General features: G+C 65.8%; 53 protein-coding genes and 1 pseudogene. 33 read left to right on the top strand and 21 right to left on the bottom strand.

Going from position 1 to position 56,399, the window contains the following annotated elements:
- Positions 1–30 precede the first annotated feature (30 nt).
- The 12 genes and pseudogenes from flgC to flgL all read left to right on the top strand — a co-directional run bounded on the left by flgC (position 31) and on the right by flgL (position 12,579).
- Entirely contained in the window at positions 31–447 is a 417-nt protein-coding gene (gene flgC, locus BLQ85_RS13540) for a flagellar basal body rod protein FlgC (protein WP_074577787.1), read from the top strand.
- Between the two features lie 47 nt (positions 448–494).
- The gene (locus BLQ85_RS13545) at positions 495–1,160 is read left to right on the top strand and encodes a flagellar hook assembly protein FlgD (RefSeq protein WP_074577788.1); all 666 of its coding nucleotides are present in this window, start codon (positions 495–497) and stop codon (positions 1,158–1,160) included.
- A 99-nt stretch (positions 1,161–1,259) separates the two neighbouring features.
- The gene (gene flgE, locus BLQ85_RS13550) at positions 1,260–2,546 is read left to right on the top strand and encodes a flagellar hook protein FlgE (RefSeq protein WP_074577789.1); all 1,287 of its coding nucleotides are present in this window, start codon (positions 1,260–1,262) and stop codon (positions 2,544–2,546) included.
- 43 nt (positions 2,547–2,589) lie between these two features.
- Complete coding sequence (locus BLQ85_RS13555; protein ID WP_074577790.1) at positions 2,590–3,330, top strand: flagellar basal body rod protein FlgF; 741 nt, start codon at positions 2,590–2,592, stop codon at positions 3,328–3,330.
- 38 nt (positions 3,331–3,368) lie between these two features.
- Positions 3,369–4,151, top strand: coding sequence for a flagellar basal-body rod protein FlgG (flgG, locus tag BLQ85_RS13560; protein ID WP_007871741.1), 783 nt, complete (start codon positions 3,369–3,371; stop codon positions 4,149–4,151).
- Positions 4,151–4,822, top strand: coding sequence for a flagellar basal body L-ring protein FlgH (locus tag BLQ85_RS13565; RefSeq protein ID WP_074577791.1), 672 nt, complete (start codon positions 4,151–4,153; stop codon positions 4,820–4,822). The genes flgG and BLQ85_RS13565 overlap by 1 nt, the downstream gene beginning before the upstream one ends.
- 2 nt (positions 4,823–4,824) lie before the next feature.
- Positions 4,825–5,967, top strand: coding sequence for a flagellar basal body P-ring protein FlgI (locus tag BLQ85_RS13570; protein ID WP_074577792.1), 1,143 nt, complete (start codon positions 4,825–4,827; stop codon positions 5,965–5,967).
- Positions 5,968–5,972: 5 nt separating this feature from the next.
- Complete coding sequence (gene flgJ, locus BLQ85_RS13575) at positions 5,973–6,905, top strand: flagellar assembly peptidoglycan hydrolase FlgJ (protein ID WP_074577793.1); 933 nt, start codon at positions 5,973–5,975, stop codon at positions 6,903–6,905.
- A 92-nt stretch (positions 6,906–6,997) separates the two neighbouring features.
- On the top strand, positions 6,998–8,722 hold the full coding sequence (locus BLQ85_RS13580; RefSeq protein WP_074577794.1) for a methyl-accepting chemotaxis protein: 1,725 nt from the start codon (positions 6,998–7,000) through the stop codon (positions 8,720–8,722).
- A 121-nt stretch (positions 8,723–8,843) separates the two neighbouring features.
- Positions 8,844–9,197, top strand: a pseudogene (locus BLQ85_RS13585) (methyl-accepting chemotaxis protein); the annotation flags it as partial.
- 168 nt (positions 9,198–9,365) lie between these two features.
- Complete coding sequence (gene flgK / locus BLQ85_RS13590; protein ID WP_074577796.1) at positions 9,366–11,351, top strand: flagellar hook-associated protein FlgK; 1,986 nt, start codon at positions 9,366–9,368, stop codon at positions 11,349–11,351.
- Positions 11,352–11,361: 10 nt separating this feature from the next.
- Positions 11,362–12,579 carry a flagellar hook-associated protein FlgL gene (gene flgL, locus BLQ85_RS13595; protein WP_074578202.1) on the top strand — a complete coding sequence of 406 codons (1,218 nt, stop codon included), beginning with the start codon at positions 11,362–11,364 and terminating at the stop codon, positions 12,577–12,579.
- Here the strand turns inward: flgL and BLQ85_RS13600 are convergent.
- From BLQ85_RS13600 to fliF, 18 genes are all read right to left on the bottom strand, one after another.
- Positions 12,566–13,027, bottom strand: coding sequence for a hypothetical protein (locus BLQ85_RS13600; RefSeq protein WP_074577797.1), 462 nt, complete (start codon positions 13,025–13,027; stop codon positions 12,566–12,568). The two genes, flgL and BLQ85_RS13600, sit on opposite strands and share 14 nt — an antisense overlap.
- Positions 13,028–13,090: 63 nt before the next feature.
- Complete coding sequence (locus BLQ85_RS13605; RefSeq protein ID WP_074577798.1) at positions 13,091–13,618, bottom strand: hypothetical protein; 528 nt, start codon at positions 13,616–13,618, stop codon at positions 13,091–13,093.
- Between the two features lie 199 nt (positions 13,619–13,817).
- The gene (locus BLQ85_RS13610; protein WP_139200982.1) at positions 13,818–14,387 is read right to left on the bottom strand and encodes a hypothetical protein; all 570 of its coding nucleotides are present in this window, start codon (positions 14,385–14,387) and stop codon (positions 13,818–13,820) included.
- On the bottom strand, positions 14,384–14,737 hold the full coding sequence (locus BLQ85_RS13615; RefSeq protein WP_139200983.1) for a hypothetical protein: 354 nt from the start codon (positions 14,735–14,737) through the stop codon (positions 14,384–14,386). Before BLQ85_RS13615 ends, BLQ85_RS13610 begins: the two co-directional genes overlap by 4 nt.
- 23 nt (positions 14,738–14,760) lie before the next feature.
- The gene (locus BLQ85_RS13620; protein ID WP_139200984.1) at positions 14,761–15,396 is read right to left on the bottom strand and encodes a hypothetical protein; all 636 of its coding nucleotides are present in this window, start codon (positions 15,394–15,396) and stop codon (positions 14,761–14,763) included.
- A 239-nt stretch (positions 15,397–15,635) separates the two neighbouring features.
- Positions 15,636–16,430: a flagellar biosynthetic protein FliR gene (fliR, locus tag BLQ85_RS13625; protein ID WP_074577802.1), complete on the bottom strand. Its 795-nt coding sequence runs from the start codon at positions 16,428–16,430 to the stop codon at positions 15,636–15,638.
- 32 nt (positions 16,431–16,462) lie between these two features.
- Positions 16,463–16,732, bottom strand: a complete 270-nt coding sequence (fliQ, locus tag BLQ85_RS13630; protein WP_074577803.1) for a flagellar biosynthesis protein FliQ — start codon at positions 16,730–16,732, stop codon at positions 16,463–16,465.
- Between the two features lie 9 nt (positions 16,733–16,741).
- Complete coding sequence (fliP, locus tag BLQ85_RS13635; RefSeq protein ID WP_139201016.1) at positions 16,742–17,476, bottom strand: flagellar type III secretion system pore protein FliP; 735 nt, start codon at positions 17,474–17,476, stop codon at positions 16,742–16,744.
- 44 nt (positions 17,477–17,520) lie between these two features.
- The gene (gene fliO, locus BLQ85_RS13640) at positions 17,521–17,997 is read right to left on the bottom strand and encodes a flagellar biosynthetic protein FliO (RefSeq protein WP_074577805.1); all 477 of its coding nucleotides are present in this window, start codon (positions 17,995–17,997) and stop codon (positions 17,521–17,523) included.
- On the bottom strand, positions 17,994–18,455 hold the full coding sequence (gene fliN / locus BLQ85_RS13645) for a flagellar motor switch protein FliN (protein WP_074577806.1): 462 nt from the start codon (positions 18,453–18,455) through the stop codon (positions 17,994–17,996). The genes fliO and fliN overlap by 4 nt, the downstream gene beginning before the upstream one ends.
- Positions 18,448–19,452 carry a flagellar motor switch protein FliM gene (fliM, locus tag BLQ85_RS13650; RefSeq protein ID WP_074577807.1) on the bottom strand — a complete coding sequence of 335 codons (1,005 nt, stop codon included), beginning with the start codon at positions 19,450–19,452 and terminating at the stop codon, positions 18,448–18,450. Before fliM ends, fliN begins: the two co-directional genes overlap by 8 nt.
- 27 nt (positions 19,453–19,479) lie before the next feature.
- Positions 19,480–19,977, bottom strand: coding sequence for a flagellar basal body-associated protein FliL (gene fliL / locus BLQ85_RS13655; RefSeq protein ID WP_074577808.1), 498 nt, complete (start codon positions 19,975–19,977; stop codon positions 19,480–19,482).
- A 125-nt stretch (positions 19,978–20,102) separates the two neighbouring features.
- Complete coding sequence (locus tag BLQ85_RS24695; protein ID WP_074577809.1) at positions 20,103–21,455, bottom strand: flagellar hook-length control protein FliK; 1,353 nt, start codon at positions 21,453–21,455, stop codon at positions 20,103–20,105.
- 20 nt (positions 21,456–21,475) lie between these two features.
- Positions 21,476–21,934, bottom strand: a complete 459-nt coding sequence (gene fliJ, locus BLQ85_RS13665) for a flagellar export protein FliJ (RefSeq protein WP_074577810.1) — start codon at positions 21,932–21,934, stop codon at positions 21,476–21,478.
- A 49-nt stretch (positions 21,935–21,983) separates the two neighbouring features.
- Positions 21,984–23,420 (bottom strand): flagellar protein export ATPase FliI, encoded by a 1,437-nt coding sequence (gene fliI, locus BLQ85_RS13670; protein ID WP_074577811.1) that lies wholly within the window; start codon positions 23,418–23,420, stop codon positions 21,984–21,986.
- The gene (locus BLQ85_RS13675) at positions 23,413–24,162 is read right to left on the bottom strand and encodes a flagellar assembly protein FliH (RefSeq protein ID WP_083336858.1); all 750 of its coding nucleotides are present in this window, start codon (positions 24,160–24,162) and stop codon (positions 23,413–23,415) included. The genes fliI and BLQ85_RS13675 overlap by 8 nt, the downstream gene beginning before the upstream one ends.
- Complete coding sequence (gene fliG, locus BLQ85_RS13680; protein ID WP_371327285.1) at positions 24,155–25,135, bottom strand: flagellar motor switch protein FliG; 981 nt, start codon at positions 25,133–25,135, stop codon at positions 24,155–24,157. Before fliG ends, BLQ85_RS13675 begins: the two co-directional genes overlap by 8 nt.
- Positions 25,136–25,139: 4 nt before the next feature.
- Entirely contained in the window at positions 25,140–26,873 is a 1,734-nt protein-coding gene (fliF, locus tag BLQ85_RS13685; RefSeq protein ID WP_074577813.1) for a flagellar basal-body MS-ring/collar protein FliF, read from the bottom strand.
- A 328-nt stretch (positions 26,874–27,201) separates the two neighbouring features.
- Here fliF and fliE point away from each other — a divergent pair, with 328 nt between their 5' ends.
- The 17 genes from fliE to BLQ85_RS13765 all read left to right on the top strand — a co-directional run bounded on the left by fliE (position 27,202) and on the right by BLQ85_RS13765 (position 41,959).
- Entirely contained in the window at positions 27,202–27,519 is a 318-nt protein-coding gene (gene fliE, locus BLQ85_RS13690; protein WP_074577814.1) for a flagellar hook-basal body complex protein FliE, read from the top strand.
- Between the two features lie 159 nt (positions 27,520–27,678).
- On the top strand, positions 27,679–28,989 hold the full coding sequence (locus BLQ85_RS13695) for a flagellin FliC (RefSeq protein ID WP_074577815.1): 1,311 nt from the start codon (positions 27,679–27,681) through the stop codon (positions 28,987–28,989).
- Between the two features lie 135 nt (positions 28,990–29,124).
- A complete protein-coding gene (locus BLQ85_RS13700; protein WP_074577816.1) occupies positions 29,125–29,478 on the top strand; it encodes a flagellar protein FlaG in 354 nt (117 codons plus the stop codon).
- Positions 29,479–29,524: 46 nt separating this feature from the next.
- A complete protein-coding gene (gene fliD, locus BLQ85_RS13705; RefSeq protein WP_074577817.1) occupies positions 29,525–30,964 on the top strand; it encodes a flagellar filament capping protein FliD in 1,440 nt (479 codons plus the stop codon).
- Positions 30,965–30,989: 25 nt separating this feature from the next.
- The gene (fliS, locus tag BLQ85_RS13710) at positions 30,990–31,475 is read left to right on the top strand and encodes a flagellar export chaperone FliS (protein ID WP_074577818.1); all 486 of its coding nucleotides are present in this window, start codon (positions 30,990–30,992) and stop codon (positions 31,473–31,475) included.
- 3 nt (positions 31,476–31,478) lie between these two features.
- Positions 31,479–31,826, top strand: coding sequence for a flagellar protein FliT (locus BLQ85_RS13715; protein WP_083336859.1), 348 nt, complete (start codon positions 31,479–31,481; stop codon positions 31,824–31,826).
- Positions 31,823–33,151 (top strand): flagellar hook-length control protein FliK, encoded by a 1,329-nt coding sequence (locus tag BLQ85_RS13720; RefSeq protein ID WP_074577819.1) that lies wholly within the window; start codon positions 31,823–31,825, stop codon positions 33,149–33,151. The genes BLQ85_RS13715 and BLQ85_RS13720 overlap by 4 nt, the downstream gene beginning before the upstream one ends.
- Positions 33,144–33,461 (top strand): EscU/YscU/HrcU family type III secretion system export apparatus switch protein, encoded by a 318-nt coding sequence (locus BLQ85_RS13725; protein ID WP_074577820.1) that lies wholly within the window; start codon positions 33,144–33,146, stop codon positions 33,459–33,461. Before BLQ85_RS13720 ends, BLQ85_RS13725 begins: the two co-directional genes overlap by 8 nt.
- Positions 33,462–33,687: 226 nt before the next feature.
- Positions 33,688–34,056, top strand: coding sequence for a flagellar transcriptional regulator FlhD (gene flhD / locus BLQ85_RS13730; protein ID WP_371327286.1), 369 nt, complete (start codon positions 33,688–33,690; stop codon positions 34,054–34,056).
- A 45-nt stretch (positions 34,057–34,101) separates the two neighbouring features.
- Positions 34,102–34,731, top strand: coding sequence for a flagellar transcriptional regulator FlhC (gene flhC, locus BLQ85_RS13735; RefSeq protein ID WP_074577821.1), 630 nt, complete (start codon positions 34,102–34,104; stop codon positions 34,729–34,731).
- A 42-nt stretch (positions 34,732–34,773) separates the two neighbouring features.
- Positions 34,774–35,637, top strand: coding sequence for a flagellar motor stator protein MotA (gene motA, locus BLQ85_RS13740; protein ID WP_074577822.1), 864 nt, complete (start codon positions 34,774–34,776; stop codon positions 35,635–35,637).
- A gap of 33 nt (positions 35,638–35,670) precedes the next feature.
- Positions 35,671–36,633: a flagellar motor protein MotB gene (gene motB / locus BLQ85_RS13745; RefSeq protein WP_083336860.1), complete on the top strand. Its 963-nt coding sequence runs from the start codon at positions 35,671–35,673 to the stop codon at positions 36,631–36,633.
- Positions 36,633–37,013 (top strand): response regulator, encoded by a 381-nt coding sequence (locus BLQ85_RS13750; RefSeq protein WP_074577824.1) that lies wholly within the window; start codon positions 36,633–36,635, stop codon positions 37,011–37,013. The genes motB and BLQ85_RS13750 overlap by 1 nt, the downstream gene beginning before the upstream one ends.
- A 37-nt stretch (positions 37,014–37,050) precedes the next feature.
- A complete protein-coding gene (cheA, locus tag BLQ85_RS13755) occupies positions 37,051–39,120 on the top strand; it encodes a chemotaxis protein CheA (protein WP_074577825.1) in 2,070 nt (689 codons plus the stop codon).
- Positions 39,121–39,442: 322 nt separating this feature from the next.
- Positions 39,443–41,215: a cytochrome c biogenesis protein DipZ gene (locus BLQ85_RS13760; protein WP_074577826.1), complete on the top strand. Its 1,773-nt coding sequence runs from the start codon at positions 39,443–39,445 to the stop codon at positions 41,213–41,215.
- Positions 41,216–41,220: 5 nt separating this feature from the next.
- Entirely contained in the window at positions 41,221–41,352 is a 132-nt protein-coding gene (locus BLQ85_RS24900; RefSeq protein ID WP_256375444.1) for a hypothetical protein, read from the top strand.
- Between the two features lie 181 nt (positions 41,353–41,533).
- Positions 41,534–41,959, top strand: coding sequence for an organic hydroperoxide resistance protein (locus BLQ85_RS13765; RefSeq protein WP_074577827.1), 426 nt, complete (start codon positions 41,534–41,536; stop codon positions 41,957–41,959).
- Positions 41,960–42,023: 64 nt separating this feature from the next.
- Here BLQ85_RS13765 and BLQ85_RS13770 read toward each other — a convergent pair whose 3' ends face one another.
- From BLQ85_RS13770 to BLQ85_RS13780, 3 genes are read right to left on the bottom strand one after another with little or no spacing between them, the layout of a single operon-like run.
- A complete protein-coding gene (locus tag BLQ85_RS13770) occupies positions 42,024–43,349 on the bottom strand; it encodes an ATP-binding protein (protein WP_074577828.1) in 1,326 nt (441 codons plus the stop codon).
- Complete coding sequence (locus tag BLQ85_RS13775) at positions 43,346–44,089, bottom strand: response regulator (protein WP_074577829.1); 744 nt, start codon at positions 44,087–44,089, stop codon at positions 43,346–43,348. Before BLQ85_RS13775 ends, BLQ85_RS13770 begins: the two co-directional genes overlap by 4 nt.
- Positions 44,090–44,142: 53 nt before the next feature.
- Entirely contained in the window at positions 44,143–44,676 is a 534-nt protein-coding gene (locus tag BLQ85_RS13780; protein WP_074577830.1) for a thioredoxin family protein, read from the bottom strand.
- Positions 44,677–45,172: 496 nt separating this feature from the next.
- On the opposite strand from BLQ85_RS13780, the gene BLQ85_RS13785 reads away from it, so the two are divergent.
- The 4 genes from BLQ85_RS13785 to BLQ85_RS24285 all read left to right on the top strand — a co-directional run bounded on the left by BLQ85_RS13785 (position 45,173) and on the right by BLQ85_RS24285 (position 56,313).
- On the top strand, positions 45,173–46,870 hold the full coding sequence (locus BLQ85_RS13785; RefSeq protein ID WP_074577831.1) for a ShlB/FhaC/HecB family hemolysin secretion/activation protein: 1,698 nt from the start codon (positions 45,173–45,175) through the stop codon (positions 46,868–46,870).
- A 51-nt stretch (positions 46,871–46,921) separates the two neighbouring features.
- Positions 46,922–47,824 (top strand): hypothetical protein, encoded by a 903-nt coding sequence (locus BLQ85_RS13790; RefSeq protein WP_074577832.1) that lies wholly within the window; start codon positions 46,922–46,924, stop codon positions 47,822–47,824.
- 66 nt (positions 47,825–47,890) lie between these two features.
- Positions 47,891–56,005 (top strand): two-partner secretion domain-containing protein, encoded by an 8,115-nt coding sequence (locus BLQ85_RS24280; RefSeq protein WP_074577833.1) that lies wholly within the window; start codon positions 47,891–47,893, stop codon positions 56,003–56,005.
- Positions 56,002–56,313, top strand: coding sequence for a hypothetical protein (locus tag BLQ85_RS24285; protein ID WP_139200985.1), 312 nt, complete (start codon positions 56,002–56,004; stop codon positions 56,311–56,313). The genes BLQ85_RS24280 and BLQ85_RS24285 overlap by 4 nt, the downstream gene beginning before the upstream one ends.
- The last annotated feature ends 86 nt before the right edge of the window (positions 56,314–56,399 follow it).

Raw genomic sequence — 56,399 nt, forward strand, 5'->3', positions numbered from 1 at the left:
CACTTCACCCACACAACAAGGTTGCAGCCCATGGCGGATTTCAACAGTTCCAGCGGCATCTTCGCGATTGCCGGTTCCGCCCTGACGGCGCAGTCCCAGCGCATGAACGTGGCGGCCAGCAATATGGCCAATGCCGACAGCGTGGCCGGCCCCGACGGCCTGCCCTATCGCGCGCGCCAGGTGGTGTTTGAAACCGCGCCCGTGCCCGGTGACGCCATAGGCGGCGTGCGCGTCTCGCGTGTCATTGAAGACGCTTCTCCCTTTCGCATGGTGCACGACCCCAAGAACCCGGCCGCCAATGCCGAGGGGTATGTGGCCATGCCCAATGTCAACCCGGTGGAGGAGATGGTCAACATGATCTCGGCCTCGCGCTCCTACCAGGCCAACGTCGAGGTGCTCAACACCGCCAAGACGCTGATGCTCAAGACCTTGACCGTCGGCCAGTAAGCGCCGCGCCTTCGCTTCTTCCACGATCCCCCAACAGGAAAAATCTCATGGCCGTGAACGCCCCCGCCGCATCCGACCCCGCGAGCACGCTGAACGCCCTGGCATCCAAGCAGGGCTCCGCCGCCGACAGCGAGCAGCGCTTCCTCAAGCTGCTGGTCACGCAGCTGAACAACCAGGACCCGCTGAACCCGCTGGACAACGCGCAGCTGACCTCGCAGCTCGCGCAGATGAGCACCGTGAGCGGCATTGAAAAACTCAACGGCGCGGTGCAGTCGCTGCTGGCCCAGAGCGGTGCCAGCCAGGTGTTGCAGTCGGCCGCGCTGATAGGCCGCACCGTGCTGGTGCCGGGCAAGGAGGCGGCGGTCAAGGGCGGCGTGCCGGACAAATTCGGCATAGACATCGCCGGTGCCGCCGACGCGGTGAAGGTCAGCGTGAAGAACGCGGCCGGCGAGGTGGTGCGCACTTTTGACCTGGGTGCGCTGCCGGCCGGCGTGAAGATGGTCGACTGGGACGGCAAGAGCGACACCGGCGCCGCCCTGCCCGACGGCAACTACAGCCTCAGCGTGACGGCCAAGGCCGGCAAGGAAGACGTGTTGTCCCTGGCGCTGACCTATGCCAAGGTCGCCAGCGTGGCGCAGGTCTATGGTGGCGCTTCGCTGGACCTGGGCGGCGGCCGCAAGGCCGGGCTTGACGAAGTCCGGCAGGTGCTCTGATTTTTTTGTGAGGTAGCGGCCTGACGGCCCCGGGGCAGCCGCCCCATTTCCCTTTAACCGCAAGCAATCCAGCAATCAACTGAATAAAAAGGAAACACCATGGGTTTCGCACAAGGGGTGAGTGGCCTGAATGCCTCCGCCAGCAATCTCGACGTCATCGGCAACAACATCGCCAACTCGGGCACGGTGGGCTTCAAGTCGGGCAACACGCTGTTCTCCGACGTCTATGCGGGCTCGCGCGTCGGCCTGGGCACGCGGGTCGCGGCCGTGGTGCAGAACTTCAGCGCCGGCGCAGTGCAAAGCAGCACACGCGGGCTGGACGTCGCCATCGTCAACGGTGACGGCTTCTTTCGCATGGCCAGCCCCAGCGGTGAGATCATGTATTCGCGTAACGGCCAGTTCGACCAGGACGCCGACGGTTTTATCGTCAATGCGGGCGGCCTGCGCCTGACCGGCTACCAGCGCTCGGCCAACGGCACGGTGGCCGGCGGCACGCCCGGCCCGCTGCAGCTGCCCACCGCGGCCATGGCGCCCAAGGCCACCCAAAGCATCGTCTCGCAGTACAACCTCGATTCGCGCAGCACGGTGCCCACCGCCACGCCCTTCGACGCCAACAACTCGGCCACCTACAGCTATTCGAACCCGGTCAAGGTCTACGACTCGCTGGGCAATTCGCACGAGATCAACACCTTCTTCGTGAAGACCGGCCCCAACGCCTGGAGTGTGTACGCCACGGCCGACGGCTACCCGCTCAACGCGACCGGCGGCATGATCGCCGCGCCCACGCCGGCCGGCCCGCCCGTGGTCGCCAACAGCGCGCCGCTGGCCACCGGCACCCTGGGTTTTGACGGCAACGGCAACCTGGTCGCCGGCGCGCCCACCACGCTGGTGGGCGGCAAGATCAGCTTCGCGGGCCTGAACTTTGCCAACGGCGCGAACGCGATGAGCTTCACCATGGACCTGACCAGCTCCACCCAGTTCGGCAACGTCAACGACCCGAAAAAGCTCACGCAGGACGGTTTCACCTCGGGCCAGCTCACGGCCTTCGCGATCAACGAGGACGGCACCATCACCGGCAAGTATTCCAACGAGCAGACCCAGACCCTGGGCCAGGTCGTGCTGTCGTCCTTTGTGAACCCCAACGGCCTGCAGCCCAAGGGCGACAACGTCTGGGCCGAAACCGCTGAGTCGGGCCAGCCCCTGACGGGCTCGCCGGGCAGCGGCACCAAGCTGGGCGCGCTGGCCTCGGGCGCGGTCGAGGCTTCCAACGTGGACCTGACCGGCGAGCTCGTCAACCTGATCATCGCCCAGCGCACCTACCAGGCCAATGCGCAGACCGTCAAGACGCAGGACCAGGTGATGCAGACCCTGGTGAACATGCGCTGATGCGCGTGAGACTGTGCGCCAGGCATAAGAACCAAGGAACAGCATGGACCGGATGATTTACATAGGCCTGGGCGGCGCCAAACAGGCGCTGGAGCAGCAGGCTTCGGTGGCCCACAACATGGCCAATGTGTCCACGCCGGGCTTTCGCGCGCAGATCAACAGCTTTCGCGCCGTGCCCGTGGTCGGCGAGGAAATGGGCACGCGCGCGCTGGTGGTGGCGACCACGCCGGGGGCCGACATGAGCGCCGGCCCGCTGATGCAGACCGGCCGGCCGCTGGACGTCGCGGTGCGCGGCGAGGGCTGGCTCACGGTGCAGATGCCCGACGGCAGCGAAGCCTACACGCGCCTGGGCAACCTGCAGGTGGACGCCGAGGGCCAGGTCAGCACGCAGGGCGGCCGCCCCCTGATGGGTGACGCCGGCCCGCTGGTGGTGCCGCCGGGCTCCGCGCTGGTGGTGGGCGGCGACGGTGTGCTCACCGCCATTGGCGCGGGTGACCCGGTAGTGGGCGCGGCTGAAGTCGGCCGCTTGAAGCTGGTCAACCCGGCCGCGGCCGACCTGGTGCGCGGCGACGACGGCCTGTTCCGCATGCAGGCCGGCCGGCCCGCGCCGCAGGCCGACCCGGATGTGCGACTGCAGACCGGCGCGCTGGAGGGCAGCAACGTGAACCCGGTCGAGGCCATGGTGCAGATGATTTCCAATGCGCGGCGTTTCGAGATGCAGATGAAGACCCTGCAGACCGCCGAGAGCAACGAGCAGCAGGCCAACAAGCTGCTGTCGAGCTGAGCCTTTATTGAAATTTTTTCCCCCGCAGGAGTTTTCCCATGATTCGTTCCCTCTGGATCGCCAAGACCGGCCTGGATGCGCAGCAGACCCAGCTCGACGTGGTCTCCAACAACCTGGCCAACGTGGGCACCACGGGCTTCAAGCGCAGCCGCGCGGTGTTCGAGGACCTGCTGTACCAGAACCTGCGCCAGAGCGGCGGCCAGACCTCGGACCAGACCCGCATGCCCTCGGGCCTGCAAATCGGCACAGGCGCGCGCGTGGTGGCGACCGAGCGCATACACACCCAGGGCAACCCGACCAAGACCGACAACCCGCGCGACGTGTCCATCAACGGCAGCGGTTTTTTCCAGGTGCTGATGCCCGACGGCACCAATGCCTACACGCGCGACGGCTCCTTCCAGCCCGACCAGAACGGCCAGCTGGTGACGGCCAACGGCTACCCGCTGCAGCCGGCCATCACGCTGCCGCAGGACACCACGGGCCTGACCATAGGCCGCGACGGCACGGTTTCCATCACCCAGGGCGGCTCCAGCGCCAGCGTGCAGATAGGCCAGATCCAGCTCGCGACCTTCATGAACCCCGCGGGCCTGGAGAGCAAGGGCGAGAACCTGTATGTGGAAACCGACGCCTCGGGCGGCGCCAACCAGACCGCGCCCGGCCAGAACGGTGCGGGTGTGCTGAACCAGGGTTACGTGGAATCGTCGAACGTGAACGTGGTGGAGGAACTGGTCAACATGATCCAGACCCAGCGCGCCTACGAGATCAACAGCAAGGCGGTGCAGACATCCGACCAGATGCTCGCGCGCCTGGCGCAGCTGTGATGCGTGGCTGTGTGCTGGCCGCCGCCGGGCTGCTGCTGGGTGGTTGCGCCCAGCTGCCGCGCGAGCCCATCGTGCACCAGCCCATGACGGCGCGCTACGACGCGCAGCCGCGGCCGGCCGTGCCGGCCCACGGCTCGATTTACCGCACCAGCTTTGGCGCACAGGCGCTGTTTGAGGACAGGCGGCCGCGCCAGGTGGGCGACATCCTGACCATCGTCATCAACGAGAACATCAACGCCAGCAAAAATTCAGCCGCCGACGCCAGCCGAACCAGCAGCGCCACCTCGGCCCTGGGCCTGGTGCCCAAGCTGCTCAGCGGCCTGGTCTCCAGCGACCAGGATGCCGATGCCAGCGGCAAGAACGTCATGAGTGCCAAGGGCGGTGCCAATTCCAAGAACACCTTTAACGGCGTGATCACGGTCACGGTGGTGGAGCTGCTGGCCAACGGCAACCTGCTGGTCAGCGGCGAAAAACAGATGCTGATCAACCAGGGCACGGAATACATACGTTTTTCCGGCGTGGTCAACCCGCGTACCGTGGGCGCCAACAACGCCGTGCCCTCGACCCAGGTGGCCGACGCGCGCATCGAGTACAGCGCCAAGGGTTATATCGACGAAGCGCAGACCATGGGCTGGCTGCAGCGCGTCTTCCTCAACGTCTTGCCGTTCTGACCATGCTGCGCTCCTCGTCTCATTTCACTTTTGCCGGTGCGCGGGCGCTCAGGCTGTGCCTGCTGCTGCCGGCCTTGATCGCCTTGCCGGTGCTGCCGGTGCAAGCCGAGCGCATCAAGGACCTGGCCAGCATCCAGGGCGTGCGCGACAACCCGCTGATTGGTTACGGCCTCATGGTGGGCCTGGACGGCAGCGGCGACCAGACCATGCAGACGCCCTTCACCACACAAAGCCTGAACAACATGCTGGGCCAGCTCGGCGTGACGGTGCCGCCCGGCACCAATATGCAGCTCAAGAACGTGGCGGCCGTGATGGTGACCGCCGTGCTGCCGCCGTTTGCGCGTCCCGGCCAGGCCATAGACGTCACCGTCTCGTCGCTGGGCAATGCCAAAAGCCTGCGCGGCGGCACCTTGCTGATGACGCCGCTCAAGGGCGCGGACGGCCAGGTCTATGCGCTGGCCCAGGGCAATATGGTGGTGGGCGGCGCGGGTGCCTCGGCCAGCGGCACCCAGGTCAAGGTCAACCAGCTGAGCTCGGGCCGCATCCCGGCTGGTGCGATTGTCGAGCGCGCGGTGGAGTCCCCGCTGGGCGGCGACGGCAGCTTGATGATTGAGCTCAACAAGACCGATTTCGGTACCGCGCAAAAAGCCGTGGACGCCATCAACCGCAGCTTCGGCCCCGGCACGGCGCAGGCACTGGACGCGCGCGTGATCCAGGTCAATGCGCCGGCCCGGCCCGAGGAGCGTGTCGGTTTCCTGGCCCGCATCGAGGACATTGACGTGAACCCCTCGCAGGCCGTGGCCAGGGTGGTCATCAATGCGCGCACCGGCTCGGTGGTGATGAACCAGGCGGTGCGCATCAACGACTGCGCGGTGGCGCACGGCAGCCTGTCGGTGGTGATCAACACCGACCCGGTGATCAGCCAGCCCGGCGCGTTTTCCGGCGGCAACACGGTGGCCACCCAGCGTTCGCAGATCGAGCTGAACCAGGGCGGCGGCGCGCTGCAGGTTGTCAAGGGTGGGGCTTCGCTGGCCGAGGTGATCAAAGGCCTCAATGCCCTGGGCGCCAACCCGCAGGACCTGGTGTCCATCCTGCAGGCCATGAAGGCCGTGGGCGCGCTGCGCGCCGAACTTGAAATCATCTAGGCCACATGAACAATACCTCCGTCTCCGGCGCCAGCGGTTTCAACACGCCGGCCACCAGCGTGCTGGACCAGCGCCTATCGCTGGACGTGCAGGGTGTGGACGAGCTGCGGCGCACGGCGCGCAGCTCGCCGCAGGAAGGCATGAAGCAGGCCTCCAAGCAGTTTGAAGTGATGTTCATGGGCATGGTGCTCAAGAGCATGCGCGAGGCCACGCCCTCGGAGGGCCTGTTCGGCAGCCAGTCCGAAAAAATGTACACGGCCATGCTGGACCAGCAGCTGGCGCAAAACCTCTCAGGCCGCGGCCTGGGCCTGGCCGATGCCATGTATGCGCAGTTGAGTCGCATGGCGGGCGGCGAGGCCGGCGCGGCGGCGCCCAAAGCCGCGCCGCTGCCGGCACCGGCTGTTTCCCAAGGCCGTGCACCCGACCTGTCGCTCTATGAAGAAGCCACGGCGCAGGCCACGCTAAGCCGCAGCGCGTTGCCGCAGGCCCATGTCGAGGCCTTTGTCTCGCGCCTGCTGCCGGCCGCGCAGCGCGCCAGCGAAGCCAGCGGTGTGCCCGCGCAGCTGATCATGGCGCAGGCGGCGCTGGAGTCCGGCTGGGGCAAGCGCGAAATCCGCAAGGAAGACGGCAGCAGCAGCTTTAACGTTTTCGGCATCAAGGCCGATAAAAGCTGGAAGGGCCCCGTGGCCGAAAGCGCCACCACCGAATACCTCAACGGCGTGCCGCAGAAAACCCGCGCCGCTTTCCGCGCCTATGGTTCTTATGACGAGGCTTTCGCCGACTACGCGAAATTCCTCGCCGCCAACCCGCGCTATTCCGGTGTGGTCGCCACACGCGACCCGGCCGAGGCCGCGCACGGCCTGCAGCGCGCCGGTTATGCAACCGATCCCGAGTACGGCGGAAAACTGGTGCGCATCATGCGGCAGATGAGCACATAGGCGTTGGCCGCCGGCCGGCGGCAACCGGGAGAGTTTGGTTTAGTTATCTGGGTCCAAGGCCTGCATCCGCGGCCATACAAGGAAATAAAAATATGCAATGGTTTCATCAACTCCGTGTCATGACCAAACTGGTCGGCAGTTTCCTCATCGTGGCGGCCATAGGCGCCGTCATCGGTGGGCTGGGCATTTTCCACATGGGCCGCATCAGCGCCGCCACCGAAAGCCTCTACAACCAGGAGGTGCTCGCGCTCAAGGGCGTGCAGGAGGCGAATATCCACCTGGTTTACGCCAGCCGGGCGCAGCTGGGCTTGCAGTCGGCCTCGTCCATAGGCGAGCGCAACACCGGCAAAAAAGACATCGCAGCGGCCCTGCAAGGCATTGAGGACCGCATGGCCGAGGTCAAGCCGCTGCTCGAAGACGAGGCCAAGGGCCAGGCGCTGTACCAGCAGTACGCCGCCAAAATGCCGCAGCTCAAGCAGCGCATGAACGACTTTGTGGCCCTGCTGATGAAGCAGTCGCTGGACTCTTCGCAGTACGACGGCAAGGTGGCCGAGGACAGCGCCGTGCTGCTCAAGGAATCGCGTGCGGTCGAGGAAATCCTGCAGCAGATGGTGGCTTACAGCGACGGGCAGGCCAAGGCCAGCATGGAGAACGTGGCGGCCACCTACCGCAACTCGCGCCTGGCCATGGTGGTGCTGGTGCTGGGCGGCATCGCGGCCAGCGTGGGCCTGGGCGTGGTGATGTCGCGCATGCTGGGCCGGCAGATAGGCGGCGAGCCGGCCTATGCCGCGGCCGTTGTGGACCGCGTGGCCCAGGGCGACCTGACGGTGCATGTGGCGCTGCGCAAGGGCGACAGCCACAGCCTCTTGTATGCCATCCACAAGATGCAGCAGGAACTGGCGCGTGTCATCAGCCAGATCCGCCAGGCCAGCGGCACCATCGCGACCGCGTCGAGTGAGATTGCGGCCGGCAACCATGACTTGTCATCGCGCACCGAACAACAGGCCAGTTCGCTCGAAGAGACGGCCGCTTCCATGGAGGAGCTCACGGGCACCGTCAAACAAAATGCCGACAATGCGCGCCAAGCCAACCAGCTGGCGGTGTCCGCATCCAGTGTTGCCGTCAAGGGCGGCACGGTGGTCGCCGAAGTGGTGGGCACCATGGGCGCGATCAATGCCTCCTCGCGCAAGATTGTGGACATCATTGGTGTGATCGACGGCATTGCCTTCCAGACCAATATCCTGGCCTTGAATGCCGCTGTGGAAGCCGCCCGTGCCGGTGAACAGGGCAGGGGTTTTGCCGTGGTGGCCGCCGAGGTGCGCAACCTGGCCCAGCGCAGCGCGGCGGCGGCCAAAGAGATCAAGACCCTGATCGATGATTCGGTCAGCAAGGTCGAGGAGGGCAGCAGCCAGGTGGCCGAAGCCGGCAAGACCATGGACGAGATTGTCGACAGCGTCAAACGCGTGACCGACATCATGGCCGAGATCACGGCCGCCAGCCAGGAACAGACCTCCGGCATAGAGCAGATCAACCAGGCCATTACCCAGATGGACCAGGTCACGCAGCAGAATGCGGCACTCGTTGAACAGGCCGCCGCCGCGGCGTCTTCGCTGCAGGAGCAGGCCAGCGGCCTGTCGGACGCGGTCAGCGTGTTCAAGCTGCAAGGGGGCGATCTGCCACAGCAGCAGCCCACGCCGCGCCGCCCGGCCAACCCTATCCGTACGGTGGCGACGCCGAAACAGCCGCCCCAGGCCCGGCAGGCCATCGCGCCGCCGCTGGCGGCCGGCGCGGGCGGCGGCAGCTGGGAGACTTTCTAAAAAAATCCGGCGCGGCGTGGCAAATTGCTCAAGTTTTGCCGCAGCCGGCCGATAAGCAGGGGCGAGGCGTGCCGCGGGCATGGCCTTGCACGCCGACATCATTGATTTTCAAGGAGTGCGCATGCACACGACCACCAGCCATCCTGTATCGACTATTGAAGAAAAATCGCCGGCCCCCACGCTGGGCTACCCCGGTGTGGCCGCCGGCCCGCTGCCGGCCGAAAAAGTCGCCGACATCATAGGCATGATCGACGGCATCGCGCTGCGCACCCGCAGCCTGGCCCACGCCGCGGCTGAAGCGGCCCATGCCGGCGAGCAGGCCCGGGGTTTTGCCCTGATGGCCGCCGAAGTCAAAAGCCTGGCCCAGCGCAGCGCGGCGGCGGTCCGGGAGATCAAGGGCCTGATTGGCGATTCCGTCCACAAGGCCGGCCAGGCCGAGGAAGAGCGCCGGCAGCGGTTTGAGGAACGCGCGAAACGCTGGCAGCGTTCGCTGACGGCTTAAGCCGCCCGAGCGGGCGAGGCAGGCCGGCCTCAAGTTCCCAGGGGCCCGGCCGTTATCCCTCTATATATATGTAGTGAGCGCCGGTACTCCCAGGCGCTCCCCTGGCATCCAGAGCGTATGCCGCCGTGAAAGACCCGATTTATGTCCAATAGCATGTTTTACACCGGGCTCAGCGGCCTTAACGCCGCCCAGGCCGCACTGGTGACCACCGGCCACAACACCGCCAACGTCAACACGCCCGGCTACAGCCGCCAGTCCGCGCAGGTCGCGACCGCCGGCGGCGTGTACCGTGCCAGCGTGGGTTTTTTCGGCAGCGGCGCCGAGGTGGTCGACGTGACCCGCAGCTACGACGCCTACCTGGCCTCGCAGCTCAACCAGGCGCAGTCGCTGAACCAGTCGCTCACCACTTACTACACACAGATCAGCCAGATCGACAACCTGCTGGCCAACCAGAAAGCGGGCCTGGCGCCCCAGCTGCAATCGCTGTTCACCAACATCCAGGCGGTGGCCAACACGCCGGCCGACCCGGCCGCGCGCCAGCAGCTGATCAGCTCCGCCCAGGCCGCGGCCAACCAGTTCCGCTCCATGGACCAGTACCTGAGCGGCCTGAACAACACGACCAACGACCAGATCTCGGGCACCGTCGACCAGATCAACAGCTATGCCGAGCAGATCGCCAGCCTCAACAAACAGGTGGCCCTGCTCAGCAATGCCTCGGGCGGCCAGGCCCCCAACGACTTGCTGGACCAGCGCGACCAGCTCGTCAACCAGCTGGGCCTGCTGGTGGGCACCAAGCTGGTGGTGCAGGACGGCGGCCAGTACAACATCACCATAGGCAACGGCCAGTCCCTGGTGCTGGGCGACAGTGCCAGCAAACTCGCGGCGGTGCGCTCGGCGGCCGACCCCAGCCGCATGGCCGTCGCGGTGGTCAACGCGGCCGGCATGGCGGTGCAGATGCCGGACAGCATGCTCACCGGTGGCATGATGGGCGGGCTGATGCAGTTCCGCAGCGAAACCCTGGCCCCCGCGCAGAACGCGCTGGGCCGCATCGCGATCGCGCTGTCCGACGCCTTCAACGCCCAGCACAAACTGGGCATAGACCTGAACGGTGCGCTGGGCGGCAATTTTTTCTCGCAGGCCAGCCCCGGCCTGCTGGCCAACAGCCGCAACACCGGCAACCTGGTGATGACGCCCTCGTTCTCCAACACCAGCCAGCTGACGACCAGCGACTACCGGCTGGACGTGGGCGCCGGCCCCAGCTACACGCTGACCCGCCTGTCGGACAACCAGGTGATACCGATGACCGCGGGTTTCCCGGGTGCCGCCCCCGCCAACACCACGACCTTTGACGGCGTCACGCTGACCTTGGCCAGCGGCGCCGGCGCGCCCGGCGATTCGTTTTTGATCCAGCCCACGCGCACCGGCGCGCGCGACCTCACGGTGCTGGTCAGCGACCCGGCCAAAGTCGCGGCGGCTTCGCCTGTCGTGACCGGCAACACGGCCGCCAACCAGGGCAGCGGCAAGATCAGCGCCGGCAAGGTGGACGCGGCCTACCCCGCCACGCCGCTGGCCGCGAAGGTGACGCTCACTTACGACGCGGCCACCAACCAGCTGTCGGGCTTCCCGGCCGGCGCGGCCGTGACCGTGACGCGTGCCGACGGCACGCCGGACCCGGCCAGCCCCTATGCGCCCGGCGCATCGGTCAGCTATACGCCGGGCGCGACCCTGAGCTTTAACGGCATCAGCCTCACCATCAGCGGCGCGCCGGCCAACGGCGACAGCTTTACCGTCGACAAAAACACCGGCGGCATCTCCGACGGCAGCAATGCGCTGCTGCTGGGCGCGCTGCAGAACAAAAAAACCATGGGCGGCGGCACGGCCAGCTTTAACGACTCTTATGCCCAGCTGGTCAGCAGCGTCGGCAACAAGGCCAGGCAGATCCAGATCGCCGGCACGGCGCAGACCAGCCTGGCCACGCAGATACGCTCGGCCCAGCAGTCGGTCTCGGGCGTCAACCAGGACGAGGAAACCGCCAACCTGCTGATGTTCCAGCAGATGTACCAGGCCAATGCCAAGGTCATACAGACGGCATCGACCATGTTTGACGCGGTCCTCGGGATCAACTAAGGAGCCCATGATGCGTATCAGCACCCAGTCTTTTTATGAACAAAGCCAGAGCGCCATGGGCTCGCAGCAAAGCAGCCTGCTGCGCGTGCAGCAGCAAATCGGCGCCATGACCAAAATCCTCGCGCCCTCGGACGACCCGCTGGGCGCCACGCGCGCGCTGGCCGTCTCGCAGTCCATCGCGCTGAACTCGCAATACGCCACCAGCCGCAAGCAGGCCGGGCAGATGCTTTCGCTCGAAGAGAATTCCCTGCAAAGCGTGACCACCGTGCTGCAGAACGTCAAAAGCCTGCTGGTCGAGGCCGGCAACGGCACCATGACCGACGCCGACCGCGCCACCCTGGCCACCACCTTGCAAAGCGCTTTTGACCAGCTGCAGGGCCTGGCCAACACCGACGACGGCAACGGCCAGTTTTTGTTTGCCGGCTTCAAGACCGGCAGCCCGCCTTTTGTGAAACAGGCCGATGGCAGCATCCTCTATGCCGGCGACCAGGGCCAGCGCCTGATGCAGGTCGACGTCTCGCGCCAGATGGCCGGTAGCGACGACGGCCGCAGCATTTTCCAGAGCGTGCAGGGCGGCGCGGGTTATGTCACCCAGGCCCAGGCCGGCAACACCGGCAGCGGCGTGTTCAGCGCGAGCTCGGTGAGCAATATTGCCGACCCGAACTACGGAAAAGACTTCGTCATCACCTTCACCACGCCGACCACCTACCAGGTCGACACCAACACGCTGCCGCCGGTCGCCATCGTGCCCTCCACCGCCTTCACCGCGGGCAGCCCCATCCAGTTCGGCGGCCTGCAGCTCAGCATCATCGGCACGCCCGCGGCCGGCGACAGCTTCCACGTGGCCACCGCCAAAAACGCCGGCACCGACGTCTTCGCCGCCATCAGCGACGCCATCACCGCGCTGCGCGCCCCGGTCAACGGCGCCGGCCCGGAAGCACAGGCCAAACTGCTCAACGCCCTGAGCACCGCCAACCGCAAAATCACCAACGCCCACGACAACGTGCTCACGGTGCGCGCCTCGGTAGGCACCCGCCTGCAGGAACTCGACGCCCTGGGCGACACCGGCGACAGCCGCGCCCTCTACGACAAAAGCTACCTCTCAGACCTGCAGGACCTGGACTATGCGAGCGCGATTGCCGAGTTCTACCAGCGCCAGACCGCACTGCAGGCCAGCCAGCAGACTTTTGTGCGGATCCAGCAGATTGCCTTGTTTAACTACCTGTAGGGCGGGCGGCTGGTTTGGCCCGGCCAGGCGCTGGCTTCTTCAGCGCCTGGTATTCGCCATTGAAATCTTCCAGGAACAGCTTGCCTGTTCCGAGGTCTACCAACATGGTGAATCGGCGTTCAAAACGGTTCAGCCTGTCGACATAGACCGTCACGCTCTGACGGCATCTGCCTTTCCATAACACCGGTTGATCCATGCCGTCGATGTAGGCGACACGGCCCACCGGATCTGCCTGTTTTGCCTCGCGTTGAACGGTCTTGTATTTGTCGGTGCGCTCCACAAGCCTTCGCGCTTGTTGCTGGGCATCTTCTGAAAAAACACAAACCGGCTTGGCTGTAGCGTCTGCTGCTGGCTTCGCTATCGATGATTCGACATGCGAGAACAACAGGACCACGGCAACAACGGCATTGCTGAGCGAAACCGGGTTCCGGAGAATCTGAAATTTCATGCAGTTATTCCCTTGGTCCTGAGCTTAATTCCCGGGCTCTCGAACTTCAGGCCCATCTGGATATCATCCCTGCTTTTCTTGAGAAACGCTACGAACAAAGGCGCGACCGAAATACAGGCATAGCAGCAGGAATACCGCCACCACGAATCCACCCATGGCAGTCTGCTTCCAGAAGTTGACGGTCAGGCTGCAACTGTCAAGGTGAAAAGCATCCGCAAGTGCAGACCCTACCGGGCCGGCTTTGCAGAATTCTTCCTGCGGGTTGTGAACCAAGGCCGCAATCGACAAGAAGAAAGCGAACGCTTGGGAAAGCTCAATGGCGATCATGTCGGCCAGCGTTGGCCTTTGACGGCTCAATGCAGCAATGACCAGATAGACAGCCATGCCTATGCCCATTGCCAGCAAGGCCGCAACAATCATTTCGGGTGATGTGACCAAGCCAGGAATGTGTGTGAGCACCAACGCCAGCTCCATTTGAGAGAGCAGGCTCAGGGATGCGATCGTCACCATGCCTGGCGTTAGCAGTAGCGCCAAGCACATAAAGAACAGCGGCTTGAATGACTTGGCAAGGCTATCTGAGAGAGTTGACATTGGTTCTCCGTTCAATGGCGCTCATTATTGAGGCAAGCAGTGTCAAAACAATGCTTGCCAGCCAGACGTATGCCCCGGCGCCAATTGAGGTAATTTGGCCGGCTTCAGCGTCTCGTGAGGAGGCCCATCCGAGAGTCTGAACTGCTTTGAAATCCAGGGATAGCAGTACCGCCAATGTGCTGATGACGATTGCGTGGTTTCACAAAACTTGCTGCTGAGCCGGTGACGTCAGCGAGGTGGAGAGCTCATCGGTACTAATGCCTGTCACCTGAATCGGCTTTCTCGGCTCAGGCGCCGGCTTGGGAGCACCCGGCGGGAAAATCCGGAGCCGCACGATGTGGTTGCTCGCGGGTGAGACATGCTCGAATACCTCCAAAATCCCTTTCTGGAAAACCAGCTGGATGCCGATGGTGGGATAGGTTCCGTTGAGTCTGGACCTGATGAGGATGGACATTTCATGTCGGCGGCCTTCCTGGACCCATTCGAGCTTCACGCTCTCGGGCGGCGGCAGTGTGGTGGTGATCGCATAGCCGCCCTGGCATCGGTCGTTAGTGTCCTTGGCCTGGGCGGGCAGTGTGGGGACGGCCCACAGGGCGCCGCTGTAGTGGATGCGTACCTCCGACACGGCGACGGTTGCCAGGTTGCAGACATACACTTTGTGCTGTGCCTTCTGTTGTGTCGCGCAGCCCTGGAGACACACGGCACAAACGCAGGCCAGCAGCAAGAGAAAAGCAAGGTGCCGGCTCGACGCTTGCGGTCGTTTGCTCATGGCGTTTCCTCGCAAGAGCTGGGTGCCGGCATGCGAGTGCACTGCCCAGGCACCACCCGCAGCCAGCCATTGGCATCCAGCGCCAGGCAGTCGTCCTGCGGAACCAGGATGCTGGCCTCTATGGAGAAGCGCTTGACGGGTTTCTCCGCCGGCGATGCCCGCGGGCGGCGCAATTCGTAGCAAAGCTTGAATTGCTCCAGGCGCTGGCCTGGGGGAATGGCAGGGGTGTTGCTGGTGGCTTGTGGGCTGGACTGGTCGCTGGAAGGGGCGTGCACCGGGATGGCGGCAGCGCAAGCGGCCAGGGTCACTGTGATGCCTGCTTGTGCAGCGCCCAGAACGGTGCGGCTCATCAAGGTCTTGCGTAGCTTCATCATCAGGCCCTATCTCCAACGCTGCGCACCGGGCCTGGTGCCGGGCAACCAGCCAGCGTTAAATCCAGCTCGGTGACCAGGGTGCTGGCGGGTGTGAAGCCTGGGTATCTCGCCTTCACGTCACTCAGGACGCGAGCCAGTGCTTCGTCAGCGCTCTTGCCGGGCAGCCAGCCGTTGACCAGCAGGGTGTCCAGGTCCTTATTGGCGCTGCTGTTGCTCATCGCGGCGGAGACGATATAGAGGGTGAGGCCGGGCTTTCTGGGGTTGCCTGGCTTGCCTGCGGCGCAAGTGCCCGGCGGCAGCGTGATGTCGGTGACCGTGGTTTGTGCAATCGCGTAGCCCGGGTATCTCTCCAGCACCAGGCGCGTGAAAAGGCCGGTGGCTTCGTCGACGCTGGCGGCCGTTTGCACGGAGTGGACCAGCCTGAAGGTGAAGTCCTGTACGCCTTCGCGCAGGATGGCGGAGACCAGGTAGTGGGTTTTTGGGCTTGCCTTCGCGGGCTTGTTATTGCCTGGCCCGGCGGATCGGCCAATGCTCGGCAGGGCCAGGCTCATGCCCAGGCAGGCCGCATGCGCGAGCCACACTCGCCGGGCGCATTCCGGGGCTTGTTGTTCCCCGTTGTTCGTGTTTTTCCTCATGGCTCCCCTGTTCCTCGGAAAACCCCCGCCGCTTTGCCGCTGGGCAGAGCCCATGGCGATCAGGTGTGGGGGAGGTGTTTGCGTGGTGCCAATGGCTGCCCGCCGTGTGGGCGAGCCAGGCTTCTAGTGGCGACGCTGAACGGTATGCGAGCGCGCGAGGGAGGGCCGCGCGGAATGTCCGCGCGCGGTCATTGTTTGTGGGATTTAGGCGGTGAAAGCCGGGTCCGTGTTCGCGAACACTACTGCCGCAAACCCTGCAAAACCCCCAGCGTCCCCGCAAACGCCGCCGCAAAGCGCGGCTCCAGGAAGGGCGCGAGGTATTGCATCAGCAGCTGCAGCATGGCGATGCCGGCCAGCAGGGTGATGGGGAAGCCGACGGCGAAGATGCTGAACTGCGGTGAGACGCGGTTCAGGATGCCCATGGCGAGATTGAGGGTCAGCAGGGTGGCGATCAGGGGCAGGGCCAGCATCAGGCCGCCAGCAAAGATTTCGCCGCCGGCGTTGGCCAGCAGGAACCAGCCGCCGGCCGCCAGCGGTGCGTCGGAAATCGGCAAGGCCTGGAAGCTTTCGGCCAGCACCATGACCAGCATCAAATGGCCGTCGACCGCCAGAAAAATCAGCATGGCCATGACGTTGAGCAGGCGCGCGACCACCATGGTGTTGCCGCCGCTGGTGGGGTCAAAAAAGGACGCGAAGGACAAGCCCATTTGCAGGCCCGCATATTCACCGGCGGCCTGGACCGCCGCAAAAACCATGCGCATCGAGAAACCCATGGCCGCGCCTATGAGGATTTGCTGGACCAAAATCCAGAAGCCGGCGGGGGAGACTATGGGCACGGCCGGCATGGCGCCTAGCGTGGGCGCGACGACGATGGCCAGCAGCGCGGCCAGGGCGACCTTGGCACGGCGCGGCACGGCGTGTTCGCTGAAGATGGGGGCGGTGCTGATCAGGGCCAGCATGCGCACAAAAGGCCATAAAAAAAACACCAGCCAGAGATTGAGCTGGCCGGAGGTGGCCGAAAAAACCGGCTGCATGTTTTTCTTGCTTGCCCGACCTGTGCGGGCCTTCAGCCCACCAGCTGCGGGATGGAGGAAAACAGATTGCGCATGTAGTCCAGAACCAGGCCCAGCATCCAGGGCCCGGCAATCACCAGGGTGGCAAAGACGGCGAGCAGCTTGGGGATAAAGGACAGCGTCATTTCATTGATCTGTGTGGCGGCCTGGAACAGGCTGATCAGCAGGCCGGTGACCAGGGCCACCAGCAGCAGCGGCGCGCCCAGCAGCAGGGAGAGCTTCATGGCCTCATAGCCCAGCGCCATGACGGATTCAGGTGTCATCTATGCCCCCTAAAGGTAGAAGCTTTGCGCCAGCGCGCCTATCAGCAGCTGCCAGCCGTCGACCAGCACAAACAGCATGAGCTTGAAGGGCAGCGAGATGGTGGCGGGCGGCACCATCATCATGCCCATGGACATCAGCACACTCGCGACGACCAGGTCGACGATGAGGAAGGGGATAAAAATCGTGAAGCCGATCTGGAAGGCGGTCTTGAGTTCGCTGATCACAAAGGCCGGCAGCAGGATGCGCAGTGTCACCTGTTCGGGGCCTTCGAGTTTCTCGATATGGGCCAACCGCGCGAACAGGGCCAGGTCGGCCTCGCGGGTCTGCTTGAGCATGAACTGCTTGAAGGGCTCGACACCGCGCTCCAGGGCCTGTTCGGCGCTGATCTTGTTCTCAGAAAAAGGCTTGTAGGCGGCGCTGTGCACTTTGTCGAAGACCGGCGACATGACGAAGAAGGTCAGGAACAGCGAGAGCCCGACCAGCACCTGGTTGGGCGGCGAAGACTGTGTGCCTATGGCGGTGCGCAGCAGGCCCAGCACAATGAGGATGCGCGTGAAGCTGGTCATGGACAGCAGCAGCGCCGGCAAGAACGACAGCGAGGTCAGCAGCACCAGGGTTTGCACGCTGAGCGACCAGGTCTGGCTGCCGCCCGGGCCCTTGGTGCTGGTGATGCCGGGCAGGCCCTGGGCCGAGGCGGCCTCGGGCAGCAACATCAGCGCGACCATGAGGAACGCGGGCAGCATCAGCAGGGCCACGCTGGCGCGCAGGCCGGGAAGCTTGTTCTTCATCAGTCGCGTTTCTTGAGCTTGACCAGCGACTCAAGCAGCTTGTTTGAAAAAGCACTGCCGGGGCCGGAGAAGCCCTGGGTCGCTGGGGCCGCGCCGGTGTCGGGAAGGGTTTGCGCGGGCATGTTATGCAGCGCGCGGACCTGGCCCGCCGCCACGCCCAGCACCAGCCACTGGCCGCCGACTTCGACGACGACCACGCGCTCGCGCTGGCCGACCATGGCGCTAGCGACCACTTTCAGCAGGCGGCCGCTGCCGGTTTGCTGCAGGCCGAAACGCCGCGCCACCCAGGCGCAGCCAAAAATCATCGCGACGACAAAAGCCAGGCCCAGGCCGGCCTGCAGCAGGCCGGCGGCGCCGAAAGAGGAGCGCACCGGCTCGGCGGTGGCCGTGGGCACGGTGGGCAGCACCGCGGCGGCCGACAGGCAGATGCCGGCCAGCAGCAGGGCGGTGAGCCCGCGAAACAAGGCACGCTTCATCGGTTCAGCTTCTGCATGCGTTCGGAGGGCGTGATGATGTCGGTCAGGCGTATGCCGAACTTGTCGTTGACGACCACCACCTCGCCCTGGGCGATCAGGTAGCCGTTGATGAACACATCCATGGGCTGGCCGGCCAGGCCGTCGAGCTCGACGACCGAACCCTGGGACAGCTGCAGCAGGTTTTTGATGGTGATGCGGGTGCGGCCCAGCTCGGTGGTCAGCTGCACCGGCACGTCGAGCACGCGGTCTATGTCGCCGCGCGCGATCTCGAAGCCGGTGTTGCCCTGCAGCGGCTGGAACACGCGCTCGCCGGCCGCGGTGGAGGAGGCCGCGGGCGCCGCGGGTGCCGGTGCAGGGGCCGGCGCGGCGGCCGGCGCACTGGACTGCGCCTGCTCGGCGAGCGCGCTGCCCCAGTCGTCGAGCTCGGCCGCGGGCTGCGCTTTGCTGTCTTCACTCATGGTCTTTTCCCTTGCTGGAGTCGCTGTCCTGGTGGTGGATCATTTTTTCCACGCGCAGGGCATAGTGGTTGTTGGAGGTGCCGTAGCCGCATTCCATGACGGGCACGCCGTTGACCTTGCCGATGATGGTGTCCGGGATCTCGACGGGCAGCACGTCGCCGGCCTGCAGCTTGAGCAACTGGCCTATGCTCGATTGCAGGGTCAGGAAGTGGGCGCGCAGCTCGACCTCGGCGCTCTGCACCTGCTGCGACAGCTGCTTGACCCAGCGCTTGTCGACCTCGATCGCGTCCTGCAGCGGGTTCGCCAGCAGGTCGCGTATCGGCTCGATCATGGAATAGGGGATGCAGACGTTGAGCGCTCCGCCCAGGGGGCCGAACTCGATCTGGAAGGTGGTGTTGACCACCACCTCGTTGGGCGCGACGATGTTGGCCAGCTTGGCGTGCATTTCGGCGCGCACGTATTCAAATTCGAGCGGGTAGACCGGCTGCCAGGCGCCGCCGTAGCTTTCGAGCGTGAGATTGAGCAGGCGCTTGATGATGCGCTGCTCGGTCTGCGTGAAGTCGCGCCCTTCGATGCGCACGTGGTAGCGGCCGTCGCTGCCGAACAGGTTGTCGACGACCAGGAAGACCAGCTTGGGGTCGAACACGAACAAGGCCGTGCCGCGCAGCGGCTTCATGTGCATCAGGTTGATGTTGGCCGGCACCGGCAGGTGGCGTATGAAGTCGCCGTATTTCTGGATCTGCACCGAGCCGACCGAGATGTCGGCGCTGCGCCGCATGAATGTCAGCAGCGCGCCGCGCAAATGGCGCGCGAAACGCTCGTTGATGACCTCCAGCGTGTGCATGCGGCCGCGCACGATGCGCTCGTCCGTGCCGAGCTTGTAGGTCGGCGGGCCCGCGGGCGCGGCCGGCCGCGGGGCCGCCGCGCCGGCGTCGCCGGTGACGCCCTGCAGCAGCGCATCGACCTCGTCCTGCGAGAGCTGTGCTTCATAAGCCATGGGCGGATTCGGGTTGCATAGGCCGCTTTACTGCAGCATGAAGGTGGTGAACATCACGCTGGAGATCTTCAGCGAGGGCAGGTTGGCCACCAGGGGCTGGTTCAGCGCCGCCATGATCTCGGCGGCGAGCTTGGCTTTTTCCTCGGGCGTGATCAGCGCATCGGAGGCGCGGTTGGACAGCACCGTGAGCAGCCGGCTGCGCACTTCGGGCAGGTACTGGGTGACCAGCGCCTGCGATTTGGCGTCAGGCACCTTGAGCGTGACGGCGGCGTGCAAAAAACGGCTGCGGCCGCCCGGCTGCAGGTTGACGGTCATGGGCTCCAGCGCCACAAACAGCGGGGCGGCCGGCAAGGGGGCGGCGGCGGGCGCGGCCTCGGCGCTGCGCCGGCTGCTGAAGTAATAGGTCGCGCCCGCGGCCGCGGCGGCGGCCACGACCGACAGGGCGATCAACAGGGCGATAAGCCGGGGTGAGGGTGAGGGCTGGCGCGTGCTCAATGTCTTCGCAGGGAGTGTGCTGGTAGCCATGGCTGTGGGGAAGTGAATGGGTCAATGGATTGTTGGGGAAAAGGCCCGCAGGGCATCGCTGGAGCAGCAGGGGGAAAACGCTTCAACTTCGGCATTTGCCGGGAGCGCCCGCCCTGCTTGTGCGTTCAGGCGTAGGTGTCCACCTTGCCGCGGCGGGGCGTGGGTGCCGTGGCTGCGGGGGACTGGGCTTGCGCATCGGCCGGCAGGTAGCCCGGCTGGCCCGATGGCCCGGGCCGGCCGTTCTGGCCTTGGTGGGTTTGCGCAAAGGCCGCTTGCTGCTGGCCGCCGGAATCCACCGAGGTATTGCCCAGGCTGATGCCGCTGTCGGCCAGCGTGCTGCGCAGCTGCGGCAGGGCGGCTTCGACGGCGGCGCGCACCGAGGAATGCGCCGACACAAACAAGGCCTGCACCTGGTTGTCGTTCATGCTGAGCGTGACCTTGAGCGGGCCCAGGCCGGGCGGGTTGAGCTGCAGCTCGGCCACCTGCTCGCCGGCCTTGCCCATGTGCAGCATTTGCCGGCCCAGGGCTTGGCCCCATTCGTCGCTGCCGACTTCGGGTGTGAGTACTGGCTGGCCAGGTGCGGCCGCCGCGGCCGGGATGGCGGGTGCGGCCTGGGTGTGAACGGTGGGGGCTGTGGTGCTAAGGCTGATGCCGGGGCTTGCGGTTGGCGCCGCGTTTTCGGGCTGGCTGGCGCCGGGGGCCAAAGCCTGGGTCGCGCTGCCAGCAGTTTCAGCGGCCGCGTCCTTGGCCGCTGTGGTGGCGGGCGCTTTGGCCGCTGCGGGTTTTTGTTCGGCGCGCGTGTCCATGCCCAGGACTTCGCGCGCCTCATCGCTGGGGCGTTGCCCTTGTCCTGAAGATGCTTGCGACGCGTTCTCTTGGGCCGCGCCGGCCGGGATGGTTATAGACCCCGCAGGCAGGGCGGCGGCTGTTTTGTCGCTGGCAGCGGAAGGCGCAGTGGGTTCGGACGATTCCCGGCCTTTGGTGGGCACAGCGGCTGCGGCGGTCGCACCGGAGGCGAGCAGGGCTTGCGGCACGGGTGTTGGCTCATCGCCGACGGGGGCTGCATCGCTGGAGGCCGCCGCTGCGGTGGACGCTGTGGGGGCCGCGGGCAGTTCCGCCGAAGGCGGCGTACCAAGGGCCGAAGCCATGGCGCCGCCGGGCGCGGCGGTGCCGCTGTCGCTGTTTGCCGCCTTGGCGATGCGTGTTTCCAGCGGCACAAAAAGCAGCGCCGCGGTGTTGACGATGTCAGCCGCTTCGGTTTTGTCATCGGCGAGGCGTTTGGCGGGAACAGGGGCTGCCGGTTTGCCGCCGAGTTTGGCGGGCGCTTCGCCCGAGGCCGCGAGCGAGCGCGACAGCACCTCGCCAAAACTTTCGCTATCGCCCTGGGGGCTGTCGTCGCCGCGCGCGGAGACCGTGGACGAAACGCTGCCGCTGGGGACAGGCGCCGGGCTGGAGAGCGAAGGGGGTAACAGGGACATGGCGGTTTCCAGTCTTGGATCTAGTGGCCCTGCAGGCCGGCGCGCAGCTGGAAAAACTGGCGCGCGCTGCGTTCGTCGTTGTCGCGCTGTTCGCGTTTGTGCTGCACGGCGATTTCCTGCAGGCGAACGCGGCCGGCCAGGGTGTCGAAGGAATTGAGGCGGCGCTGGCTGCTTTGCCAGTCGCCGCGCCCGGTCGCGAGCCGGGTGTCGGCCTGCGCGGTGATGGCGCGCTGCTGCTCGATGGCGCTGTCCAGCGTGCTGATGAAGTGGTTGAAATTGCGCATTTGTGCCGCCGGCACACCCGCGACCATGCGCACTTGCAGCTGGTCCAGGTATTCCTGGCGGTAGCGCTGCAGCATCTCGAGTTTGTCGGCGGCGCTGGTGCGCGCGGCCTGCAGCTGGCCGAGGCGGCGCGTGGCCTCGTCGGTCTTGTTCTGCGCCAGTTCAATCAGCGTGGCGAGCGGCAGTCTGGTGGCCATGGGGAGATTCCTGGGGTTGGGGTTCTGGAGAAAGACGAGAAGATGGGGATCAGGCCTGGAAGATGGCGTTGAGCTGGTCGGTGGCTTCGCCGTGGCCCACGCGCTCCTCCATGGTCTGCTGCAAAAAAGCTTCCATGCGCGGGTACAGCGCGATGGCCTGGTCCAGCTGCGCGTCGTGGCCGGGGGCGTAAGCGCCCACGCTGATCAGGTCGCGGTTGCGCTGGTAGCGCGACAGGGCCTGCTTGAAGCTGCGCACGGCCTGGAATTGCGTGGGCGTGATCAGTGCCGTCATGGCGCGGCTGATGGAGGCTTCGATGTCTATGGCCGGGTAGTGGCCCGATTCGGCCAAGCTGCGCGAGAGCACCACATGGCCGTCGAGGATGGCGCGCGCCGAGTCGGCAATCGGGTCCTGCTGGTCGTCGCCTTCGGCCAGCACGGTGTAGAAGGCGGTGATCGACCCGCCGCGGCCCTCGGCATCGCGCGCGCCGTTGCCGGCGCGCTCCACCAGCGCGGGCAGCTTGGCGAAGACCGAGGGCGGGTAGCCCTTGGTGGCCGGTGGTTCGCCCACGGCCAGCGCGATCTCGCGCTGCGCCATCGCGTAACGTGTCAGCGAGTCCATGATGAGCAGCACGTTCTTGCCCTCGTCGCGGAAATATTCGGCCAGGCAGGTGGCATAGGCCGCACCCTGCAGGCGCAGCAGCGGCGAGGTATCGGCCGGCGCCGCGACCAGCACGGCGCGCGCCATGCCTTCTTTGCCCAGGGTGTTTTCGATGAAGTCCTTGACCTCGCGGCCGCGCTCGCCGATCAGGCCGACGACGATGACGTCGGCACTGGTGTAGCGCGCCATCATGCCCAGCAGCACGCTTTTGCCGACGCCGGAGCCCGCAAACAAGCCCATGCGCTGGCCGCGCCCCACGGTCAGCAGCGCGTTGATGGCGCGCACGCCGACGTCCAGCACGCTGTCAATCGGCGCGCGGGTCAGCGGGTTGATGGGCTTGGCGGCCAGCGGCACCTCGCGCGAAAAATCCAGCGGGCCGCGCCCGTCCAGCGGCCGGCCGGCGGCATCGACCACACGGCCCAGCATGCCGGCGCCCACCGGCAGCCGTTTGGTGCGCGGGCCGAGTCCGCCGGCGTGGCCGGTGGGCGAATCCAGCGCGTAGACGCGCGCGCCGGGCAGCAGGCCGTCGACCTCGCTTTGCGGCATCAAAAAAATCCGGTCGCCGGCAAAACCCACGACCTCGGCCTCGGCGGTTTTTTGCGGGTAGCCGGGCGGCAGCTCGATCAGGCAGTCGCTGCCGACCGGCAGGCGCAGGCCGACGGCTTCGAGCACCAGCCCGACGGCGCGCGTGAGCCGGCCGTAGCTGCGCACCGGCACGCTTTGCGCGACCGCGTTGCGCGCCTCGGCCAGCGCGCCGTGCCAGGCGCGCAGCGGGCTGGCGGCAGGAATATCGGCGGCAATAGCGGCCGGGGTGGCTTGTTCAGGCATGGACCACAACCGGGGTGTGCATGGCGGTTTTGACCAGGGCCGCGGTGACGCGCTCCCAGCGGCCCGGCAGGCTGGCGTCCTGCTCGCCGCTGGCCGCCAGCACGCGGCAGCCGCCGCGCTGGCAGTTCACGTCGCCGCGTATGCGCCAGCCGGCGGCTTGCAAATCTTCGGCCAGGTGCTGCTGCACCAGGGCCGCGTCATCGGGGTGCAGCACCAGCTGCGGCGCGCCGCTGAGCGCCGGTTCGGCCTGCAGCAGTTCGCGCACCACCGGCAGGATGGCGCCGCTGTCGAGTGCCAGGGCCTGGCCCAGCACCTGGCGCGCGATGTCCAGCGCCAGGGCCAGCAAGTTATCGGCGATCTCGGCCTGGGCGCCGCGCAGCGCGTCGGGTAATGTCTGCGCCAGCGCGCGCAGCTGCCGCGCCTCGGCCTGCACTTCGGCGACGGCCTCCGCGCGGCCCTGCGTGTGGCCCTGGGCGAAGCCCTGACGAAAGCCTTCGGCCTCACCGCTGCGCAGGGCCTGCAGGCGCAGCTGGGCCAGCTCGACGTCGTTGATCAGCACCTCGGGCTTGAGCGGCGCGACCACGGGCGCCGGTTTGGGTTCGGGCGGCAGGTCGGGCGCGGGATCCTGCGCGATGGCCGTCATTTCCCAGCGTTCCCAGGCGGTGAGCGCTTCCTTGGCGCCGTTGGCGCGGCGCGCGAAGGGCGGCCCGGACCGCGCTGTGTTGGCGGGCTTGTTATACATAGGAGTCGTTGCCCTGGCCACCGAGCACGATCTCGCCGGCATCGGCCAGGCGGCGCACGATCTGCAGGATGCCCTTTTGTTCGGCCTCGACCTGCGAGACGCGCACCGGGCCGCGCATCTCGATGTCCTCGCGCAGCATTTCGGCGGCGCGCTGCGACATGTTCTTGAGGAATTTGTCGCGCAGCTCCAGCGGCGCGCCCTTGAGCGCGATGATCAGCGACTCCGACTCCACCTCCTTGAGCAGCAGCTGCACGCTGCGGTCCTCGAGTTCGAGCAGGTTCTCGAACAGGAACATCTCGTCGATCATCTTCTGCGCCAGCGCCTCGTCGTGCTCGCGCACGTGCTTGATGACGCTTTCCTCCTGCGCGCTGCTCATCATGTTGACGATCTCGGCGGCCGCGCGTATGCCGCCCAGGCGGCTGCGCTTGACGCCTTCGCCGGACAGCATGTCGGTGAGCACGTCGGTCAGCTCCTTGAGGGCGGCCGGCTGCACGCCGCCGAAAGTGGCCACGCGCAGCACGGCGTCGTGGCGCACGCGCTCGGGCAACTGCTCGAGCACTTCGGCGGCCTTGTCGCGGTCCAGGTGCACCAGCAAGGTGGCGATGATCTGCGGGTGCTCGTCGCGTATCAGCTCGACGACCTCGGTCGCCTCCAGCTGGTTCAGGCGGTCTATGCCGCTGGTCGAGCTGTCGGGCTGGGAAATGCTTTCCAGCAGGTCGGCCGCGCGGGTGTTGCCCAGGGCCTTGTTGAGCACGGCGCGCAGGTAGCTGCCGGCATCCACATGCGTGGCCGAGTACTGCTCGGTTTCCTCGCGGAACTCGCGCAGCACCTCGCTGACCTCGTCGCGCCTGACCTGCGCCAGGCCGGCCATGGCCTTGCCCAGGGTTTGCACCACATGCTGGGGCAGGTGCTGCAGCACGCTGCCGGCGCCGGCCTCGCCCAGCGACATCAACAGGATGGCGCTTTTGCGCATGCCTTCATCCGCCATTTTTTTCGGTCCAGTGTTTGATCAGCATGGCCACCATGGCCGGCTCCTTGGCCGCCATGTCCTGCGCATACTGGAGGTTGGCCTGGTGCCGCTGCTCGCGGCGTTCGCGCTGTTCTTTCTCCAGGGCCTGCGCCTGCGCGCTGGCCGCTTCGCCAAGGCCGGGGGTGATGTCCCCATCCGCCGCATTCGCCGTGAACGCCGCCGCTGGCGCGGGCTGCAGGTGTTTGCGCAGCAGCGGCCGCAGCACGGCCAGCCACAGATACAGCGCCAGCAAGCCCAGCAGCAGGTATTTGACCGAGGACTTGGCGACCTCGAGGGTCTCGGGCTGGCGCCACAGCGGCAGCTCGGGGGTTTCGGTGTCGGCGGCGAAGGGGCTGTTGACCACATTGAGCGAGTCGCCACGCTCGGCGCTAAAACCCATGGCCTGGCGTGCCAGGTTGCGGATCTGCTCGAGTTCGGCCGCCGTCAGCGCCGCGCGTTTGCCGGCCCCCGTGCTTCGGCGGTCATTGACCACCACCGCGACCGACAGGCGCTTGATGCCGCCCGCGCCCTGCTGTGTGTGGCGTATGGAGCGGTCCACCTCGTAATTGGTGGTGACGTCCCTGCGCGAGTTGCCGCCCGGGCCCGCCGCGCGCGGTGCCGTGCCGGCCGAGCCGAGTTCGGCGCTCATCTTGAGCTGGGCCCCTGGCGCGGTACCGGGCGGCGTGCCCGGCTTGATCTGCGAAGGCGCGGTGATGGGCGCGACCGGGTCCGGCGGCGGCTGGTTGCTTAAAGCGCCGGGCACGCCCGTGGCCGGGCCGTTGCCCCCCTGATTGGACTCGCTGGACTGCTGGCTGCGTATGGCCGCGCTGCCGGGTTCCTGGTTGGGGCGGAATTTCTCGTCGGTATTTTCGACAATGGAAAAGTCGATGTCGGCGGCCACCTGCGCATGCACATTGCCCGCGCCCAGGATGGGTTGCAGGATGGCTTCGATGCGGCGGATGTAGCCCTGCTCGATTTCCTGGGTGTACTTGAGCTGGCTCACGTCCAGGCCGCGCGTGCCGGCGTTGGCCGCCGAGAGCAGGTTGCCGGCCTGGTCGACCACGGTGATGCTTTTGGCCGAGAGCTCGGGCACGCTGCTGGAGATCAGGTGCACGATGGCGCTGACCTGGCCCTCGTCGATGCTGCGGCCGCGGTGCAGGCTCAGCACCACGGAGGCGCTGGGTTTTTTCTGGTCGCGCACGAACAGCGAAGGCTTGGGCAGCGCCAGGTGCACGCGCGCCGACTCGACGGCGGAAATGGAATTGATGGAGCGCGCGAGCTCGCCTTCCAGGGCGCGCTGGTAGTTGACCTGCTCGGCGAACTGGCTGGTGCCGAATTTCTGCGCGTCCATCAGTTCAAAGCCGACGGTGCCGCCCTTGGGCAGGCCCTGGGCGGCCAGGCGCAGGCGCGCCTCGGGCACCTTGTTGGCCTGCACCAGCAGCGCGCCGCCGCCCTCGGTGAACTTGTAGGGGATGTTCATCTGCTGCAGCGACGCGATGATGGCGCCGCCGTCGCGGTCGGACAGATTGCTGTAGAGCACGCCGTAGTCGGGCGCGCGGCTCCACAGCCACAGCGCGGCGATGGCGGCCACCGCGGCGGACGCGCCCAGCATCAGCGGCAGGCGCGGGTTGGCGCGCAGCTGCGCCAGCCATGGCGGCGCTTTGGGCAGGGCCGTGTCGGTGCCCAGTGCGGCGGAGTTCACGCGCTCACCCGGCCGCCGTCACCGCGCCGCGCGAAGGCGCGGCGATGAAGCGGAGGCTGCATGGTGGCCGTGCGGCCGGAACAACAGTGGACATACAACAGGTCTTATTCAATGGCTGAGGCAATGAGTCGAAGAGGCGACCGGCATCCGCGCACGGCAGGGGCACGGGGCGGGTCCTTGTGAAGAATTGTCAGAGCCGGCCTGGCTTCCCGATCCGCCGAATAGCCGGGGCTTTTGCCGTCTTTTGGCCTGATGCGCGCGCCGGCCCCGCCGCTACGCTTCATGCCGTCATCCAAACAGGGGCGCGCACGCGCCTGAAAGAAACACCATGGCTATTTCTTCGATCGAGTCCGTGCTGCAGCAAATGCGCGCGCTGGCCCAGGCTTCGGCCCCTTCAGCGGCGCAAGGCGGCGAGGCCGCGGCCGGCGGCTTCGCGGGCGAGCTCAAAAAATCGCTGGACCGCATCAGCGAAAGCCAGCAGAACGCCTACAGCCAGGCCGAGGCCTTCGAGCTGGGCAAACCCGGCGTGGCGCTCAACGACGTGATGGTCGACATGCAAAAGGCCAACATCGGTTTCCAGATGGGGCTGCAGGTGCGCAACCGCGTGGTTGCGGCTTACCAGGAAATCATGAACATGCCGGCGTGATGAGGGGCGGGCGCGAATTATTTTGCGCCGCGGGTTAAAGATTTTCCGGAGCCCGGCCGATAAGCTGGACAACGGTGGCTTGCAGACTGTCATGGCAGGCAAGGCCAGCGTGACGGCAAGTTAGCCGGAGTCCACAACCTATGTAATCAGGAGTCCCTCATGGCCCAAGTCATCAATACCAACTCGCTTTCCCTGCTCACGCAGAACAACCTCAACAAGTCGCAGTCCTCGCTGAACACGGCCATCCAGCGCCTGTCCTCCGGCCTGCGCATCAACAGCGCCAAGGACGACGCGGCCGGCCAGGCCATCGCCAACCGCTTCACGGCCAACATCAAGGGCCTGGCTGTCGCGCAGCGCAATGCCAACGACGGCATCTCGCTGGCGCAGACGACTGAAGGCGCGTTGACCGAAATCAACAGCAACCTGCAGCGCATCCGCGAACTGGCCGTGCAGTCGGCCAACGGTTCCAACTCGGTGGCCGACAAGGCCTCGATCCAGGCTGAAATCACCCAGCGCCTGGAAGAAATCGACCGCACCTCGGCACAGACCGACTTCAACGGCGTGAAAGTGCTGGCCGCCAACAACAAGCTGAGCATCCAGGTCGGCGCGAACGACGGCGAAACCATCGACATCAACCTCAAGCAGATCGACTCCGCCAGCCTCAAGATGACCGGCTTCTCGGTCGCCAGCAACGCGCTGCCCGTCAGCGCCGCCTACCTCACGGTCGATCCAGGCGTCGGCGCACCCGTTGCCACCGACCTGAGCGCCGTTGCCACGTCGCTGACCGCAGCCACCGGCGCCACGGTCAACGCTTCCGACCTGTCCCTGCACAATGTGCTGACCGCAGGCGGCGCCCCCACGGCAACCTGGGTGGTGAAGAGCGGTGACGACTTCTACGCGGCTTCCGTGGCTCCCGCCACCGGCGCTGTGACGCTGAACACGGCCACGGTTGATTTCACCGATCCCGCCAACGGCGTCGCGGCCGCCGTGACCCTGACGACCCAGCCCGTCAAGGTCGGCACCGACGCTGCCGGCACTGTGACCGCCTTCGTCTCCATCCAGGGCAAGAACTACGGCCTGGCCGGCATCCAGGCCGCGCTGACCGACACCGCCGCCGCCGGCAGCAACACGGTTGACGGCACCGACATCGTCCTGAGCGGCGCAACGCCCACGACCGAATTCGCGGGCGCCGCCACCGGCAACGCGCTCAAGAAGATCGACGCCGCCCTGAAAGTGGTGGACGACCTGCGCGGTTCGCTGGGTGCGGTGCAAAACCGTTTTGACTCGGTGATCTCCAACCTGGGCACCACGGTGACCAACCTGTCTTCCTCGCGCTCGCGCATCGAAGACGCGGATTACGCGACCGAAGTGTCCAACATGACGCGCGCCAACATCCTGCAACAGGCCGGTACCTCTGTTTTGGCCCAGGCCAACCAGACGACCCAGGGCGTTCTGTCCCTGCTGCGTTAATCGCGCAAGGCGCGCCTTCTTCGGAAGGCGCGTCCTCGCCGTGTGCAAGCCAGGCGGCTTTGGCCGCCTGCGCTACGCACTCCCGCTTGGGGCGCCAGGCGGGAGTGCCTAGCGATTTTCCGAGGAGAACCCCGCATGACGATTTCCGCCAATGCCGCCACGACCGCGACGGCCGCTGCGTGGCGCGATGCCGCGCCGCAGCCCGCCCTTTCAGCCCGCGCCGGCGCGGCCCGCGAGCTGCCGGCCGAAACGCTGCCCAAGGCGGAGCCCGAGCGCGAACGCAGCGCGCTGGCCGAGATCAACGAGTCCTTGCGGATGTCCTCCATCGGCGTGCAGTTCGAGTTCGACAAGGAGGCCGACACCATGGTCGTCAAGGTGGTCGACGTGGAAAGCGGCGAGCTGATCCGGCAGATGCCTTCGGAAGAGGTGGTGCGGATTTCGCGCGCGCTCGGCAAGCTGCAGGGCCTGCTCGTCCATCAAGCTGTTTGAGGCGGCGCCTGGTCCAGGAATATTCGGGAACATTGAGGAGTTATAGATGGCATCGATTTCAAGCCTGGGCGTCGGGTCCAACCTGAACCTGAACGACCTGCTCACCGACCTCACCAAGGCGGAAAGCCAGCCGCTGGTGCTGTTGCAAAAGCAGCAGATCAGCTACACCGCGAAGCTGTCGGCCTACGGCACGCTCAAGAACGCGCTCAGCACCCTGCAGACGGCGGCGGCCAAGCTGTCCGACGCCAATTTGTTCCAGGGCATCAAGACCACTTCCAGCGCCAGCGACGTGCTCTCGGCCACGGGCCAGGCATCGGCCACGGCGGGCATTTACACGGTGGACGTGAGCCGGCTGGCCAGCGCGCAGTCGCTGGCCGCGGCCGGTGTGTCCAGCACCAAGGCCGCGGTGGGCAAGGGCACCGTCACCATTGATTTCGGCACCATCTCGGGCGGAAGCTTCAGCGACGCCACCGGCACCTACAGCGGCGCGAGCTTCACGCCGGATGCCGCGCGCGCCGCGAAGTCCATCGTGATCGACGACAGCAACAACTCGCTGGAGGGCTTGCGCGACGCGATCAACAAGAGCACCGACATCGGCGTGACGGCCAGCATCGTCAATGACGGCGGCGCCTCGCCCTACCGCCTGGTGCTGACCTCCAAGGAAACCGGCGAGGCTTCGAGCATGCGCATTTCCGTGGCCGGCGACGCCAGCCTGCAAGGCCTGCTCAAGCACGACGCATCGGGCGCGCAGGCCCTGCGGCAGACGGCGGCGGCCGGCAATGCGGCGCTCAAGGTCAACGGCATCCCGGTGACCTCCAAGACCAACACGGTGGTCGACGCCGCGCCCGGCGTGACCATGACGCTGGCGAAAACCGGCACCAGCACCTTGACGGTGAGCCGCGACACCTCGGCAGTGGAGGCGGCCATCAACGGTTTCGTCACGGCCTACAACAGCCTGCAGAGCACGGCGGCGCAGCTGACCAAATACGACACCGAAAAGCAGACCGGCGCGGCCCTGGTCGGCGACTCGACGCTGCGCACCATACAGACGCGCATACGCGCGGCGCTCAACACGCCGCAGGCCGGCGAGCTCAAGGTGCTGTCGCGGGTCGGCGTGAGCTTCCAGAAGGACGGCACCCTGGCCTTCGACGCGTCCAAACTCAAGGCCGCGTTCGCGGACAAGCAGGGCGCGGTGGCCGAGCTGTTCGCCGGCAACGGAACAAGCGGCGGCATCGGCAAGCAGGTCTCTTCGCTGCTGGACGGCTTCACCAGCAGCACCGGCATGATCAGCGCGGCCGCGACCGGCGTGGAGACCACGCTGAAGTCGCTGGACAGCCAGTACGCCGCGACCCAGAGCCGGGTGGACGCGACGATCGCTCGCTACAAGGCGCAGTTCACCCAGCTGGACCTGCTGGTCTCGCGCATGAACTCCACCGCCAACTACCTCACGCAGCAGTTCGCCAACATGAGCTCGAGCAAGAAATAAGCAAGCCGGCCGGTCGCCATTCACCATGCACACCCAACCCCACACACAACCTTTTACCTACCACCCGGGCGCCCATGCCTATGCCAAGGTCGGCACCGAAAGCGCGGCCATGAGCGCCTCGCCGCACCAGCTGATCACCATGCTGTTCGACGGCGCCAAGACGGCCATCGCGATGGCGCGCCACCACATGGCGAACAAGGACATCAGCGCCAAGGGCCAGGCGATTTCCAAGGCCATCAACATCGTCGACAACGGCCTGAAGGCCAGCCTGGACGCGGACGCCGCGGGCGCGGCCGGCGCCCAGCTGGTGGCGGACCTGTCGGCGTTTTACGCTTACGTCACGCAGCGCCTGCTGTACGCCAACCTGCGCAACGACCCGGCGCTGCTGGACGAGGCCGACCGGCTGTTGGACAGCGTGAGCTCGGCCTGGCGCGAGATCGATCCGCAGCGGCCGCGGCCGCTTCAGGTGCCGGCCGCGCCCGCGGTGTCGCGTTTTTCCACGGGGGCTTGAGGCATGGGATCACAAAGTGAAGTGATGCACTGCTACGAGCAGATCGCCCCGCTGACCGAGCGCATGCTGGTGCTGGCGCGCGCCAAGCAGTGGGGCGAGCTGCCCCGGCTGGAAGGGCAGTGCAGCAGCATGGTGGAGCGCCTGAAGGACATAGAGCCGCTGAGCACGCTGGACGAGGCGCAGTCGGCGCGCAAGTATGTGCTGCTGGGCCGCATCAGCGCCAACTCGAGTGAGATCGTCGGCATGATCATGCCCCAGCTGTCCAAGCTGGTCGGCGTCATGAAAAGCCTGGACCGGCAGCGCAGCCTGCACAAGGCTTACGGCCAGCCGGACGACGCCTACCTGCCATGAGCGGCGTGACGCCTCTGGTGGATACCTTGCTGGCCACGCGGCTGGGGCAGCGCGTGGACCTGGTACCGCTGAAGGCGCAGGCTGAAATCGCCGGCCCGGGCGCCGTGGCGAATGTGCAGAAGGTGGACAACGACATCCGCCTGCCTTCGCGCGAGGCATTGCAGCGCGAGCTGGGCGTGGGCCTCTTCGGCCTCTGTGGCCGTGACGGCGTTCCGGCAAGCCTGGCCCCTGTCAGGGTGGAAGGCGCCGTCACCTTGAGCGCCGCCGCGCGCACGGTCAGCGCGCTGCTGGAGGTCCCGCCGGGCAGCACGCCCGCCGTGCGCGGCCAGGCGGCGCTGCAAGCCGACGTGCGAGCCTCCGCGGTGCCGTTGCTGGCGGCCGCCCTGGCGCGCACGGTGGCCGAATCCGGCCTTTTTTACGAATCGCATTTGCAGCAATTCACAGCCGGCCAGCGCACGCTGGCGCAGCTGGCGCGCGAGCCGCAGGCCGGCCTGGCCTTGCCGGCCGCCGCGCAGCCGCCGGATGTGAGCCCTCCCTTGCCGCCTGGCGCTGCCGGTTCGACGCTTGTTTCTCTTGCGCTGCTGCTGGAGGGAATGGCGGCGCTGCCGTCCGTTCCACCTGCTCCATCCGCTGTGACTGAGGCCGGGCCGCTGCCGCAAACGCCGGAGATCCCGGAGGTGCCGGAAAAACCGGAAGCGGCCGCGCCTTCATTGGCCGCGCCCCTGGGCAAAGCCGGCCCGCCCGTGACCTACGGACCCGGCGGCCTGCCGGAGCCAGCACCAGCCAGCCCGCACGATTTTTCACTGCCCGATGCCGACCTGCCTGTTTCCAGCGCCGCGCCGGCGGACAGCGCGCGCGCCGGCCACCCCGCGGCGGCGATACACCCCGAAGCCCTGGGCCTGGTGCGCCAGCAGCTCGACATGCTGGCGCAGCCGGTGTTCCGCTGGAGCGGCGAGGGCTGGCCCGGCGTTCCCATGGACTGGGAGATATGCCAGGAACGCCAGGAGCCCGAACCAGGCCGCGAGCGCCAGGCCGGCGAGGGCGGCGTGGGAACGGCGCCCGCCGCCTGGGTCACCCGCATGACGCTGCGGCTGCCCCGGCTGGGAACGCTGGACGTGCGACTGGGGCTCAGCGGCACGGCGCTGCAGCTGCGCCTGGACGCCTCTCGGGACGGCACGGCGGCCGTGCTGAACCAGGCCGGCGACCAGCTGTCGCAGCGCCTGCAAAGCGTGGGGCTGGCGCTGACGGATTTGCGCATAGGCGGCGCAGCTGGTATCGCCGATCCCGCAGATTCGGCGGATTCAGGGGGAAATGGCAATGCCTGACAGGTCGTCTGACGACAGGGAAGCCGGCCGGGGCGGCAGCCCGCAAGGCCCCCGCGCCGAAGCCGTGGCGCTGTCCCTGGGCGCCGCCGGCGAGGCGCCAACCGTGGTGGCCAAGGGTTATGGGGCGGTCGCCGAGGCCATTGTCCAGCGCGCAAAAGACAGCGGACTCTATGTTCACGCCTCCCTGGAATTGGTGAAATTGTTAATGCATGTAGATCTGGACAGCAGAATTCCGCCAAATTTGTACCTCGCTGTTGCAGAAATGCTCACATGGGTCCATCAATTAGAAAATGAAGAAACGAATACTTAAACATTATTCAGTCGATTTTCTATCCATCTGAAATACCCATATTTTCATTAAATTCTTCGGTTCATTACTAAATTTTCCTGTTTTATCGCTTAAATGTTACTTAATTGATAAATTTGATTTGTTCATGTAATTGTCAATTTAATGTGTTAAAAATTGCAATTGAGGGGAAGTCGTACGACAAGCCGCTCAATCAATCTGTGACAGGTGACGAAATTGACTGTGATGGATGACTCGTTCACCGCTCTACATGCAAATTTTGAAAGAACAGGAACGCAACGTGATTGACACTGGTACCGCCAACGACATTGGCGATTTGAATTTGGCCTACCTGCTGCTCGCAAAGCGGCTGGTGACGGAAGACATTGCGCTGGCGATGTACCGGCTCGGCATGAGCCGGGAGCTGGCTGACCTGCTGGGCAGCCTGTCGCTTTCCCAGATTGTGAAATTGGCGGGCTCCAGCCTGCTGCTCTGCCGTTTCCGCTTCGACGACCATCCCATGCTGTCGGCGCTGACCCTGGAAGGCAAGAACCCGGCGCTGCAGCAGGCGCATGCCGCGATCCTGTTGTCAGGCCAGCAGCTTGAGGCGGTCCGGTGATGTCCCGCGTTTCGGCCTCGAGCCGCTCCTTGCCCGGAAATCGCCATGGCCGGTAAAAGCGTCATCGTGGAGGCCAGGGAAATCCACCTGGCCATGGACCTGATCAAGCTGGGCGCCCGCCTGCAGTTCCTGGAGGCCGAAACCAGCCTGAGCCGGGACCGGCTGATCAAGCTCTACAAGGAGCTCAAGGGGACCTCCCCGCCCAAGGGCCTGCTGCCCTTTTCGACGGACTGGTTCATGACCTGGCTGTCCAACATCCACTCGTCGATGTTCTACAACATCTACCGCTTCATGGTGGTCCACGGCGGCTGCACCCGCATCAACGCCATCATCAAAAGCTACCGCCTGTACATCGAGCAGGTGCAGCAGCAGGGCGGCGAGCCGGTGCTGGACTTCACGCGGGCCTGGACGCTGGTGCGTTTTTTCGACAGCGACATGCTGCAGCTGAGCACCTGCACGCGCTGCACGGGCCTGTTTGTCGCCCATGCCCATGACTCGCAGAGCAACTATGTGTGCGTGCTGTGCCGCCCGCCCTCGCGCGCCGGCAAGACCCGCCCCTCGGGCGCCAAGCGCGACGAGGCCGAAGGCGGCAGCCCCGCGGCCGCCGGCGGAACGCCCGCGATCTCCTCGTCGCAGTGGCTTGCCAATGTGATGAACAGCTCGCGCACCGCCTGAGGGCGGGGCAGCTTTCTTTTTACCGATCCGCTGGAGAACCCCATGCTTGTCATCATCGGCTACCTCGTCGTCGTCGCCTCCGTGTTTGGCGGCTACGCCATGATGGGCGGGCATTTCGGGGTGCTGTACCAGCCGCTGGAGTTGCTCATCATCGGCGGGGCCGCCGTGGGCGCCTTCGTCGCGGGCAACGACGGCCGCACCATACGCGCCACCCTGAAAGAGCTGCCCAAGCTGCTGGCCAGCTCGAAAAAACACGACAAGGCGCTCTACATGGAGCTGCTGGCCCTGCTGTACGTGCTGCTGTCCAAGGGCCGCAAGGACGGCATGATGGCGCTGGAGTCCGAGATCGACGACCCGCACAACAGCCCGCTGTTCGCGCCCTACACCGTGATCCTGGGCGACGCGCGGGTGCTGGAGTTCCTGACCGACTACCTGCGCCTGATCGTGAGCGGCAACACCGACCCCTTCGAGATCGAGCAGCTCATGGAGCACGAACTCGAAACCTACAAGCATGAGGCGGAGGTCCCCGCCCACAGCCTGGCGCGCGTGGGCGACGCGCTGCCGGCCCTGGGCATCGTGGCGGCCGTGCTGGGCGTGGTGCATGCGCTGGCCTCGGCCGACCTGCCGCCGGCCGAGATGGGCCAGCTGATCGCGCACGCCATGGTCGGCACTTTCCTGGGCATCCTGCTGGCCTACGGCTTTGTGTCGCCGCTGGCCACGCTGATAGAGCACAAGGTGGCGGAGTCGCTCAAGGCCTACCAGTGCATCAAGGTCACGCTGATGGCCAGCCTCAACGGCTATGCGCCGCAGCTCGCGGTGGAGTTCGGCCGCAAGATTTTGTACTCGACCGAGCGGCCGTCCTTCACCGAGCTGGACGGCCATGTGCGCGAGGTCAAGGCGCGCTGAGGCGGCTGGCCAACGCAACCCGGCGACATTTCCATGAGCGAGACCGCGCGCAGAATCATCGTCATACGGCGCCCCGTGAAGGCGGCCGCCCACCATGGCGGCGCCTGGAAGATCGCGTTCGCCGATTTCATGACGGCCATGTTCGCCTTCTTCCTGGTGCTGTGGATTCTGAGCATCTCATCGCCCAAGCAGCTCGAGGGCATCGCCGACCAGTTCAAGATGCCGCTGAAGGTGGCGATTGCCGGCGGCAAAAAAAGCAGCACCAGCACCCAGGTGATTCCCGGCGGCGGCGCCGACCCCAGCCATGCGGACGGCGAAGTCCGGCAGGCGGCCGCCGACAGCGGCAAGGACCCGGACGACGGCCAGCGCCTGGAAGCGCTCAAGGAGCGGCTGGACAGCGTGATCGAGTCCAGCCCGGTGCTCAGGCAGTTCCGGCCCCAGCTGCTGATCGACATCACGCCCGAGGGCCTGCGCATCCAGATCGTCGACAGCAACAACCGGCCCATGTTCGATCGTTCCAGCGCCGTGGTGGTGAGCTATATGCGCAGCATCCTGCGCGAGATCGGCCCGGTGCTCAACGAGCAGCCCAACAAGCTCACGCTGTCCGGCCACACCGACGCCACCGTGTACTCGCAGGGCGACAAGTCCTACAGCAACTGGGAGCTGTCGGCCGACCGGGCCAATGCCTCGCGGCGCGAGCTGGTGGCAGGCGGCATGCAGGACGGCAAGATCCTGCGCGTCATGGGGGTGTCGTCCAGCGTGCACCTGAACAACGACGACCCTTACGCGGCTGTCAACCGGCGCATCAGCATCCTGGTGCTGAACAAGCGCGCCCAGGCCGACATCGAAAACGGCAATGCCGCGACCGCCAGCGCACCCTTGCTCGCGGTGGGCAAGGGCGCCAGGGCCGCCAACGGCGCCGGCCCCGTGATCAAGCCGGTCGGCGCGCCGCAGGCCCTGAACCCCAGCCCCGCCAAACCTGAAAGCCGGACCTGATGAGCAAAAAAACCATCCTGGTGGTCGACGATTCGGCCGTGATGCGCCACCTCAACTCCGCCGTCCTCGAAGAGGGCGGCTACCAGGTGCTGCTGGCCGGCGACGGCCAGGCCGCGCTGGAGCGGATCGTGGACACCCCCGTGGACCTGGTGCTGACCGACTGGACCATGGTCCCCATGGACGGCTGCGAGCTCACGCGCCGGCTGCGCGCGCGGCCCGATTCCGCGGCCCTGCCCATCCTGGTGCTCAGCACCTTGAGCAACGAGGCCAGCAAGGCCGACGCGCGGCAGGCCGGCGCCACCGGCTGGCTGTGCAAACCGATAGAGCCCGAAACACTGCTGGCCGTGGTGGGCAGCCTGATGAACCCGGCGCGGGCCTGAGGCCGGCGCGGCAGCCAACAAGAGAAACCTTCCCCCTATGGACATCACCCAGTTCTACCAGACATTTTTTGAAGAAGCCGACGAGTTGCTGGCCGAGATGGAGCAGCTGTTCCTGGGCTTGGACCTGGAGGCGCCCGACGGCGAACACCTCAACGCGGTGTTCCGCGCCGCGCATTCCATCAAGGGCGGCGCGGCCACCTTCGGTTTTGCCGCGCTGACCGACACCACCCACCTGCTGGAAAACCTGCTGGACCGGGCGCGCCACGGCGAGCTCAAACTCAATACCAAGATGATGGATGCCTTTCTGGAGACCAAGGACGTGTTGCAAAAACAATTGAGCGCCTACAGGGCCGGCGCCGAGCCCGAAGCCGGCATGGTGGCCGAGATCTGCGCGGTGCTGCAGCAGCTCGCGCTGGAAGCCGGCGGAACGCCGCCCGCGCCGCCCGTGATCGCCGCGCCACCGGCGCCGGCACCCGTGGCCCAGCCTCAGGCGGAACCCGTGGCCGCAACCGAGCGGACCCTGAAGGTGCGCTTTTCCAAGGTGTCGGAGAACGACTGCAAGCTGCTCAGCGAGGAGATGGCCAACCTGGGCCAGGTGACGGCGCAGACCCAGGAAGAGGGCAGCCTGACGATCTGGCTCAAGACCGGCTGCGACGGCAACGACGTGATCGCGGTCTGCTGCTTCATCATCGAGGCCGAGCAAATCGATATCCATGAAGAGGGCGCGCCCGCTGCGCCAGCCCAGCCGGTCGCGGCGCCGCAAGCTGAAGCGGCCGCGCCGCAGCCTGCGAGCCAGTCCGCGCCCGCCGCCGCAGGCGCGCCGGCACCGGCCGCCGCCGCTGTGCAGAACAAGGAGTCGAGCTCGATACGCGTGGACGTCGAAAAAGTCGACCAGATCATCAACCTGGTCGGTGAGCTGGTCATCACCCAGTCCATGCTGACGCAGACCGCCTCCCTGTTGGACCCGGTGGTGCACGAGCGCTTGCTCAGCGGCATGGGCCACCTGGAGCGCAATGCGCGCGACCTGCAGGAATCGGTCATGTCCATACGCATGATGCCCATGGACTACGTGTTCAGCCGCTTCCCGCGCCTGATCCGCGACCTCTCGGCCAAGCTCGGCAAGCAGGTGCAGCTGGTCACGGTCGGCAAGGAAACCGAACTCGACAAAAGCCTGATCGAGCGCATCATCGACCCCATCACCCATCTGGTGCGCAACAGCCTGGACCACGGCATCGAGGGCCCGGAGCGCCGCGCCTACGCCGGCAAGGACCCGGTAGGCCGGCTGACGCTGTCGGCCCAGCACCAGGGCGGCAGCATCGTGATCGAGGTCAAGGACGACGGCGGCGGCCTGGTGCGCGAAAAAATCCTGGCCAAGGCCTTGCAGCAGGGCATGCCGGTCAGCGAATCCATGCCGGACGAGGACGTGTGGCAGCTGATCTTCGCGCCGGGCTTTTCCACGGCCGAAGCGGTCACCGACGTGTCGGGCCGCGGCGTCGGCATGGACGTGGTCAAGCGCAACATCCATGAAATGGGCGGCCATGTGGAGATCGCCTCCGTCCAGGGCAAGGGCACGACGATTCGCATCGTGCTGCCGCTGACGCTGGCCATCCTCAACGGCATGTCGGTCAAGGTCGGCGAGGAGGTCTACATCCTGCCGCTGAACTACGTCATCGAATCGCTGCAGCCGCTGGACAAGGACGTGCACTCCATCACCGCCGACGAGCACGTCATGCATGTGCGCGGCGAATACCTGGCTTTGCTCGAGCTGCACAAGCTCTTCGACGTGGCCGGCGCGGTGCGTGTGCCCACCCAGGGCATTGCCGTCATCGTGCAGGCCGAGGGCACGCGCTTTGCGTTGCTGGTCGACCAGCTCGTGGGCCAGCACCAGGTCGTGGTGAAAAACCTGGAGACCAATTACCGCAAGGTGCCCGGTATTTCAGGCGCGACCATCCTGGGCGACGGCAATGTCGCGCTGATCATCGACGTGGCGGCGGTGCAGCGCGCCAACCGCGACAAGGCGGCCCAGCGCGGCCAGGCGCGCCCGGCGCTGGTGGCGGCTGCGGCGGCAGCCGCATCGCGCGCGCTGGAGGTGGCGATGGCGGCCTGAGGCCCCCGGCGGTGCCCAGGCCACGCCGGGCGCCAAGATGGTCAAATTTTGGGCATCCGGCGGCACGCCAGTGCCGGCGCGGCTCCGCGGGCCTGTGCAAAGGTTTATCCACAGGGTAGCCCACAGCAACTGAGGGTAAGTTTTGCATGCGGTGGGGCGGCCGCCGCAGGCGCGCCAGGCGGGACCGGCCACGGTTTTGTATGCCTATGTATCCGCGCAGGCCGTGGATACAGCCGCATGCCATGAGGCGGTGCCGGCGACACAGCGCGGATACGCAAGGGCGGTTCAATCACGAGGTGCCCACTCCTGAACCCGCCCAACCATGAGCTTCCTCATTCTTGCCTTTGCCGCCGGTGTGCTGACCATCGTCAGCCCCTGCATTCTTCCGGTCCTGCCTTTTGTGCTGGCGCGTGCCGACCGGCCCTTTCTGCGCAACGGCCTGCCCATGCTGCTGGGCATGGCCCTGGCTTTTACCGCGGTGGCCACGCTGGCCGCTGTGGGCGGCGGCTGGGCGGTGCAGGCCAATGAATATGGGCGTGTCGCGGCGCTGGGGCTCCTCGCCGTATTTGCGCTGACGCTGATGTTTCCGGGCCTGGCCGACCGCCTGGCTCGGCCTGTGGTGGCACTGGGCGCGCGCATGGCCTCTTCCGGTGAAGGCGGGAACCCTTCGCTGCTGTCCTCGCTGGTACTGGGCGCGGCCACTGGTTTGTTGTGGGCGCCCTGCGCGGGCCCGGTGCTGGGCCTGATCCTTACCGGCGCGGCCATCCAGGGTGCGAACGCGGGCACCTCCTTGCTGCTGCTGGCCTATGCGGGCGGGGCGGCCGTCTCGCTGGCACTGTCGCTGCTGGTGGGCGGGCGTGTGTATGCGCTGCTGCGGCGTTCGCTGGGTGTGAGCCAGTGGGCCAGGCGGGCCATGGGGGCGGCGGTGCTGGCCGGTGTGGCGCTGATCGCCACCGGGCTGGACACGGGGCTGTTGAGCCAGCTGTCGCTGCGCAGCACCTCAAAAATTGAGCAGACGCTGATCAATGTCTTTCAAACGCAGGCGCCGCGCGATGGGCAACTGGCCGTGACTGATGCCCTCCCGCTCGCCGCCGCAAAAGCCGAAACTGCGCCGGCCTCCACAGCAGCCTGGCAGGACAGCACCTTCGCGCCGCTGGCCGGCGCCACCGGCTGGATCAACACGGCGCCGCTGGCTGGCGCGGACCTGCGCGGCAAGGTGGTGCTGGTCGATTTCTGGACTTACTCGTGCATCAACTGCCTGCGCACCCTGCCTTATATCCGTGCCTGGGCCGACAAATACCGCGAGGCCGGCCTGGTCGTGCTGGGTGTGCATTCGCCGGAGTTCGCATTTGAAAAAAACGAAAGCAACGTGCGCAGGGCCGTCAAGGACTTGGGGCTGGCTTATCCCGTGGCCATCGACAGCCGGCATGCGATCTGGCGCGGCTTTGACAACCAGGCCTGGCCGGCGCTGTATTTTGTCGATGCCCAGGGCAGGGTGCGCCACCAGGTGTTTGGCGAAGGGCAGTACGAGGCTTCCGAACGCCTGATCCAGAAACTGCTGGCCGAAAGAAACGGCCAGGGCGTGCGCGATGCCGGCCTGGTCGCGGTGCGGGGCGAGGGCGCGCAGGCCGCGCCCGGCGACCGGGTGCTGTCGGGTGAGACCTATGTAGGCCATGAGCGCGCCGTCAACTTCGTGCCGGCCGGCGGCCTGCAGGCCGACCGCGCGCAGCGCTACGAAGCGGCCGCGAGGGTGGCGCTGAACCACTGGACCTTGGGCGGGCAGTGGCTGGTGGAAGCCGAGCGCGCCGTCGCGGTACAGGCCGGCGCGCGCCTGGCTTACCGTTTTCGCGCACGCGACCTGCACCTGGTGCTGGGCCGCGATGCCGGCGCCGCGCCGGTGCGCTTTCGTGTGCGGGTCGACGGCAAGCCGCCGGCCCAAAGCCACGGCACCGACATCGCGGCGGACGGCAGCGGCGTGATCGACGCGCACCGGCTGTACCAGCTGGTCAGGCTGCCGGCCTCGGCGGGCGACCACTTGTTCGAGATCGAGTTCCTGGATCCCGGTGCGCATGTGTATGCCTTTACCTTTGGCTGAACATCATGCAAAAACTCTGGTTCGCCTTGACCTTCTTCGCAGGCGGCTTCGCGCATGAGCTGCGCAACCCGCTCAGTTGCCAGTGCATCAGCTCCCGGCCTGCGGTCGTGTGGCGCTCGGGCCGCGAGCCAGGCTGATCGCCGCACAAGGGGTGCGGGAGATTTGTACCGCAGTGTGTCCAGCGGCCTTGCGCGTACAGAACATTGCGTTACCGAGATATCGGCGACAAACCGGCGCCTTGTAATTCATCTGTGCTTCGCGAATGCCAGGGGCTCTTTCCCGACGCATCTTTTTTTTAACCCTCCACAAGGAAACACCATGACCACCATCAACCATCTCGACAAAGTCCTGTACACGGGCAAGACCCACACCACCGGCGGGCGCAACGGCGAATCCCGCAGCGCCGACGGCCGCCTGGACATCAAGCTGTCCCCACCCGGCAGCGCCGGCCAGGGCACCAACCCCGAACAGCTGTTCGCGGCCGGCTGGTCGGCCTGTTTTATCGGCGCCATGGGCCGCGCCGCCGCCGCGCAAAAAGTCAGCCTGCCGGCCGGCGTGGCCGTCGATGCCGAGGTGGACCTGGGCACGGCCGGCGAGGCCTTCTTCCTGCAGGCGCGCCTGAATGTCATGCTTCCGGGCCTGGACAGCGCGACGGCGCGCAGCATCGTGGATGCCGCCCACCAGCTGTGCCCTTACTCCAAGGCTACGCGCGGCAATATCGATGTGGAGATCAACCTGGTCTAAGTCCGTATCACGCACAGGCAAAGCCGGCCTGTCCGATCACTCGGGCAGGCCGGCTTTTTTCATGTCAGGGTTCAACAGGCGAAGCGGCCGGCATCACCAGCCGCGCGGCCAGCCCGCCGCCGGTCCGGTTGGCCAGGCTCAGGCGGGCGCCTATGGATGCGGCCAGCTGCTGCGCGATGGCCAGGCCCAGGCCGGTACCGCCGGTATCGCGGTTCCTGGAGCTTTCCACGCGGTAAAAGGGCTGCAGCACCGCCTCGAGTTCGGATTCGGGGATGCCGGGCCCGCGGTCCAGCACCAAGATCTCTATGGCCTGGTCGGCATTGACTTGTACCGCCAGCTCGACCTCTTTGCCGAACTTGAGCGCGTTGTCGCTGAGATTGCCCAGGATGCGGCGCAGCGCCAGCGGCCGGCCCATCACGGGCCGGCCGACCCGCCCGCTCACCGTGACTTGTTTACCGGCGTCCTCGTAATCGCAGCGCAGGGTGTCCAGCAGGGCGTCGAGGTCCACCCTGCGCGGGGCCTCGTCGGCGCCATGCAGGCTGCGCGCATAGGCCAGCGCCTCGCGCACCAGGGCCACCATTTCATCGAGGTCGTGCTGCAGCTTGCCGCGCTGTTCTTCGTCGTCCATCAGGTCGGTGCGCAGGCGCATGCGCGTGATGGGCGTCTGCAGGTCGTGCGAGATGGCGGCCAGGATTTGCGTGCGCTCGGCCAGGTAGCCCGCAATGCGCCGCTGCATGGCATTAAAGGCGCTGGAGGCGCGCGCCACCTCGGTCGGCCCGCCTTCGGGCAGCGCCGTGCCTTTGAGGTCGGGGCCCAGCGCGTCGGCCGCATGGGCCAGACGCCGCAGCGGCTGGGTCGCGATGCGCACCGCAAAAAAAGCGCAGACGGCCAGCAGCGACAGCTGCAGCAGCAGCAGCGCCGGCAGCCAGGGCGAGATCGGCGTGGCCGCGGCCCAGAGGTTGATGGTCACCGGCGCGCCGTCGCTCAAGCGCAGGTGGATGTGCACCCGCTTGGGGTCGCCGGCAATCGCATTGACCGTGACCTGGTAGCGCTTGTCCACCGCGTGGGCGATCGATGCGCTGACGCGCGCCACGATCTCGTTGTCGCCGCCCTGCTCGGTGATGCCGCCGTCCAGCTGGTAGCGGTAGTTCTTGCGGTCTATCAGCGGCAGCCAGTTGGGGCGCTCGGCCGGCGGCACCCGGTCCAGGATGGCGACGGAACTGGTGATGTCTTTTTCGAGGTTGTCCAGCATCAGGTCGCGGCCCACCAGGCCGCGCTCATACATCACCAGCAGGTAGGACATGGCCTGGGCCGCCAGTATGCCCAGCAGCAGGATCAGCATCAGCCGCGCGAACAGGCTGTGCGGCCAGCGCCGGCGGGCCTCGGTCATGCGGCCTCCGGCCGGCCCTGCACCGCGGCGCTGAACACATAACCCTCGCTGCGCACCGTCTTGATGTAGCGCGGCTCGCGCGCCCCGTCGCCCAGGCGCTGGCGCAGCCGGCTCACCAGCAGGTCTATGGAGCGCTCGAACAATTCGGCATCGCGCCCCTGCGTGAGGTTGAGCAGCTGGTCGCGGTTGAGCACACGCTGCGGGTGGTCCAGGAAGACGCGCAGCAGCCGGTATTCGGCGCCGCTGAGCGGCACCAGCGTGCCGCTGGCGTCCAGCAGGTGGCGGCCCGTGGTGTCAAGCTGCCAGTCGCCGAAGCTCAGCAGGTGGGAGCTTTCTTCCACCTGCAGATTCGGCGGCAGCATGCGCGTGCGGCGCAGCACCGAGCGTATGCGCGCCAGCAGCTCGCGCGCCGCAAAAGGTTTGGCGAGGTAGTCATCGGCGCCCATCTCCAGGCCCAGGATGCGGTCGGCCTCCTCGTTGCGCGCGGTCAGCATCAATATGGGAATGGCCTTGTGTTTGCCGGCGCGCAGGTCGCGGCACAAGGTCAGGCCGTCCTCGCCGGGCAGCATGAGGTCCAGCACGATGAGGTCCACCGCCGCATTCTCCAGCGCCGCGCGCATGTGCCGGCCCGACTCCACCTTGGTCACGCGCAGGCCGTTTTTTTCGAGGTAGCTGCCCAGCAGCTCCCGGATCTCGCGGTCGTCGTCAACAATGAGGATGTGGTCTGGCTGCTGCTGCATGGCTGTCCTGGAAAATTGCGTGACCCCGGCATTGTGCCCCCGGGGGCCGGCCTTTATTGGGCCAGCAAAGCCTGTATGGCCTTTTCCGTCTCGGCGTAACGCCCCTCGCCGAAGTGGCTGTAGACAATCATGCCCTTCTTGTCGACCAGGTAAATCGCGGGCCAGTAGTTGTTGCTGAAGGCCCGCCAGGTGGCGTAGCTGTTGTCCTGGGCCACGGCATGCTGTATGCCCAGGCGCTCCATCGCGGCCTTCACATTCCTCGTCGATTTTTCATACGCGAACTCGGGCGTGTGCACACCCACCGTCACAAGGCCCTGGCTTTTGTACTTCTCATGCCAGGACTTCACGGCCGGCAAGTGGTTCAGGCAGTTGATACAGGTATAGGTCCAGAAATCGATGAGCACCACCTTGCCCTGCAGGTCGGCCATGCGCAGCGGCGCCGAGTTGAGCCAGTTGTCTATGCCGGCGAACTCGGGCGCGGTCGTGGGCGTGCGGCCCAGCGAAAAGAAAGCCGAGGCATCGGGCATGGCAAAGGCGGCGGCTGTCGCGGCGGCAGCGGTGGCCAGGAATTGGCGGCGAGCGGTCATGGTCGGTCCTTGGTGGTGGGGGATGAACGCGGCGCCGGGGAAAGCAGCCGCCCATGCAGGCATTGGAAGGCCGTGAGGTATCCCTGGTGTGTCTTGCCAAGGGCGGTGCGTATGGCGGGGTATCGGGGGAGCCTGCCGATACAGAGAAATACAAAACGGCCTGGTTGGACGCTGCCGGCCGGCGAAGCTGCTGACCCTTGCTGAGGCGCGGAAGGTCTCGACAAACATAGGGCTCTAATAATTCACCGCAGCTTCGACCTAAAAACCAACACTTGAGAGCATTTCCAAGTAACAGTTCTTACATTTTCCGGCTTCAAATTTAAACTATTGGTAACACCGGGCACGGCCTGGCGATAACAACAAAACGGAATCAGGGAGAGCGTGATTGGCCAAGCCACACGATGACTTGGGTAGATCACTCGAGGCGGTGCCGCAGTGCACCAAACTATCTGTCAAACCACACAGCGGCGCGCGCAAACTCTGCGCTGGCGTGGCCATGGCCGTCCTGGCCGGGCATGTCTGGGCCCAACCCGCGCCGCTCAGCAGCGCAGACCAGGAACAGCGCCGTGCCCAGGAGCGTGAGCGCTTGCTGCGCGAGCAGCAGGAGAGGGCGCCCGATGTGCGCCTTCCCCCCGCACCGCAAGCCGAGGTTGACAGGCTGCCGTCCGCCGAGTCGCCCTGCCTGCCGATCCGCGAACTGAAATTGCGAACCGTGCCAGGCGAGCCGGCCGCGTTGGCTTCGCAATTCGCCTGGACACTGGATGCGGCGGCAGGCCCGGATGCCAACGATCCGCCGCTGGGCCGCTGCCTGGGCACCCAGGGCATCGCCATTGTGATGAAGCGCCTGCAGAACGCCGTCATTGCCCGCGGTTATGTGACCACCCGCATCCTGGCCGAACCGCAAGACCTGAACACCGGCGTGCTCACGCTCACGCTGGTTCCGGGCCGCATACGCGCCATCCGGTTTTCCGAAGGCAGCGACGCGCGCGGCAACGCCTGGACGGCCATGCCGGTCCAATCGGGCGAGCTGCTTAATTTGCGCGACATCGAGCAGGCCCTGGAGAACTTCAAGCGCGTGCCCACGGCCGAGGCCGATATCCAGATCGAGGAAGCCAAAGGCGGCGACGCCAAACCCGGCCAGAGCGACCTGGTGATCAGCTACCGCCAGGGCATTCCCTTGCGCGTCTCGGTGTTCGCCGACGACAGCGGATCCAAAGCCACCGGCAAATACCAGGGCGGCATCACGCTGTCTTACGACAACTGGTGGACGCTCAACGACCTGTTTTATGTCTCGCTCAACACCGACCTGGGCGGCGGCGAGCCCGGCAGCCGCGGCACACGCGGCAGCACCGTGCATTACTCGCTGCCCCTGGGCTACTGGACGCTGGCCGCCACCGTCAGCGACAACCGCTACTTCCAGAGCGTGGCCGGCGCCACCCAGGACTATGTCTACCGCGGCACCAGCAGCAATGCCGAGATCAAGCTCTCGCGCCTGGTCTACCGCGACGCCAGCCGCAAGAGCACGCTCAGCCTCAAGGCCTTCCAGCGCCGCTCCAACAACTTCATCGACGACACCGAGGTCGAGGTGCAGCGCCGCGTGGTCGGCGGCTGGGAATTCGGCATCGGCCACAAGGAGTTCATAGGCCAGGCCACGCTGGAAGGCAACCTCGCCTACAAGCGCGGCACAGGCGCTTTCGGCTCGCTGCCCGCGCCCGAGGAAGCCTTTGGCGAAGGCACTTCGCGTTTTGCGGTCATCAACGCCGATGCCAACCTGCAGCTGCCCTTCAAGCTGGCCGGGATAGGCCTGCGCTACAGCGCCGCCTGGCGCCTGCAGCACAACCGCACGCCGCTGACGCCGCAAGACCGCTTCTCCATCGCCGGGCGCTACACCGTGCGCGGCTTTGACGGCGAATCCTCGCTGAGCGCCGAGCGCGGCTGGCTGCTGCGCAATGAACTCAGCACCTTGCTGGGCGAGACCGGCCAGGAGCTCTACATCGGCCTGGACCACGGCGAAGTTGGCGGCCCCAGCAGCGAGCTGCTGGTCGGCAAGCGCCTGACGGGCGCCGTCATCGGCCTGCGCGGCAGCCTCAAAAAACTGCAGTACGACATCTTTATCGCCGCGCCCGTCAAGAAGCCTGAACTTTTCCGCACCGCCGGCAGCACTTTGGGCGTGAGCCTGAGCGCCTCCTTCTAGCCAAATTCCAGATCGCCAGCAGCCATCTTTTTTTCAGCAAGGACCTTCTTCATGAACTTTCGCCTTCGTTCCGCCAGCCTGCTTCTGGCCATCGCCGTACTGAGCCAGCCCGCAGCAGCAGGCCTCTTCGGCCCTTCGACAGAGCTCCTCAAGGGCGATGCGCTTGCCGCAAAGCTCAAGACCCAGCAGGTAGTCCTCTCCGCCGGCGGCGGCGTGCTGGATGTCCGGACAAAAGGCGCGGCCGTGGGCTCGTTTCTGGTCGGGTTCATTGTCAGCAGCGCATTGGCGTCTGGGGGCGGCACGACCGGGAACGCACAACAAATGCAGAAAAACATGCAAGCCAACATGCAAATTGCCACCACCTTCAACCAGAACCTGCAAGTGGCCATGACGCAGGTTGCCTCGGACCAGGCGGCCAAGCCCAAGATCCAAATCGCCAAGGAAGGCCCCGTCATTGCCGTCAGCCAGCAGCTCATGGGCAGTCTGCTCCAGGATCCGGCGATCAAGATGTCTTTGGCCTCCGACGCGCAGCCGGCCGCACCGGCGGACTTGCAACTGCGTGTTTCTCAACCTGAATGGAAGCTTGACTTCTCGATGGCGTCCAGCGAGTACACCTTGCGCTACCAGGTCGATGCATCGCTCTACCAGAAGGAAAGCGACACCGTCTTCTTCAAGGAGAGCTGCAAGGGCGAAGCGTCAAAGAAGCTGGTTCTCGAAGATTGGGAACGTGACGACTTCTCGGAAGTGGCACTCGCTGCGGGCGATATCGCAAGCCGTTGTGGGGCTGTGCTGACCGCTGCGCTGGGACTGCGCCCGGTGGCCGCCGCGCTGCAACCGCCGTCAGCCCAGGCGGGCACGGCCGTTGAAAGCCCCGCGACCGCGCTGCTCGTGCCCGCCACCGTGACGGGCCAGGCGGACGCGCCCGCCTCGACCGCCGTGCCGGCGCAGAAATAACCGGGCTTGCAGCCCACACCGTTGTAGCCGCTCGCCCTCTCACGCCTCGTTTCGGAAACCGTACCCATGAACAAGCACCTGCACCGCATCGTCTTCAACGCCAAACGCGGCCAACGCATGGTGGTGGCTGAAACGGCCAGTGCGCAAGGCAAGGCCGCCAGCGGCAACACCGCCGGTGTGACGGCGCAACTGGGCCCGCAAGCCAGCCTGCACCCGCTGCGCTTTGCCGTGCTGGCCGCGCTGGGCATGGTCCTGTGTTGGCAGCCAGGCCTGCACGCACAAATCGTCGCGGCCCCCGGCGCGCCCGCCAGCCAGCGTCCCACGGTGCTGCAAACCGCCAACGGCCTGCCGCAGGTCAATATCCAGACGCCTTCGGCCGCCGGCGTGAGCCGCAACACCTACCAGCAGTTCGACGTCCAGCCAAACGGCGCCATCCTCAACAACAGCCGCACCAATGTGCAAACCCAGCTGGGTGGTTTTGTCAGTGCCAACCCCTGGCTGGCCACCGGCCCGGCGCGCGTCATCCTCAATGAGGTGAACTCCGGCAACCCCAGCCAGTTGCGCGGTTATGTCGAGGTCGCCGGCCAGCGCGCCGAAGTCATCATCGCCAACCCGGCCGGCATCAACGTCAACGGCGGCGGTTTCCTCAACGCCAACCGCGTCACGCTGACCACCGGCACGCCGGTGCTGAACGGCGGCGCGCTCGAAGGCTTTCGTGTGCAGGGCGGCAGTGTCAGCGTGGGCGGCGCGGGCCTGGACACCTCGACGGCCGACTACACCGCCATCCTGGCGCGCGCCGTGCAGTTCAATGCCGGCGTCTGGGCCAGGGAGCTGCGCGTGGCCACGGGCGCCAACGACATCGACGCGGCCCAGCACAACGCCACGCCCATCGCCGGCACGGGCGCCGCACCCAGCTATGCCGTCGACGTGGCCCAGCTGGGCGGCATGTATGCCGGCAAGATTTACCTGATAGGCACGGAAACCGGCCTGGGTGTGCGCAACGCGGGTGTCATAGGCGCCAGCGGTGGCGACCTGGTGCTGCAGGCCAATGGCTGGCTCACCAACACCGGCAGCATCCAGGCTGCGGGGCATGTGCAGCTCACCACAACCGGCGCCATCACCAACAGCGGCGCCGGCGCGGTCATCAGCGCCCAGGGCAACAGCAGCATCACCACGGGCGCCGGCCTCGCCAACGAAGCAGGTGCCATGATCGTGGCCACCGGCACCCTGGCCATCAACGCCGCAGGCGCGCTGCAAAATACGCAGGCCACGGTGGCGGGCAACGGCGCGGTCACCGTCAACGCCGCCAGCCTGTCGAATGCGTCCGGCACCATCGCTTCGGTGGGCGGCGACCTTGCCGTCACGACCCCAGGCGCCACCAGCAACACCGTGGCCGGCGGCGCCGCGCAGGGCGGGCGGCTGAGTGCGGGCGGCAATGTCACCTTGAGCAACACGGGCCTGGTCAACACCGGCAGCAGCCTCACCGGCACAGCCATCACCGTTGACACCCACCTGCAGGCTTTCAACAATACCGGCGGCACCGTTTCCGCCAGCGGCGTCACCAGCCTCAACAGCGGCGCGCTGACCAACACCGCCGGCCTGATTCAATCCACCGGCGCTTTGACGCTGGATACCCACGGCCAGACGCTGACCAACACAAACGCCGCGGGCCACAGCAGCGGCGCGGGCGGCATCACGTCCCAGGGTGCGGTGAATCTGGTGACCGGAGATGTGAACAATGCCGCCGGCTCCATCGGCGCGAAAGGTGCGTTGACCGTCAGCGCGGCCAACGTCGGCAACGCAGGCGGGCAAATTGTCAGCGAATCCACCGCGGGCTTGACCACCACCGGTTTCAACAACAGCGGCGGCCAGTTGCAGGCCGCGGGCAATGTCTCTGTGGCCGCAGGGCCGGGCGCCATCACCAACACCGGCGGCCTGGTCCGCAGCGACGAAAGCGTCACCCTGGCCGCTGCCAGCGTGGTCAACAGCAACACCTCCGGCGCCAACCAGGGCCTGGAGGGCAAGAACATCGCCATCACGGCCGCCACGGTCGCCAACGATTCGGGCGCGATACGCAGCAGCGTCAACGCCACGCTCACCAGCTCCGGCAGCATCAACAACAACGCCGGCCTGATCAGCGCGGGCAACACCGCCACATTGCAGGATACCGCCGCCACCAAGACGCTGGCCGTCACCAATGCGGGCGGCACCGTCATTGCCGGCCTCTCGCTGGCGGCCACCGCGGCCAGCCTGGGCGGCAACGGAAGTCTGTTGTCGCAGCAGGATGTGTCCCTCACGCTGACCAGCGACTTCAACAACACGGGTGAGGTCATCGCCAACCGGGACGTTACGCTTTCGACGACCGGCGACCTCAGCAACAGCGGCAAACTGCAGGCCGGGCGCAACCTGGCTGCCTCGGCTGCCAACGTGATCAATGCCGCCACCGGCGTCATCAGCGGCGTCAATACCACGGTGAGCGCCGCCAACACGCTGACCAATCGCGGCCTGATCGACGGGCAGGAAACCCGCATCAATGCCGCCACGCTCACCAACATCGGTACCGGCCGTATCTACGGCGACCATGTTGCCATTGCCGCCACGACCGTCAACAACAGCACCGAAACAGTGGGCGGCACACGCGCCGACGCCGTCATCGCCGCCCGCAACCGGCTCGACATCGGCGCGCAGACCCTGAACAACGGCGAAGGCGCATTGATCTTCAGCGGCGGAACGGCGGCCGATGCGCTGACCATAGGCGGTAGCCTGGACGCCGGCGGCCGTGCCACCGGCCAGGCCGGCGCCGTCAACAACAGCGGCGGCACCATCGAGTCGCTGGGCGGCCTGGCCATCACCGCCGGCCAGATCAACAATACCAATCCCAACTTCGCCTACACCCTGCAGGCGGGCGGCGCCGGCGGCGGCAGCGGCAGGGAGTACATCACGGCGCAAGGCAATTACGCGCCGAACGATGTGGGTTGGGTGGTCAGTGCCGAGACTTACCGGGCAGGTCCCATTGGCGGCTATGCCTACTGGGACGTCGCGGGCCTGCAGCAGATTTACGGCGGCCCCGGGCGCTGGGCGTCGGAAGACGGCATACCGCCTTACACCGGCCATCTCAATGTGGACGGCAAGGGCCGCCTGCTTCTGAAGGGCGCCCCTTACTCGGATCCCAAATACGCGCCCTACTTCCTCGGCCCCAACGCCTACGTTCAAGCGCATTACCTGCTGACAGGCGCCCGGGACGGCCTGGTGTCAACGCCTGTCGCGGCGTTTTTCGGCTACGACGCCAGCAGCCCGGTGTGGGATGTTTTTGGAGTTGCCCGGCCGCAGACCACGTCTGATGTGGACCCCGCCCCATGGATCGCGCTGCAGGCGCAGATCGATGCGATGCGCATGACCGTCGTTGCCAACGCCGTCGCCGTCGAGGGCTTTCGCGACTACACTTCGTCGCCGCAAACGCCCGTCGTCACCCAAAGCACGCCGGGCAAAATCCTCAGCGCCGGCGCCATGACGCTGCATGCGGCGACCGCTCTCGTGAACGACCAGAGCCAGATCATCGCCGGCGGCGCCCTCAACATCACCGGCCAGGCCGTCGACAACCGCGGCCGCACCGTCAGTGTGAACGCCCAGCGCAACGGCACTGCCTATTTCTGGAGCAACTACAACGAAGGCTGCGGCGGCTGGGACGGTTGCGACTACAACTACAACGCCTACCGTGACTCAGCCTATGTGCAGGACGTGCCGCAAACCGTCACGCTCAATGCCTTCCAAAGCCGCAGCTTCACCGCCCCCGGCGGCACCGGTACGCAGGTGGCTGCCGCAGCCGGCGCCAGCATCGGCAGCGGCCCCAGCGCGCCTGGCGCGCTCAGCGCGGCCGGCGTGCGCACCGTGCCCGTCAACCTCAGTGTCCCCAGCACCAGCCTGTTTCGCCTCAACCCCAATCCGGCCGGCGGCTTCCTGATTGAGACCGACCCGCGCTTTGCCAACTACCGCAACTGGCTGGGCAGCGACTACATGCTGGGCCAGCTCGCGCTGGACCCCGCCGTCACGCAAAAGCGCCTGGGCGATGGTTTTTATGAGCAGCGCCTCATCAACGAACAAGTGGCCCAACTGACCGGCCAGCGCTTCCTGGGTAACTACACCAGCGACGAAGCCCAGTACAAAGCCCTGATGGACGCCGGCATCGCCTACGCCCAGCAATACCAGCTGCGCCCCGGCATCGCCCTGAGCGCCATCCAGATGGCCCAGCTCACCAGCGACATCGTCTGGCTGGTCGAGCAGGAAGTCACGCTGGCCGATGGCAGCAAAACCCGCGCCCTGGTGCCCCAGGTCTATGTGCAGGTCAAGGACGGCGACCTCGCGCCCACAGGCGCCCTGCTGGCCGGCAAGAGCGTCAACATCAACCTGGCCGGCGACATGGGCAACACCGGCACCGTGGCCGGCCGCACAGTGGTCAACCTCACGGCCGAGAACGTGCAGAACCTGGGCGGGCGCATCACCGGTGATGCGCTCAGCGTGGCCGCCCGCAATGATTTGAACAACATCGGCGGGCAAATCATTGCCGCCAGCAGCCTCAATGCCAGCGCCGGGCGAGACCTGAATGTGGTCACCACCACCAGCAGCGCCAGCAACCAGACCGGCGGCACCAGTTCCAACAGTTTCAGCCTGACGGGGATAGACCGTGTGGCGGGCCTTTATGTCAGCAACCCGGGCGGCACCCTGCTGGCCAGTGCCGGGCGCGACGCCAACATCATCGCGGGCGTCATCTCCAATAGCGGCGCCAACGGCAGCACCGTGATCAGCGCCGGCAACAGCATCAACCTGGGCACCGTCGCCACGGCCAGCAGCAGCCTGCAGTCGCGCGGTGAAGACCACTTCCTGCGCGACAGCCAGACCGCCGACGTGGGCAGCCAGCTGCAGACCGCCGGCAGCCTGAGCCTGATTGCCGGCAAGGACCTCAACGCCAAAGCCGCCAACGTGCAGGCCGGCGGCGACCTGACCGCCAGCGCGGGCAACAACGTCAATATCACCGAAGGCCGGAAGACCAACAGCTTCGGCTTTGCGTTGACCACCGCCGAAAGCGACCTCTTCAGCTCCAGCAGCACCACGGAGCGCCGCAGCAGCGAGCAGGACAAGGCCGCGGGCTCCAGCCTGGGCGGTAAAACGGTCACCATCGTCAGCGGCAAAGACATCAACGTCAAAGGCTCCAGCATCATCAGCGACGCCGGCACCACGCTGGCCGCCGGCAACAACCTGAGCATTGAAGCCGCGCAGAACACCAGCAGCTCCACCTCCTTCTACGAAAAGAAAGAGTCCGGCCTGCTCGATGGCGAAGGTGCCGGCATTACCGTCGGCACGCGCGAACAATCCACCGACCAGAAAAACCGCGGCACCACCGCCGCCGCCAGCACCGTGGGCAGCATTGCCGGCAATGTCACCCTGGTGGCCAACGAGGCTTACAAACAGGTCGGCAGCGACGTGATGGCCCCGGGCGGCGACGTCACCATCGTCGCCAAAAAGGTTGACATCGTCGAAGCCCGCGAGACCAGCCGCAGCGAGACCGAGCAGAAGTTCAAGCAGACCGGCCTGACGCTGGAAATCACCTCGCCCGTCATCAGCGCGATGCAAACCATCGACAAGATGAGCGACGCGGCCGGCGATACCAAAGACAGCCGTATGCAAGGCCTGGCAGTCGCCAACGCGGCCTTCGCCGCCAAAAACGCCTACAACGCCGTCCAGGCCGGGCAACTCCCCAAACCGACCGGCGGCAACAACCCCAGCGCCAACACCGATGCAGAGCCCAGTGCCGCAGACAAAGCCGGCGGCATCAACATCGCCATCAGCCTAGGCAGCAGCGAAAGCCAGAGCAACTCGGTCAGCCAAAGCAACACAGCCAATGGCAGCACAGTCACCGCTGGCGGCACCATCACCATCGCCGCCACCGGCGCAGGGCAGGACAGCAACCTGACCATACAGGGCAGCAACGTGGAAGCCGGCCGTGCCGTACAGCTGCTGGCCGACAACCAGGTCAAGCTGCTGGCCGCGCAGAACACCGCCAGCCAGAACAGCAGCAACAGCAACAGCTCCGGCAGCCTTGGTGTCAGCTTCGGCACCGACGGCCTGCTGTTCAACGCCAGCGCCAGCGGCGGCAAAGGCAAGGCCGACGGCACGGACACGGCCTACACCAACACCCAGGTCAAGGCCGGCCAGCAGGTCAGCATCACCAGCGGTGGCGACACCACCTTGCAGGGCGCTGTCGTGAAAGCCGACCAGGTCAAGGCCGCTGTGGGCGGCAACCTCAATATCGCCTCCTTGCAAGACAGCAGCACCTACACCAGCGAACAAAAGAGCATGGGCGGCTCGGTGAGCGTCGGCTTCGGCAAGATGAGCGGCAGCTTCAGCGCCTCCAACAGCAATATCAACTCCAACTTCAACAGCGTTGGCGAACAAAGCGGCATCAAGGCCGGCGACGGTGGCTTCCAGGTCAATGTGGGTGGCAACACGACGCTCAACGGCAGCGTGATCGCCAGCAACCAGGCGGCGGTGGAGCAGGGCAAGAACAGCTTCGCCACGGGTGGCACGCTAAGCATCAACGACATCCAGAACAGCGCAAGCTATGACGCCAAGTCTGTCGGCATAAGTCTGGGGACCAGCCAGCAGCCGACCGGCAAGCTGGACATGAGCGGCCTGGGCATAGGCATAGGCAGCGACAAAGGCAATGCCAGCAGCACCAGCAGCGCAGGGATCAGCGGCATTGCGGGCAACACCGCTGTCAGGAGCACGGATGCGGAGACCGGACTGGCCAAGATATTTGATGCCGACAAGGTGCAGCGCGAAATCGCTGCTCAGACACAAATCACCCAATACTTCGGGCAACAGGCAACCAAGGCTGTGGGCGACTATGCCCAGACCAAGCTCAATGAGGCTCTGACTCTGCGAACCCAGGCCAATACTGAAACTAATGACGAACGCAAGCAGGCTCTGAACGCTCAAGCCAAAGAGCTTGAAGACAATTGGGGCAGCAGCGGTGTGCTGCGGGTGGCGCTACATACCGTCATCGGCGGACTCACAGGCGGCTCCGGTGGTGCGGTTGGCGCGGCCGCTGGAACACTGACTGCGCCAGTGGTGGCGCAAGCGCTTACCGATGCTGGCATCAGTGGGCCGTTGGCACAAACCCTGACGGCAATCGCGTCAACTGCAGTGGGGGCGGCCGCGGGGGGAACTGCGGGTGGGGCTGCTGCGGGTAATGAGGTGGTGAATAACTATTTGGATCACCGTCGTCCAAGCATGCTACGGTTGTCTGAAAGGGAACAGTATGAGGCGGCACTATCTGGATGTGCGAATGGAGAGGCCGCCGCTTGCTCCAAGCGTGATGAGCTTGCTGCGCTGTCCGCTCAACGAGACAGGGAATTGGCGCAAGCGTGTTCTGGACAAACCCCTGGCTACTGTAACGACCTGAAAAGCCAGGCCATTGCCATGGGCAACCGAGTCTTCACAACGCCGAGTGGCTTCACCTATGCCAATAGCCCTCTGTTTACTTCACTTAATACCGCAACCATAGGTCCGATCTTCGATCCGCGCACGGGCACCTTTCATGACGCTGCATCAAGAAGCACTTCAGAAGCACTGGTGCTGGAGGTAGGCAACCAAATAGCCGCTGCCGCGTTAGGGCTCGTAGTCAAAGGAGCATCTTCTCTAGCGACTCGGGGTGCAGTAAATCTGGAAGTGGGCAGCGCTGGAAATGGCGTCTATGCAAGTGCTAGGCCGGTTTCAGAAGTTTTTCCAGAATTGAATGGAATAAACCCTCACTATGTTGAGAACGCTGCCGCAGGCATCAATACAAACTGCATAAGTTGTGCAATAGCAGCTCAGCAAAGACTTTTGGGGCAAAACATAGGTGCAACAGCGAGTCAAACAAAGTATGGGGTATACAGTGACCTTTTCCCTGTCGCGCCGCTCGGCTATCAAGCCCCTTCAACTGTATCGAAAATTTCACAAGAGATGTTGGCAGCTGGAGATGGCGCAGTGGGAACAGTTGTAATTCAGCAAGGACAGAACGCGCCTCTTCACGTTATCAACGTAGTTAACCGCAATGGTCAAGTCTATTTTGTTGATACTCAGATCGGGAAAATTGTGACCCTGAAGGACAATCTAGTTGTACGACTAGGGAGACCCCTATGAAGCCTGAATTGATAAGCCTAAAAGAGGCCCGAGAAATTGCAGAAGAACTCGCGCAGTCTGATCTCGCTGGATTCGTCTCACAAGCCCCTGTTTCAAACTTCCTTGATGAACGTTATCTAGAGGCCGAAAACTGTTGGATGTTTTTTATAAGAAAAGACCTTAGTTTTCCCGAGGAGGCTACCTTGGCTGCGTCGGCAGCATTCGCTGTAAGCAAGCACGGAGTATTACGGACCGTGCCGGACTTCTCATCGGAACCTGAACGGCTTCATTCCTATTTGACGATGCTGTCAGATCATTTTTCGACTTAAGTGTTGATTCGGGTCAAACTTCAATGCAATTCAACAACCACCGCGGTCTTCGCCGCCAAAAACGCCTACAACGCCGTCCAGACCGA

The sequence above is a fragment of the Polaromonas sp. JS666 genome (genome assembly GCF_900103405.1).
Lineage (GTDB): Bacteria > Pseudomonadota > Gammaproteobacteria > Burkholderiales > Burkholderiaceae_C > Polaromonas.

Excerpts from the sequence above, each read along its gene's own strand:
- flgC (WP_074577787.1), top strand. The coding sequence starts at position 31 with ATGGCGGATTTCAACAGTTCCAGCGGCATCTTCGCGATTGCCGGTTCC.
- BLQ85_RS13545 (WP_074577788.1), top strand. The coding sequence starts at position 495 with ATGGCCGTGAACGCCCCCGCCGCATCCGACCCCGCGAGCACGCTGAAC.
- flgE (WP_074577789.1), top strand. The coding sequence starts at position 1,260 with ATGGGTTTCGCACAAGGGGTGAGTGGCCTGAATGCCTCCGCCAGCAAT.
- BLQ85_RS13555 (WP_074577790.1), top strand. The coding sequence starts at position 2,590 with ATGGACCGGATGATTTACATAGGCCTGGGCGGCGCCAAACAGGCGCTG.
- flgG (WP_007871741.1), top strand. The coding sequence starts at position 3,369 with ATGATTCGTTCCCTCTGGATCGCCAAGACCGGCCTGGATGCGCAGCAG.
- BLQ85_RS13565 (WP_074577791.1), top strand. The coding sequence starts at position 4,151 with ATGCGTGGCTGTGTGCTGGCCGCCGCCGGGCTGCTGCTGGGTGGTTGC.
- BLQ85_RS13570 (WP_074577792.1), top strand. The coding sequence starts at position 4,825 with ATGCTGCGCTCCTCGTCTCATTTCACTTTTGCCGGTGCGCGGGCGCTC.
- flgJ (WP_074577793.1), top strand. The coding sequence starts at position 5,973 with ATGAACAATACCTCCGTCTCCGGCGCCAGCGGTTTCAACACGCCGGCC.
- BLQ85_RS13580 (WP_074577794.1), top strand. The coding sequence starts at position 6,998 with ATGCAATGGTTTCATCAACTCCGTGTCATGACCAAACTGGTCGGCAGT.
- flgK (WP_074577796.1), top strand. The coding sequence starts at position 9,366 with ATGTCCAATAGCATGTTTTACACCGGGCTCAGCGGCCTTAACGCCGCC.
- flgL (WP_074578202.1), top strand. The coding sequence starts at position 11,362 with ATGCGTATCAGCACCCAGTCTTTTTATGAACAAAGCCAGAGCGCCATG.
- BLQ85_RS13600 (WP_074577797.1), bottom strand. The coding sequence starts at position 13,027 with ATGAAATTTCAGATTCTCCGGAACCCGGTTTCGCTCAGCAATGCCGTT.
- BLQ85_RS13605 (WP_074577798.1), bottom strand. The coding sequence starts at position 13,618 with ATGTCAACTCTCTCAGATAGCCTTGCCAAGTCATTCAAGCCGCTGTTC.
- BLQ85_RS13610 (WP_139200982.1), bottom strand. The coding sequence starts at position 14,387 with ATGAGCAAACGACCGCAAGCGTCGAGCCGGCACCTTGCTTTTCTCTTG.
- BLQ85_RS13615 (WP_139200983.1), bottom strand. The coding sequence starts at position 14,737 with ATGAGCCGCACCGTTCTGGGCGCTGCACAAGCAGGCATCACAGTGACC.
- BLQ85_RS13620 (WP_139200984.1), bottom strand. The coding sequence starts at position 15,396 with ATGAGGAAAAACACGAACAACGGGGAACAACAAGCCCCGGAATGCGCC.
- fliR (WP_074577802.1), bottom strand. The coding sequence starts at position 16,430 with ATGCAGCCGGTTTTTTCGGCCACCTCCGGCCAGCTCAATCTCTGGCTG.
- fliQ (WP_074577803.1), bottom strand. The coding sequence starts at position 16,732 with ATGACACCTGAATCCGTCATGGCGCTGGGCTATGAGGCCATGAAGCTC.
- fliP (WP_139201016.1), bottom strand. The coding sequence starts at position 17,476 with ATGCTGCCCGCGTTCCTCATGGTCGCGCTGATGTTGCTGCCCGAGGCC.
- fliO (WP_074577805.1), bottom strand. The coding sequence starts at position 17,997 with ATGAAGCGTGCCTTGTTTCGCGGGCTCACCGCCCTGCTGCTGGCCGGC.
- fliN (WP_074577806.1), bottom strand. The coding sequence starts at position 18,455 with ATGAGTGAAGACAGCAAAGCGCAGCCCGCGGCCGAGCTCGACGACTGG.
- fliM (WP_074577807.1), bottom strand. The coding sequence starts at position 19,452 with ATGGCTTATGAAGCACAGCTCTCGCAGGACGAGGTCGATGCGCTGCTG.
- fliL (WP_074577808.1), bottom strand. The coding sequence starts at position 19,977 with ATGGCTACCAGCACACTCCCTGCGAAGACATTGAGCACGCGCCAGCCC.
- BLQ85_RS24695 (WP_074577809.1), bottom strand. The coding sequence starts at position 21,455 with ATGTCCCTGTTACCCCCTTCGCTCTCCAGCCCGGCGCCTGTCCCCAGC.
- fliJ (WP_074577810.1), bottom strand. The coding sequence starts at position 21,934 with ATGGCCACCAGACTGCCGCTCGCCACGCTGATTGAACTGGCGCAGAAC.
- fliI (WP_074577811.1), bottom strand. The coding sequence starts at position 23,420 with ATGCCTGAACAAGCCACCCCGGCCGCTATTGCCGCCGATATTCCTGCC.
- BLQ85_RS13675 (WP_083336858.1), bottom strand. The coding sequence starts at position 24,162 with ATGTATAACAAGCCCGCCAACACAGCGCGGTCCGGGCCGCCCTTCGCG.
- fliG (WP_371327285.1), bottom strand. The coding sequence starts at position 25,135 with ATGCGCAAAAGCGCCATCCTGTTGATGTCGCTGGGCGAGGCCGGCGCC.
- fliE (WP_074577814.1), top strand. The coding sequence starts at position 27,202 with ATGGCTATTTCTTCGATCGAGTCCGTGCTGCAGCAAATGCGCGCGCTG.
- BLQ85_RS13695 (WP_074577815.1), top strand. The coding sequence starts at position 27,679 with ATGGCCCAAGTCATCAATACCAACTCGCTTTCCCTGCTCACGCAGAAC.
- BLQ85_RS13700 (WP_074577816.1), top strand. The coding sequence starts at position 29,125 with ATGACGATTTCCGCCAATGCCGCCACGACCGCGACGGCCGCTGCGTGG.
- fliD (WP_074577817.1), top strand. The coding sequence starts at position 29,525 with ATGGCATCGATTTCAAGCCTGGGCGTCGGGTCCAACCTGAACCTGAAC.
- fliS (WP_074577818.1), top strand. The coding sequence starts at position 30,990 with ATGCACACCCAACCCCACACACAACCTTTTACCTACCACCCGGGCGCC.
- BLQ85_RS13715 (WP_083336859.1), top strand. The coding sequence starts at position 31,479 with ATGGGATCACAAAGTGAAGTGATGCACTGCTACGAGCAGATCGCCCCG.
- BLQ85_RS13720 (WP_074577819.1), top strand. The coding sequence starts at position 31,823 with ATGAGCGGCGTGACGCCTCTGGTGGATACCTTGCTGGCCACGCGGCTG.
- BLQ85_RS13725 (WP_074577820.1), top strand. The coding sequence starts at position 33,144 with ATGCCTGACAGGTCGTCTGACGACAGGGAAGCCGGCCGGGGCGGCAGC.
- flhD (WP_371327286.1), top strand. The coding sequence starts at position 33,688 with ATGACTCGTTCACCGCTCTACATGCAAATTTTGAAAGAACAGGAACGC.
- flhC (WP_074577821.1), top strand. The coding sequence starts at position 34,102 with ATGGCCGGTAAAAGCGTCATCGTGGAGGCCAGGGAAATCCACCTGGCC.
- motA (WP_074577822.1), top strand. The coding sequence starts at position 34,774 with ATGCTTGTCATCATCGGCTACCTCGTCGTCGTCGCCTCCGTGTTTGGC.
- motB (WP_083336860.1), top strand. The coding sequence starts at position 35,671 with ATGAGCGAGACCGCGCGCAGAATCATCGTCATACGGCGCCCCGTGAAG.
- BLQ85_RS13750 (WP_074577824.1), top strand. The coding sequence starts at position 36,633 with ATGAGCAAAAAAACCATCCTGGTGGTCGACGATTCGGCCGTGATGCGC.
- cheA (WP_074577825.1), top strand. The coding sequence starts at position 37,051 with ATGGACATCACCCAGTTCTACCAGACATTTTTTGAAGAAGCCGACGAG.
- BLQ85_RS13760 (WP_074577826.1), top strand. The coding sequence starts at position 39,443 with ATGAGCTTCCTCATTCTTGCCTTTGCCGCCGGTGTGCTGACCATCGTC.
- BLQ85_RS24900 (WP_256375444.1), top strand. The coding sequence starts at position 41,221 with ATGCAAAAACTCTGGTTCGCCTTGACCTTCTTCGCAGGCGGCTTCGCG.
- BLQ85_RS13765 (WP_074577827.1), top strand. The coding sequence starts at position 41,534 with ATGACCACCATCAACCATCTCGACAAAGTCCTGTACACGGGCAAGACC.
- BLQ85_RS13770 (WP_074577828.1), bottom strand. The coding sequence starts at position 43,349 with ATGACCGAGGCCCGCCGGCGCTGGCCGCACAGCCTGTTCGCGCGGCTG.
- BLQ85_RS13775 (WP_074577829.1), bottom strand. The coding sequence starts at position 44,089 with ATGCAGCAGCAGCCAGACCACATCCTCATTGTTGACGACGACCGCGAG.
- BLQ85_RS13780 (WP_074577830.1), bottom strand. The coding sequence starts at position 44,676 with ATGACCGCTCGCCGCCAATTCCTGGCCACCGCTGCCGCCGCGACAGCC.
- BLQ85_RS13785 (WP_074577831.1), top strand. The coding sequence starts at position 45,173 with ATGGCCGTCCTGGCCGGGCATGTCTGGGCCCAACCCGCGCCGCTCAGC.
- BLQ85_RS13790 (WP_074577832.1), top strand. The coding sequence starts at position 46,922 with ATGAACTTTCGCCTTCGTTCCGCCAGCCTGCTTCTGGCCATCGCCGTA.
- BLQ85_RS24280 (WP_074577833.1), top strand. The coding sequence starts at position 47,891 with ATGAACAAGCACCTGCACCGCATCGTCTTCAACGCCAAACGCGGCCAA.
- BLQ85_RS24285 (WP_139200985.1), top strand. The coding sequence starts at position 56,002 with ATGAAGCCTGAATTGATAAGCCTAAAAGAGGCCCGAGAAATTGCAGAA.